Annotated in this window: 50 protein-coding genes and 3 pseudogenes (1 of these 53 running past the window's edge); 32 read left to right on the top strand and 21 right to left on the bottom strand. The window is 55.9% G+C overall.

The genetic code is table 11. From position 1 onward, the window contains the following. Positions 1-200 precede the first annotated feature (200 nt). From VW41_09570 to VW41_09545, 6 genes are all read left to right on the top strand, one after another. Complete coding sequence (locus VW41_09570) at positions 201-1,145, top strand: hypothetical protein (GenBank protein AJZ89267.1); 945 nt, start codon at positions 201-203, stop codon at positions 1,143-1,145. Between the two features lie 187 nt (positions 1,146-1,332). Then, positions 1,333-2,715 carry an arginine:ornithine antiporter gene (locus tag VW41_09565; GenBank protein ID AJZ89266.1) on the top strand — a complete coding sequence of 461 codons (1,383 nt, stop codon included), beginning with the start codon at positions 1,333-1,335 and terminating at the stop codon, positions 2,713-2,715. 45 nt (positions 2,716-2,760) lie between these two features. Then, positions 2,761-3,471, top strand: a complete 711-nt coding sequence (locus tag VW41_09560) for a dihydromonapterin reductase (protein AJZ89265.1) — start codon at positions 2,761-2,763, stop codon at positions 3,469-3,471. Between the two features lie 77 nt (positions 3,472-3,548). Continuing rightward, the gene (locus VW41_09555) at positions 3,549-4,277 is read left to right on the top strand and encodes a transcriptional regulator (GenBank protein AJZ91914.1); all 729 of its coding nucleotides are present in this window, start codon (positions 3,549-3,551) and stop codon (positions 4,275-4,277) included. 28 nt (positions 4,278-4,305) lie between these two features. Further along, positions 4,306-5,601 (top strand): sensor protein RstB, encoded by a 1,296-nt coding sequence (locus tag VW41_09550; protein ID AJZ89264.1) that lies wholly within the window; start codon positions 4,306-4,308, stop codon positions 5,599-5,601. Positions 5,602-5,727: 126 nt separating this feature from the next. Continuing rightward, the gene (locus VW41_09545) at positions 5,728-6,657 is read left to right on the top strand and encodes a DNA replication terminus site-binding protein (GenBank protein AJZ89263.1); all 930 of its coding nucleotides are present in this window, start codon (positions 5,728-5,730) and stop codon (positions 6,655-6,657) included. Between the two features lie 3 nt (positions 6,658-6,660). On the opposite strand, the gene fumC is transcribed toward VW41_09545, so the two are convergent. Continuing rightward, on the bottom strand, positions 6,661-8,058 hold the full coding sequence (gene fumC / locus VW41_09540) for a fumarate hydratase (GenBank protein ID AJZ89262.1): 1,398 nt from the start codon (positions 8,056-8,058) through the stop codon (positions 6,661-6,663). A 53-nt stretch (positions 8,059-8,111) separates the two neighbouring features. After that, positions 8,112-9,758: a fumarate hydratase gene (locus VW41_09535; protein AJZ89261.1), complete on the bottom strand. Its 1,647-nt coding sequence runs from the start codon at positions 9,756-9,758 to the stop codon at positions 8,112-8,114. A 206-nt stretch (positions 9,759-9,964) separates the two neighbouring features. Here VW41_09535 and VW41_09530 point away from each other — a divergent pair, with 206 nt between their 5' ends. Beyond that, positions 9,965-11,140: a mannose-6-phosphate isomerase gene (locus tag VW41_09530; GenBank protein AJZ89260.1), complete on the top strand. Its 1,176-nt coding sequence runs from the start codon at positions 9,965-9,967 to the stop codon at positions 11,138-11,140. A gap of 249 nt (positions 11,141-11,389) precedes the next feature. After that, positions 11,390-12,973, top strand: coding sequence for a hypothetical protein (locus VW41_09525; protein AJZ91913.1), 1,584 nt, complete (start codon positions 11,390-11,392; stop codon positions 12,971-12,973). Positions 12,974-13,132: 159 nt separating this feature from the next. Here VW41_09525 and VW41_09520 read toward each other — a convergent pair whose 3' ends face one another. Both VW41_09520 and VW41_09515 read right to left on the bottom strand, forming a co-directional pair. Next, on the bottom strand, positions 13,133-13,720 hold the full coding sequence (locus VW41_09520; protein ID AJZ89259.1) for a GCN5 family acetyltransferase: 588 nt from the start codon (positions 13,718-13,720) through the stop codon (positions 13,133-13,135). Between the two features lie 16 nt (positions 13,721-13,736). Next, positions 13,737-14,771, bottom strand: a complete 1,035-nt coding sequence (locus VW41_09515; GenBank protein AJZ89258.1) for a transcriptional regulator — start codon at positions 14,769-14,771, stop codon at positions 13,737-13,739. Between the two features lie 186 nt (positions 14,772-14,957). Between VW41_09515 and VW41_09510 the strand changes: the two genes are divergently transcribed. Both VW41_09510 and VW41_09505 read left to right on the top strand, forming a co-directional pair. After that, positions 14,958-16,547 carry a bifunctional PTS system maltose and glucose-specific transporter subunits IICB gene (locus tag VW41_09510; GenBank protein ID AJZ89257.1) on the top strand — a complete coding sequence of 530 codons (1,590 nt, stop codon included), beginning with the start codon at positions 14,958-14,960 and terminating at the stop codon, positions 16,545-16,547. Positions 16,548-16,733: 186 nt separating this feature from the next. Next, positions 16,734-17,913: pseudogene (locus VW41_09505) on the top strand (bifunctional beta-cystathionase/maltose regulon regulatory protein). Positions 17,914-18,075: 162 nt separating this feature from the next. Here VW41_09505 and VW41_09500 read toward each other — a convergent pair. Beyond that, complete coding sequence (locus VW41_09500; GenBank protein AJZ89256.1) at positions 18,076-18,612, bottom strand: attachment protein; 537 nt, start codon at positions 18,610-18,612, stop codon at positions 18,076-18,078. 207 nt (positions 18,613-18,819) lie between these two features. Between VW41_09500 and VW41_09495 the strand changes: the two genes are divergently transcribed. The 5 genes from VW41_09495 to VW41_09475 all read left to right on the top strand — a co-directional run bounded on the left by VW41_09495 (position 18,820) and on the right by VW41_09475 (position 24,728). After that, positions 18,820-20,250: a hypothetical protein gene (locus tag VW41_09495; GenBank protein ID AJZ89255.1), complete on the top strand. Its 1,431-nt coding sequence runs from the start codon at positions 18,820-18,822 to the stop codon at positions 20,248-20,250. A gap of 190 nt (positions 20,251-20,440) precedes the next feature. After that, on the top strand, positions 20,441-21,916 hold the full coding sequence (locus VW41_09490; GenBank protein ID AJZ89254.1) for an MFS transporter: 1,476 nt from the start codon (positions 20,441-20,443) through the stop codon (positions 21,914-21,916). 267 nt (positions 21,917-22,183) lie between these two features. Continuing rightward, complete coding sequence (locus VW41_09485) at positions 22,184-22,981, top strand: methyltransferase (GenBank protein AJZ89253.1); 798 nt, start codon at positions 22,184-22,186, stop codon at positions 22,979-22,981. A gap of 164 nt (positions 22,982-23,145) precedes the next feature. Next, on the top strand, positions 23,146-23,607 hold the full coding sequence (locus VW41_09480; protein ID AJZ89252.1) for a GNAT family acetyltransferase: 462 nt from the start codon (positions 23,146-23,148) through the stop codon (positions 23,605-23,607). A 119-nt stretch (positions 23,608-23,726) separates the two neighbouring features. Further along, positions 23,727-24,728: an adenosine deaminase gene (locus tag VW41_09475; protein ID AJZ89251.1), complete on the top strand. Its 1,002-nt coding sequence runs from the start codon at positions 23,727-23,729 to the stop codon at positions 24,726-24,728. 18 nt (positions 24,729-24,746) lie between these two features. On the opposite strand, the gene VW41_09470 is transcribed toward VW41_09475, so the two are convergent. Further along, positions 24,747-25,745: a hypothetical protein gene (locus tag VW41_09470; protein ID AJZ89250.1), complete on the bottom strand. Its 999-nt coding sequence runs from the start codon at positions 25,743-25,745 to the stop codon at positions 24,747-24,749. 444 nt (positions 25,746-26,189) lie between these two features. Between VW41_09470 and VW41_09465 the strand changes: the two genes are divergently transcribed. Both VW41_09465 and VW41_09460 read left to right on the top strand, forming a co-directional pair. Next, on the top strand, positions 26,190-27,326 hold the full coding sequence (locus tag VW41_09465; GenBank protein AJZ89249.1) for a hypothetical protein: 1,137 nt from the start codon (positions 26,190-26,192) through the stop codon (positions 27,324-27,326). A gap of 89 nt (positions 27,327-27,415) precedes the next feature. After that, on the top strand, positions 27,416-29,131 hold the full coding sequence (locus tag VW41_09460; protein ID AJZ89248.1) for a Heme/hemopexin utilization protein B precursor: 1,716 nt from the start codon (positions 27,416-27,418) through the stop codon (positions 29,129-29,131). A gap of 35 nt (positions 29,132-29,166) precedes the next feature. Here VW41_09460 and VW41_09455 read toward each other — a convergent pair whose 3' ends face one another. Beyond that, positions 29,167-30,207 (bottom strand): oxidoreductase, encoded by a 1,041-nt coding sequence (locus tag VW41_09455; GenBank protein ID AJZ89247.1) that lies wholly within the window; start codon positions 30,205-30,207, stop codon positions 29,167-29,169. Positions 30,208-30,545: 338 nt separating this feature from the next. On the opposite strand from VW41_09455, the gene VW41_09450 reads away from it, so the two are divergent. From VW41_09450 to VW41_09400, 11 genes and pseudogenes are all read left to right on the top strand, one after another. Next, the gene (locus tag VW41_09450; GenBank protein ID AJZ89246.1) at positions 30,546-30,779 is read left to right on the top strand and encodes an oriC-binding nucleoid-associated protein; all 234 of its coding nucleotides are present in this window, start codon (positions 30,546-30,548) and stop codon (positions 30,777-30,779) included. 77 nt (positions 30,780-30,856) lie between these two features. Then, positions 30,857-31,297: a membrane protein gene (locus VW41_09445; GenBank protein ID AJZ89245.1), complete on the top strand. Its 441-nt coding sequence runs from the start codon at positions 30,857-30,859 to the stop codon at positions 31,295-31,297. Positions 31,298-31,374: 77 nt separating this feature from the next. Further along, positions 31,375-31,956 carry an electron transporter RsxA gene (locus tag VW41_09440; protein AJZ89244.1) on the top strand — a complete coding sequence of 194 codons (582 nt, stop codon included), beginning with the start codon at positions 31,375-31,377 and terminating at the stop codon, positions 31,954-31,956. After that, a complete protein-coding gene (locus tag VW41_09435) occupies positions 31,956-32,534 on the top strand; it encodes an electron transporter RnfB (GenBank protein ID AJZ89243.1) in 579 nt (192 codons plus the stop codon). The genes VW41_09440 and VW41_09435 overlap by 1 nt, the downstream gene beginning before the upstream one ends. After that, a pseudogene (locus VW41_09430) lies at positions 32,527-34,805 on the top strand (electron transporter RnfC). Before VW41_09435 ends, VW41_09430 begins: the two are co-directional and overlap by 8 nt. Beyond that, entirely contained in the window at positions 34,806-35,858 is a 1,053-nt protein-coding gene (rnfD, locus tag VW41_09425; protein AJZ89242.1) for an electron transporter RnfD, read from the top strand. Between the two features lie 9 nt (positions 35,859-35,867). Continuing rightward, complete coding sequence (locus tag VW41_09420) at positions 35,868-36,494, top strand: electron transporter RnfG (protein ID AJZ89241.1); 627 nt, start codon at positions 35,868-35,870, stop codon at positions 36,492-36,494. After that, positions 36,491-37,177, top strand: coding sequence for an elongation factor G (locus VW41_09415; GenBank protein AJZ89240.1), 687 nt, complete (start codon positions 36,491-36,493; stop codon positions 37,175-37,177). The genes VW41_09420 and VW41_09415 overlap by 4 nt, the downstream gene beginning before the upstream one ends. Next, positions 37,177-37,812, top strand: coding sequence for an endonuclease III (locus VW41_09410; protein ID AJZ89239.1), 636 nt, complete (start codon positions 37,177-37,179; stop codon positions 37,810-37,812). The genes VW41_09415 and VW41_09410 overlap by 1 nt, the downstream gene beginning before the upstream one ends. Positions 37,813-38,417: 605 nt before the next feature. Beyond that, a complete protein-coding gene (gene tppB / locus VW41_09405) occupies positions 38,418-39,923 on the top strand; it encodes a peptide ABC transporter permease (GenBank protein ID AJZ89238.1) in 1,506 nt (501 codons plus the stop codon). Between the two features lie 109 nt (positions 39,924-40,032). Continuing rightward, a complete protein-coding gene (locus VW41_09400) occupies positions 40,033-40,635 on the top strand; it encodes a glutathione S-transferase (GenBank protein AJZ89237.1) in 603 nt (200 codons plus the stop codon). A gap of 47 nt (positions 40,636-40,682) precedes the next feature. Here VW41_09400 and VW41_09395 read toward each other — a convergent pair whose 3' ends face one another. The 5 genes from VW41_09395 to anmK all read right to left on the bottom strand — a co-directional run bounded on the left by VW41_09395 (position 40,683) and on the right by anmK (position 45,415). Then, a complete protein-coding gene (locus VW41_09395; GenBank protein ID AJZ89236.1) occupies positions 40,683-41,543 on the bottom strand; it encodes a pyridoxamine kinase in 861 nt (286 codons plus the stop codon). 77 nt (positions 41,544-41,620) lie between these two features. Then, positions 41,621-42,895, bottom strand: coding sequence for a tyrosyl-tRNA synthetase (locus VW41_09390; protein ID AJZ89235.1), 1,275 nt, complete (start codon positions 42,893-42,895; stop codon positions 41,621-41,623). 266 nt (positions 42,896-43,161) lie between these two features. After that, the gene (locus VW41_09385; GenBank protein AJZ89234.1) at positions 43,162-43,818 is read right to left on the bottom strand and encodes a pyridoxamine 5'-phosphate oxidase; all 657 of its coding nucleotides are present in this window, start codon (positions 43,816-43,818) and stop codon (positions 43,162-43,164) included. A gap of 57 nt (positions 43,819-43,875) precedes the next feature. Next, complete coding sequence (locus VW41_09380) at positions 43,876-44,199, bottom strand: lysozyme inhibitor (GenBank protein ID AJZ89233.1); 324 nt, start codon at positions 44,197-44,199, stop codon at positions 43,876-43,878. A 91-nt stretch (positions 44,200-44,290) separates the two neighbouring features. Beyond that, entirely contained in the window at positions 44,291-45,415 is a 1,125-nt protein-coding gene (gene anmK, locus VW41_09375) for an anhydro-N-acetylmuramic acid kinase (GenBank protein AJZ89232.1), read from the bottom strand. 292 nt (positions 45,416-45,707) lie between these two features. On the opposite strand from anmK, the gene VW41_09370 reads away from it, so the two are divergent. Next, positions 45,708-46,172: a membrane protein gene (locus VW41_09370; protein ID AJZ89231.1), complete on the top strand. Its 465-nt coding sequence runs from the start codon at positions 45,708-45,710 to the stop codon at positions 46,170-46,172. Between the two features lie 148 nt (positions 46,173-46,320). On the opposite strand, the gene VW41_09365 is transcribed toward VW41_09370, so the two are convergent. The 9 genes and pseudogenes from VW41_09365 to VW41_09325 form a co-directional block, all read right to left on the bottom strand. Next, entirely contained in the window at positions 46,321-47,214 is an 894-nt protein-coding gene (locus VW41_09365; GenBank protein AJZ89230.1) for an ABC transporter substrate-binding protein, read from the bottom strand. A gap of 1 nt (position 47,215) precedes the next feature. Beyond that, on the bottom strand, positions 47,216-47,989 hold the full coding sequence (locus VW41_09360) for an arginine ABC transporter ATP-binding protein (protein ID AJZ89229.1): 774 nt from the start codon (positions 47,987-47,989) through the stop codon (positions 47,216-47,218). Next, positions 47,973-48,899 carry an amino acid ABC transporter permease gene (locus tag VW41_09355; protein AJZ89228.1) on the bottom strand — a complete coding sequence of 309 codons (927 nt, stop codon included), beginning with the start codon at positions 48,897-48,899 and terminating at the stop codon, positions 47,973-47,975. The genes VW41_09360 and VW41_09355 overlap by 17 nt, the downstream gene beginning before the upstream one ends. A gap of 9 nt (positions 48,900-48,908) precedes the next feature. Next, positions 48,909-49,418, bottom strand: coding sequence for an acetyltransferase (locus VW41_09350; GenBank protein AJZ89227.1), 510 nt, complete (start codon positions 49,416-49,418; stop codon positions 48,909-48,911). Between the two features lie 10 nt (positions 49,419-49,428). Next, complete coding sequence (locus VW41_09345) at positions 49,429-50,361, bottom strand: ABC transporter substrate-binding protein (protein AJZ89226.1); 933 nt, start codon at positions 50,359-50,361, stop codon at positions 49,429-49,431. A 21-nt stretch (positions 50,362-50,382) separates the two neighbouring features. After that, positions 50,383-51,696: a monooxygenase gene (locus tag VW41_09340; GenBank protein AJZ89225.1), complete on the bottom strand. Its 1,314-nt coding sequence runs from the start codon at positions 51,694-51,696 to the stop codon at positions 50,383-50,385. A 47-nt stretch (positions 51,697-51,743) separates the two neighbouring features. Then, on the bottom strand, positions 51,744-52,865 hold the full coding sequence (locus VW41_09335) for a hydrolase (protein AJZ89224.1): 1,122 nt from the start codon (positions 52,863-52,865) through the stop codon (positions 51,744-51,746). Next, a pseudogene (locus tag VW41_09330) lies at positions 52,862-53,863 on the bottom strand (alkane 1-monooxygenase). The gene VW41_09335 and the pseudogene VW41_09330 overlap by 4 nt, the downstream one beginning before the upstream one ends. A 218-nt stretch (positions 53,864-54,081) precedes the next feature. After that, complete coding sequence (locus VW41_09325; GenBank protein AJZ89223.1) at positions 54,082-54,528, bottom strand: transcriptional regulator SlyA; 447 nt, start codon at positions 54,526-54,528, stop codon at positions 54,082-54,084. 176 nt (positions 54,529-54,704) lie between these two features. Here VW41_09325 and VW41_09320 point away from each other — a divergent pair, with 176 nt between their 5' ends. The 3 genes in view from VW41_09320 to VW41_09310 are tightly spaced (at most 4 nt apart) and all read left to right on the top strand, a layout consistent with a single transcriptional unit that may run on beyond the window. Next, positions 54,705-54,941, top strand: coding sequence for a membrane protein (locus tag VW41_09320; GenBank protein ID AJZ89222.1), 237 nt, complete (start codon positions 54,705-54,707; stop codon positions 54,939-54,941). A 4-nt stretch (positions 54,942-54,945) separates the two neighbouring features. Beyond that, positions 54,946-55,803 carry a membrane protein gene (locus tag VW41_09315; GenBank protein ID AJZ89221.1) on the top strand — a complete coding sequence of 286 codons (858 nt, stop codon included), beginning with the start codon at positions 54,946-54,948 and terminating at the stop codon, positions 55,801-55,803. Beyond that, positions 55,803-57,671, top strand: partial view of a fusaric acid resistance protein gene (locus VW41_09310; protein AJZ89220.1) — the 5' portion only. 153 nt of this gene lie beyond the right edge of the window; the window shows 1,869 of its 2,022 coding nt (coding positions 1-1,869); the start codon lies at positions 55,803-55,805; its stop codon lies off the right edge, out of view. The genes VW41_09315 and VW41_09310 overlap by 1 nt, the downstream gene beginning before the upstream one ends.

The following is a 57,671-nucleotide window of genomic DNA, read 5'->3' as shown; positions in this document are numbered from 1 at the left end:
CATAAGCTTTATCAGTTTTACCTGTGAACGCCTCTTTTTTTAACTTAATAACGTTTGCTACTGTTATTCACCGCCAGTAAGGCACACGGCGTGAAAAATGGCGCAGACAAGGACGTTATTTCCAGCCATAATCGGCGACTAATCGGTCTTTATCAGAGAAGTACCAGTACTCATTTTGCGCAAGGCGAAGGATTATTTTTATGAATCTCAAGAACACCCTTCTGGCGTCAGCTCTTATTTCCGTCACCTCACTGTCCGCTCAGGCGGCCACCGAACTGACGCCAGAGCAGGCGGCCGCACTTAAGCCGTACGATCGAATCACTATTACAGGCCGTTTTAATGCAATCGGCGACGCTGTTGCTGCCGTTTCTCGCCGCGCAGATGCTATTGGTGCAGCCTCATTCTATGTGCTGGACACCAGCGCTATGGGTGAAAGCGGCAACTCCCGCGTTGTGGCTGATGTATATAAAAATGATGCGCCTAAAGCCGATGCGCCTAAGAATCGTGTCATCAATGGCGTAATGGAGCTGCCGAAAGATCAGGCTTACAAGCTTGAACCTTTTGATACCGTTACCGTTCAGGGTTTCTTCCGCACTCAGCCTGATGTTAACGATGCCATTACTAAAGCCGCGCGCGAAAAAGGCGCCGCATCCTTCTTTATCGTCCGTCAGGTCGATGCCAACCAGGGCGGCAACCAGCGCATCACAGCGTTTATTTATAAAGCCGACGCTAAAAAACGCGTTGTGCAAAGCCCGGACCTGCTGCCGGCAAACTCCGAAGCAGGTAAAGCCGCACTCGCTGCGGGCGGTGCAGCCGCCAAGAATGTGGAAATTCCAGGCGTAGCCTCTTCTGAAACACCGTCTTCTGACGTTGGTCGTTTCTTTGAAACCCAGTCTTCTCAGGGTACGCGCTATACCGTAACGCTGCCGGACGGCACAAAAGTGCAGGAAGTGAACAAGATTACTGCGGCTCAGATGGTGCCGTTTGACAGCATTAAGTTCACCGGTAACTTCAGCAGCATGACCGACGTCTCCTACCAGGTGGCAAAACGTGCGGCCGAAAAAGGCGCTAAGTTCTACCACATCACTCGTCAGTGGCAGGAACGCGGCAACAACTTAACCGTCAGCGCAGACCTGTTTAAATAAGATACACCACATCCCGAAAGGCAGCGAAAGCTGCCTTTTTTTTGCACTCAAATCATTTTATCGCACCTCACGCATTGCAAGCAGTGTACACACTCCGTAAAATCCCGCGCCTTAGCGTGATCCTCCATTTATATGCGAAAAAGCAAAATAATTATGCTGGATCACTTCAGACCTCAACAGGATACCTATGGAAAAGAAACTTGGCCTCGCTACGCTAACCGCGCTGGTATTAAGCTCCATGCTCGGCGCGGGTGTGTTTAGCCTGCCGCAGAATATGGCGAGCGTTGCGAGTCCGGCTGCGTTACTGATCGGCTGGGCGATCACTGGCGTAGGTATTCTCTTACTGGCTTTGGCCATGCTGGTGCTCACCCGACTGCGCCCCGATTTGGACGGTGGGATATTCACTTACGCACGCGAAGGTTTTGGCGAGCTTGTCGGCTTTTTCTCAGCCTGGGGTTACTGGCTATGTGCGGTGATAGCCAACGTTTCTTACCTGGTCATTGTTTTCTCCGCACTCAGCTTCTTCACTGACAAACCTGAGCTTCGCCTGTTCGGCGACGGCAATACCTGGCAATCTATCCTGGGCGCCTCCGTACTACTATGGATGGTACACTGGCTGGTGTTACGCGGCGTACAAACGGCGGCCAGCATTAACCTGGTGGCGACGCTTGCGAAGCTGCTGCCTTTAGGGATGTTTGTAGTCCTGGCGGTGGTTGCCTTTAAGCTGCCCACCTTCTCCCTTGATTTTACCGGGCTTGAGCTCGGCGTTCCCGTCTGGGAACAGGTGAAAAACACCATGCTAATTACCCTGTGGGTGTTTATTGGGGTAGAAGGTGCCGTCGTTGTCTCAGCGCGAGCAAGAAATAAAAAAGACGTCGGCAGAGCAACGCTGTTGGCGGTGATAGCTGCGTTGAGCGTGTATCTGCTGGTCACGCTGCTTTCGCTGGGCGTTGTAGCTCGCCCTGAGCTTGCCGCAATGCGTAACCCATCAATGGCTGGCCTGATGGTCGAAATGATGGGGCCCTGGGGGGAAGTTATCATTGCTGCCGGACTGATAGTTTCCGTGTGCGGCGCTTACCTGAGCTGGACCATCATGGCCGCTGAGGTGCCACTGCTGGCGGCAACCCATAAAGCCTTTCCAAAAATGTTCGCCCGACAGAATAAAAACAACGCACCGTCGGCTTCACTTTGGTTAACAAACATTAGCGTGCAGGTGTGCCTCGTGCTGATCTGGCTCACCGGGTCGGACTACAACACGCTGCTGACCATTGCTTCAGAGATGATTCTGGTGCCTTATTTCCTGGTAGGCGCCTATCTGCTCAAAATTGCCACTCGCCCGCTGCATAAGGTTATTGGTGTTGGGGCCTGTGTTTATGGTTTGTGGCTGCTTTACGCGTCAGGTCCGATGCATCTGCTGCTTTCCGTCGTGCTTTACGCGCCGGGATTATTAGTGTTTATTTATGCCCGCCGTACCCATACGCACGAAAAGTCGCTAAATTTAAGGGAACGAACAATTATTTGCCTGATGCTGCTGGCAGCGTTTCCGGCAACGTGGGTGCTGGTGGGGTAAGGAACCCTCTCCCCGGCAGCAACGCTGAATTAGGGGAAAGAAGCTATTAACCGACCCATTCTTATCACCGGTGCAGGCCAGCGTATTGGCCTGGCACTGGCTGAGCATTTTCTGGCGCATTCTCAGCCGTTAATTATCAGCTATCGTACACGTCACCCAGCCATCGACAGGCTTGAGCAGGCGGGTGTCACATGCCTTCACGCCGACTTTTCCACAAACGATGGCATCCTTGAATTCGCTCGGCGAGTTAAGTCTCTCACGCCTGCCCTGCGTGCCATCATCCATAATGCCAGTGAATGGAAGCCGGAAACCCGCGAGACTGCACCCTGCGATACGCTGCAGGCAATGCTGCAGATTCATGTTGCCGCGCCCTACTTACTTAATCATGAACTGGAAGGCTTACTGCGGGGACACGGGCAAGCGGGCAGCGACATTATCCATATGACCGACTACGTCGCAGAGCGCGGCAGCGATAAACATATCGCCTATGCCGCCAGCAAAGCGGCGCTTGAAAATATGACGCTCTCTTTTGCACTAAAACTGGCGCCGGAGGTCAAAGTCAACGCGATTGCGCCTGCGCTGATCATGTTTAATGCCGGGGACGATGCCGACTACCGCCAGCGCTCGCTGAACAAATCGCTGATGAAAATCGCCCCCGGTGAACAGGAAATCGTGAGCCTGATTGAATACTTATTGACCAGCCGCTATGTCACCGGCAGAAGTCACGCAGTAGACGGCGGACGGCACCTACGCTAACGCTGTTAACCAGCCATTAATGGTGTAATCTATTGCATCATTGTATGTTCAAATTTGAAATGCCGACGCGGCGGAATATGAGCAAAATAGTTTACGTGGAAGACGATCCTGAAGTCGGTGGCCTGATAGCAGCCTACCTCGGGAAACATGACATTGACGTTATTGTAGAAACCCGCGGCGATCGCGCCGAAGCGGTTATCCAACAACAGCAGCCTGACCTGGTGCTGCTGGATATCATGCTCCCTGGAAAAGATGGAATGACGCTATGTCGCGATCTTCGCCCGCAGTGGGATGGCCCGATTGTGCTGCTGACGTCATTAGACAGTGACATGAACCATATTCTGTCGCTGGAAATGGGGGCAAATGACTACATTTTAAAAACAACGCCGCCTGCCGTACTGTTGGCTCGACTGCGTTTGCATCTTCGCCAGCGCGTTTCAGCGCAGCAAACCGTAGAGACAACCGCCAGCAACCTCAAGCCGCATAAAGCTATCCGGTTTGGCACGCTGTGTATTGACCCGCTTAACCGCCAGGTGACTCTGGGGGATGAAAATGTCGTGCTGTCTACCGCGGATTTCGATCTGCTGTGGGAGCTGGCGACGCATGCAGGACAGATAATGGATCGCGATGCTTTGTTAAAAAATCTGCGCGGGGTGACCTACGACGGAATGGATCGCAGCGTGGATGTAGCCATCTCTCGCCTGCGTAAAAAGCTACTCGATAATGCGACTGAGCCTTTCCGTATCAAAACCGTTCGCAATAAAGGCTATTTATTTGCCCCCCATGCCTGGGAAAGCGAAGCGTAATGAATTACGGATTTAACGGTAATGTTCAATGAAAAAGCTGTTTGTGCAGTTTTATCTTCTGCTGTTTGTCTGCTTCCTGGTGATGACCATGCTGGTCGGGCTGGTGTATAAGTTTACCGCCGAGCGGGCAGGCCGCCAGTCTCTGGACGATTTAATGAAAAGTTCGCTGTACCTGATGCGCAGTGAGCTACGCGAGATCCCGCCGCGGGACTGGAATAAAACCATCAACGATCTCGACCTGAACCTCTCTTTTAAGCTCAATATTGAGCCGATGAGCAAGTTCAAACTCGATGACGTTGCCGCTCGCCACCTGCGCGAAGGCGAAATTGTGGCACTGGACGAAGAATATACGTTTATCCAGCGCATTCCGCGCAGCCACTACGTGCTGGCGGTAGGCCCGATTCCATATCTGTTTTATCTGCACCAGATGCGACTGCTGGATATTGGCCTCATCGCATTTATCGCCATCTCCCTCGCCTTCCCGGTGTTTATCTGGATGCGCCCGCACTGGCAGGACATGCTCAAGCTTGAAAGCGCCGCCCAGCGATTTGGTAAAGGACATCTTGATGAGCACATTCATTTTGATAACGCCTCAAGCTTTGAACGACTTGGCATAGCCTTTAACCAAATGGCAGATAACATCAACGCTTTGATTGCCAGTAAGAAACAGCTGATCGACGGGATTGCGCACGAGCTTCGCACCCCGCTCGTGCGCCTGCGTTATCGCCTTGAAATGAGCGACAACCTTAGCGAAGAGGAATCGCTGGCGCTCAATCGAGACATCGGCCAATTAGAAGCGCTGATTGACGAGTTGCTAACCTACGCCCGTCTCGACAGGCCGCAGACTGAGCTTCATCTGGCGCACGTCAAATTTGCCAGTTGGATGGAAACGCATATTGCCGACGTACAGCTCATTCACCGTCAGCACCGGATTACGCTGGAGACAGATACCGTCACCGCCATCGACTATGGCGCGCTGGATCTGCGCCTCATGGAACGCGTCACGGACAACCTGATCAACAACGCCCTGCGTTACAGCCAGCAGCAGTTGCGCATCAGCCTGTGGCGAGAAGACGATATCGCCAACCTACAGGTTGAAGATGATGGCCCCGGCATTCCCGAAGAAGAACGCGCCCGGGTATTTGAACCCTTCGTTCGCCTCGATCCCAGCCGTGACCGGGCAACCGGCGGTTGCGGCCTTGGCCTGGCGATAGTCCACTCTATTGCCGTGGCGATGGGTGGGCACGTCACCATTGAAAGCAGCCCATTAGGCGGCGCCAGCTTCCGGTTTTCCTGGCCGGTCAATACCACGTACCTTTCCTGAATTCTGAATCCACCAGCCCGGCATCCCTGCCGGGCTATTATCCCTGCTAAGCCTAAAGTTCACAGTTGCTGATGTGAGCTTCCATTGCTACAGTTCATAAGTATGTTGTAACTAAAGTGAATCGCTATGACACATTACGACCTTATTGAACGCTTAACATCCACTTTCCGGGAGCTGGAGCAGCACCTGGCGGGGCTTAGGACACAGCTCGGGCAGCTACGGCTTCTCAGCGGGCGCGTCTTTCCGCTGCCGGAGATAGAAAAAAGCAAAGAGCATGCCCCTCTCTGTGCGATTGAAGTCACCCAGTCCGTCGGGCAGGAAGCGCATCAGGCAGCGGTCGCCCACTTTACGCGGCTGTTTATTCAGCAGCAGTCGGAAAAAACCAGCACTAAGGCCGCCGTGCGTTTGCCCGGGGCACTATGTTATTCGGTGAACGAAGAACAACACCAACAAACTTCCGGGCTACTGGCACGCATCAACCGGCTGAAGCACTCGCTGGAGCATATCATCAGCGTCGAGTCTGAGCTTCCCTCCGCCCGGCGTTTTGAATGGGTTCACCGCCATATCCCCGGCCTTCTCACCCTGAATGCCTACCGCGCTATCACCCTGCTTGAAACGCCGGACACGGTGCGCTTCGGCTGGGCAAATAAACAAATTGTCAAAAACCTTAGTCGCCAGCAGGTGCTGGAGATATTAGAAAAAAGCCTGAATGCCGGACGGGCCGTGCCGCCATGGACGAAAGAACAGTGGGCTGAACGCATAGCGCAGGAAATCGATGATGTTCAAAAGCTGCCTGAGAGCACACGGCTGAAGATCAAGCGGCCGGTGAAAGTACAGCCCGTGGCCCGCGCGTGGTATCAGGCGCAGCAAAAACAGGTGCAGTATGCCTGCCCTTCTCCGCTCATTGTTTTATGCCGGCAGGAAAGCGGCGAAACACCCCCCGACATAGGAGAACTGCTGAACTACGATGCGGAAAACATTCAACACCGCTATAAGCCCAAAGCGCAGCCGCTGAGACCGATCATCCCGCGGCTGCATTTGTACTGCGAAACGTAAAACTTAAGACTTCATACTGCCGACCATATCCTCAGGACGAACCCAGGCATCGAACTCGTCCTCGGTCAGGTAACCGAGCTTAAGCGCCGATGCCTTGAGGGTCAGCCCCTCTTTGTGCGCTTTTTTGGCAATTTCCGCCGCTTTATCGTAGCCGATATGGGTATTGAGCGCCGTCACCAGCATCAGCGACTCATTCAGCAACTGACTGATGCGGTCGCGATTAGGCTCGATACCCACCGCGCAGTGCTCGTTGAAACTTTCCATTCCGTCGGCCAATAAACGAACGGACTGCAGGAAGTTATGGATAACCATCGGGCGATAAACGTTCAGCTCGAAGTTACCTGACGCGCCGCCGATGTTCACCGCCACGTCGTTCCCCAGCACCTGGCAGCACAGCATGGTGACGGCTTCGCACTGGGTCGGGTTCACTTTGCCCGGCATGATGGAGCTGCCCGGCTCGTTCTCTGGAATCGACAGCTCGCCAATCCCACAGCGCGGGCCGGAAGCCAGCCAGCGTACGTCGTTGGCGATTTTCATCATCGACGAGGCCAGCCCCTTCAGGGCGCCGTGAGCGTGGACCAGGGCATCGCAGGTGCCCAGCGCTTCAAACTTGTTTGGCGCCGTAACGAACGGCTGCTTCGTGAAGTCAGCCAGCTCTTTTGCCACGCGCACCGCGTATTCAGGGTGAGTATTCAGCCCGGTGCCCACCGCCGTACCGCCCAGCGCCAGCTCCGCCAGATGCGGCAGGCTATGGTCGATATGCTTCAGGTTATGCTCAAGCATCGCCACCCAGCCGGAGATCTCCTGCCCCAGCGTCAGCGGCGTAGCATCCTGCAGGTGGGTCCTGCCGATTTTGACGATATCTTTAAAGGCATGTGCTTTTTGGGCCAGCGTTTGCTTGAGCACATTTAGCTGCGGCAGCAGATGCTCGCGAACCGCGATAATGGCCGCCACATGCATGGCTGTCGGGAAAACATCGTTCGAACTCTGACTTTTGTTAACGTCGTCGTTCGGGTGCACCAGTCGCTCCATGCCGCGCACGCCACCCAGAATTTCGCTGGCGCGATTCGCCAGCACTTCATTCATGTTCATGTTGCTTTGGGTGCCGGATCCGGTCTGCCAGATGGCCAGCGGGAACTCACCGGGGTGCTTCCCTGCCAGGACTTCATCGGCGGCCGCGATAATGGCCGTGCCGCGCTCGGCGGGCAGCAGGCCAAGGTCAACGTTGACCCTGGCCGCCGCGCGCTTGGTGAGCGCCAGCGCCCGAATAAGCTCGGTCGGCATTTTCTCGGTAGAAATGCGGAAGTGCTCAAGTGAACGCTGGGTCTGCGCCCCCCACAGTTTATCTGCCGGGACGTCGATCGGGCCCATTGAGTCTTTTTCACTGCGACTGGATGTCATGCCTTTCTCCTTTGCGATAAAAAAAGCCGCCACTATGGGCGGCGGCTTGAGTATTACTTAACGCATCGAGAGCACTGTGAGGCCTGAATTTTCTGGAAGAAGTCGTTGCCTTTGTCATCCACCAGGATGAACGCCGGGAAGTCTTCCACTTCAATTTTCCAGATGGCTTCCATACCCAGCTCCGGGTATTCCACACACTCCAGGCTCTTGATGCTGTTTTGCGCCAGCACGGCCGCCGGACCACCAATGCTGCCGAGGTAGAACCCACCGTGTTTGTGACAGGCGTCGGTCACCTGCTGGCTGCGGTTGCCTTTGGCCAGCATAATCATGCTGCCGCCGTTGGCCTGCAGCTGATCCACGTAGGAGTCCATACGGCCCGCAGTTGTCGGCCCTAAGGAGCCAGATGCGTAGCCGTCCGGCGTTTTGGCCGGGCCTGCGTAATAAATCGGGTGATCTTTCACGTACTGCGGCAGATCTTCCCCGTTATCGAGACGTTCTTTCAGTTTAGCGTGAGCGATGTCACGCGCCACAATAATGGTGCCGGTTAACGACAGACGGGTGGACACCGGGAAGTCAGACAGCTGGGCCAGGATCTCTTTCATCGGGCGGTTAAGATTCACCTTCACGGCTTCCCCTTCGCCCGCCTGACGCAGCGCTTCCGGAATGTATTTCCCCGGGTTGTGCTCCAGCTTTTCAAGCCAGATGCCGTCTTTGTTGATTTTTGCCTTGATGTTACGGTCGGCGGAACAGGACACGCCCATGCCCACCGGACAGGATGCGCCGTGGCGCGGCAGGCGAACTACGCGGATGTCGTGGGCGAAGTATTTGCCGCCGAACTGCGCGCCCAGGCCAAGATTCTGGGCTTCTTTCAGCAACTCTTCTTCAAGCTGCACGTCGCGGAACGCCTGGCCGTATTCGTTACCTTCGGTTGGCAGGCCGTCGTAGTACTTGGTTGACGCCAGCTTCACGGTTTTCAGCGTCGCTTCTGCTGACGTCCCGCCGATAACAAACGCGACGTGGTACGGTGGGCAGGCCGCAGTGCCCAGGGTGCGCATTTTCTCAACCAGGTAATCTTTCAGCTTCGCCGGAGTAATCAGCGCCTTGGTTTCCTGGTAGAGATAGGTTTTGTTGGCAGAACCGCCGCCTTTGGCAATGCACAGGAACTTATATTCATCGCCATCCACGCTGTAGAGATCAATCTGCGCTGGCAGGTTGGTGCCGGTGTTCACCTCTTTATACATATCCAGCGCGGCGTTCTGGGAATAGCGCAGGTTATCTTCAATAAAGGTGTTGTAGACGCCGCGAGACAGCGCTTCTTCGTCGCCGCCGCCGGTCCAGACACGCTGGCCTTTTTTGCCCATGATGATGGCGGTGCCGGTGTCCTGGCAGGTCGGCAGAATGCCCTTGGCGGCAATGTCTGAGTTACGCAGGAACTGCAGCGCAACGTATTTATCGTTCTCACTGGCTTCCGGATCGCTCAGGATGTCCGCCACCTGCTGCTGGTGCGCCGGGCGCAGCATAAACGAAGCGTCGTGGAAGGCATGCTGAGCCAGCAGCGTCAGGGCCTGAGGATCAACCTTGAGGATTTGCTGGCCGTCAAACTCGGCGACGGAAACATAGTCGGAGCTCAGGAGGTAATATTCGGTCGGGTCTTTCTGGAGCGGGAAAGGCTCCTGGTAATGGAAGGGTTTATTCGACATATTTCTCTCACTTGCGACAACAGTAACGTTAATTTTTATATTTCAGCGCAGGATCTTACGCTGCGTTCCAAAAACAAGTCATAACATGCTACACAATTTTTTAACAGAAACTGAGACTAATACGACTTTTTGTTGCCCTGGTTACTTCCCGGCGGATAATTGGTTTAATAACTGAAACTTCGATTCAATGATGACAGGGACCTGAGATGCAAAAATTGATCAATGCGGTACAAAACTATGCCTGGGGAAGTGAAACGGCGCTAACGGAACTGTACGGCATCGCCAACCCGCAGCATAAGCCCATGGCCGAACTGTGGATGGGGGCTCATCCAAAGAGTAGCTCAAAAGTGCTCGATGCTAACGGGCAACAGCACGCATTGCGCGATGTGATTGACGCCGACAAGCAGGCGCTGCTGGGGCCAGCCGTTGCCGAGCGATTTGGCGAGCTGCCTTTCCTGTTCAAAGTCCTTTGCGCCGCCCAGCCTCTCTCCATTCAGGTTCATCCGAATAAAAAAGCGTCTGAAATCGGCTTTGCTAAAGAAAACGCCGCAGGTATTCCGTTAGATGCCGCAGAGCGTAACTACAAAGATCCTAACCATAAACCTGAACTGGTCTTTGCCCTCACGCCGTTCCTGGCGATGAACGCTTTCCGCGAATTCTCTGACATCGTCTCGCTGCTGCAGCCGGTTTCTGGCGCGCATCCGCTGATTGCCCATTTCCTCCAGCAGCCCGGGGCCGAAAGCCTGGCGCAGCTGTTTGCCGGCCTGCTGAATATGCAGGGCGAAGAGAAATCCCTGGCACTTGGCGTGCTGAAAGCGGCCCTGAACAGCCAGCAGGGTGAGCCGTGGGAAACCATCCGCGTGATTTCCGAGTTCTACCCGGACGACAGCGGCCTCTTCTCCCCGCTGTTGCTGAACGTGGTTAAGCTTGAGCCAGGCGAGGCGATGTTCCTGTTCGCCGAAACCCCGCATGCCTACCTCAACGGCGTGGCGCTGGAAGTCATGGCCAACTCAGACAATGTGCTGCGTGCCGGCTTAACGCCGAAGTACATTGATATCCCTGAACTGGTGGCCAACGTTAAATTTGAGCCAAAACCGGCCAACCAGCTGCTGACCCAGCCGCAGAAAAACGGCAGCGAGCTGGACTTCCCTATTCCCGTGGATGACTTTGCCTTCTCGCTGCACGACCTGAGCACGCAGGAAGCCTCGCTGGCGCAGCAAAGCGCGGCCATTGTGTTCTGCGTTGAAGGTGAAGCCGTGCTAACCAAAGACGCCCAGCGTCTGGTGTTGAAGCCGGGCGAGTCAGCCTTTATCAGCGCCGCCGAATCCCCGATTGCCGTCAGCGGCGTTGGCCGGGTAGCACGGGTGTTTAATAAACTTTAACTTACTGATCTTTTTAGCGCGTATTGCTAAGCTAGTAAGCATGTTTGCGAAAGCACCTGTTATCAAGCGGTTCAGACGGTTCGTTCAAAAACAGGAAAATCAATGCATTGATTTTCGGCTGGTAACCACAAAGAGGGAAAAAACACGCTTTTGCCCTCTTTGTCAGCAATCTTAAACGCCTGTTAACAGGCGTTTTTCATTCACCCGGTGGAGGACGGCTACCGGCTTCTATACATGGATAATGACACGATGAAAAAATCTCTGGTTGCGGTTGGGGTAATTGTTGCGCTGGGCGTGGTATGGACCGGCGGGGCCTGGTTTACCGGTAAACAGCTCGAAGGCCGTATGGCTGAAATGATTGATAACGCCAATGCGGAAATCAAAAATTCTGCGCCGGAATCAGGGCTTGTGCTCAGCTATCAGGACTACAAACGCGGGCTGTTCCACAGTACGGTGCAATTGGTTGTTAAACAGGTTGCCGGGACGAAAAATGCCCTGCTCACGCCTGAGCAGAGCGTGTTATTCAACGAAACCATCGATCATGGCCCTTTCCCGTTCGCACAGCTGAAGAAATTCAACCTGATCCCGAGCATGGCGTCGATCCACACCGAACTGGTGAATAACGACACGACCAAACACCTGTTCACGCTGACCAAAGATAAGCCGCTTATCGGCGTGGAAACCCGCGTCGGCTACAGCGGCGCAACCTCCTCGGATATCGCTCTGGCGGCTATTGACGCCACCGAGGGTGAAGACAAGTTCAGCTTCAGCGGCGGCAAGTTTACCGCCGACGTTGACGGCGCGGGCAATGAAATCGCCCTTTCCGGCTCGGCTGACAGTGGCCTTGTGAATACCGTGAACGAATACGGCCAGCGCGTGCAGCTCTCTTTCAACGGGATTAAAACCGATGGCGATAGCAAGCGCAGCCTGTTTGACCAGCGCGTAGGTTCGCAAAAAGCGACCATTGATAAGCTGTCCATGGTAGTGGATGGCAAAGAAATTGCCGTTGTCGAAGGCTTTAATCTGAACGCAAAATCTGATGTCCAGGACGATAAAAAGCACTTTACCGGCCAGTTCGACTACAGCCTGGATGCGCTGAAAGTCCAGAACCAGAACATGGGCAGCGGCAAGCTGACGCTTAAGCTCGGCAACATTGATGCCGCCGCACTGCGAGAGTTTACCCAGAAATACAACGCTGGCGTGCAGCAGCTGATGGCCGATCCGGCCGTGCAGCAAAACCCTGAACTCTACCAGCAAAAATCAGTGGAACTGATTAGCGCTAACCTGCCTCTGCTGCTGAAGGGCAATCCAATCATTACCGTCGCCCCGCTGAGCTGGAAGAACGCTAAAGGGGAATCCACCTTTAACCTGTCCCTGTTCATGAAAGATCCGCAGGGCGCCACCGGCCCGGCCAACACGCCGGAAGAACAGCTGGATCGCTACGTGAAATCTCTCGACGCGAAGCTGGTTATCCCGATGCCGATGGCCACCGGGCTGATGTCCCAGGTTGCGCAACTGGAAGGCTATAGCCCGGAAGAGTCAGACAAACTTGCCAGCCAGCAGATCAAGGGCCTCGCCGCCATGGGCCAGATGTTCCGCGTCACTAAGGTCGACGGCGATAACATTACCACCAGCCTGCAGTACGGCAGCGGGAAAGCCTCCCTGAACGGCGAGCAGATGTCGCTGGGAGAGCTGTTTAGCATGTTCGCCCTGCCGGCTGGAATGGGTGGCCCGGCGCTGCAGGATAACGACAGCGATGCCGTACCGCAGCCGCAGGACGAAGCGCCAGGGGATGATACGTCTCCGGACGCAGAACCAGCTCCGCAGCAGTAAGCCTCCTGAGAGGCATCAGGTCAGTTAAACGTTGCAAAACGCATTTAAAAATAAACAAGGAAAATCAATTCATTGATTTTCGCCTGATAAACACCCGGAGGGGAAATCATATTTTTTCCCTCTGGATCAGAGAAAACCCCCGCCAGCAGGCGGGGGTTTTTAATTTCTATCGGCCAGCAGCGCCGCAAGCGTTTCCCGAATCTCGGGCCATTCATCATCAATAATGCTAAATCTCACCGAGTCACGCTTGCGGCCATCCGGCATAATCCGCTCGTGTCTGACAATCCCTTCCTGTTTCGCGCCCAATCTCAGGATCGCGCGGCGGGACTTTTCGTTGATCACATCCGTGGTGAACTGCACCCGCACGCAGGCCAGCGTTTCGAAAGCGTATTGCAGCATCAGGTATTTGGCCTCGGTATTGGCCCAGGTTCGCTGCCAGCGGGCGGCAAGCCACGTACTGCCAATTTCAAGCTTGCGGTTTTTGGTATCTATTTTCCAAAACCGCGTGCAGCCAATGACGTCTCCAGACTCAATATCCACCGTTACGAACGGCAGAATCGTGCCTGCCTGCCGCCCGTTCAGCGCATGCTGAATGTAGTCGTTTACCGTCTGCGCAGAGGGCACTACGGTAAACGGCAAATTCCACAGTTCACCGTCCGAGGCGGCCTCAACCAGCCGAGGGGCATCGCTCAGTGCTAACGGCCTAAGTTTGATACGCTGGCCGATAAGCGTAGGAAATTCGCTCATGCTGTTCCTGCAAAAATTAGTTTTTAATGGTTACCAACCGCGCCGGCATAATCTGGTTGCTGAACACTACATCGCTTTCCTGGGCTCGCTGAAGAATACGCTGCGCCGCGCTGCGGCCTATTTCACGGGCCGGCGTGGTAACCCACGTCATCGGCACGTCGTCCAGCTCATCTTCTGTGACTTCGGCAAATCCTGCCAGCGCAATATGTCGATCATAATAGCTGTCTACGCTGCCACCGCCCATCTGCCAGCCCGCCCGAGTCAGGCCGAACCAGGCCCCCATCGCCACGGTACTGTTGTGGCAAACCACGGCGCTGATGGTCGGGAAATTATGCAATAGCTCCGTGATGGCATCCGCCGCCTGCTTCTGGCTTGGCTCGCACTCGAGGATCCAGTCGCTATGGAAAGGCAGCCCATGCTGCATCAGGGTGGCGCAAAAGCCGCCCAGACGTTCAGCACGAGTCAGAGAGGAGCTTCTTCCGCCCAGCCACGCAATACGCTGATGGCCACGTTTAATCAGATGCTCGGTCACCATTTGCGCCGCCTGCATATTATCCGGGCGAATGATATCCACCTCATCCAGATAGCTTGCTCGAGAGGCAAACACCAGCGGCACCTTGTTCTGTACCGCCATATCCCGCAGGTCGGCGCCCTGACCTGCCGCGCCGGCAATAATAATGCCATCCACCCCCTGGGCCACCAGCGTGTCGAAACAGCGCTGCATATGCTGGCCCTGGCTTCCGCTCTGGGTGAGAAACAGAAGCTGCCCCTGCTGCTCCAGCGCTTCCGTCAGCCCGGCAGTTAACTCCGCGTAAAAAGGATTGCAGAGGTCGCGGACAATCAGGCCAATCACCCCGCTCTGCCCACCGCGCAGCGATGCCGCCTGGCGATTACGCACGAAGCCTAACTTTTCGATAGCCTCATTCACCCGCTGACCGGTGGCGGTCGAGATCCTGCCCTTGCCGCTAAGCACCAGCGATACCGTGGTCACCGAGACACCTGCGGCCTCGGCAACCTCGTTGATAGTGATTCTTTTGGTCAGCGTCGACATCGTTAAGTCAGATCCTCCGTGAATCGATAAATATAAAGATAAAACGTTTTACTTATGCTGGCATATTCAACTTCATTATGCGCGGTAATTCTGCGATCGTCCTCACGATAAAATTGGGTAAAACGTTTTATCATTTTCAAACTTTACTTACACAACACCTCATTTTAACCGGGTCAAGGAGTCGTGATGGCGGCTAATACACCACAAAAAAAATCGCTTTGGGAATTTTTCCAGAACCTCGGCAAAACCTTTATGTTGCCGGTAGCGCTGTTGTCATTCTGCGGCATCATGCTGGGGATCGGTAGCTCGCTGAGCAGCCATGACGTCATTACTGAGATCCCCTGGCTGGGTAACCCGGTCTTACAGCTGATCTTTACCTGGATGAGCAAAATGGGCTCATTCGCCTTCAGCTTCCTGCCGGTAATGTTCTGTATCGCCATCCCGCTGGGCCTGGCGCGTGAGAACAAAGGCGTTGCCGCTTTCGCCGGTTTTGTCGGCTATATGGTGATGAACCTGGCGGTTAACTTCTGGCTGACCGCCAAAGGCATTCTGCCGACTACCGATGCGGCCATTCTGAAAGCCAACAACATTCAAAGCGTGCTCGGCGTTCAGTCGATTGATACCGGCATTCTCGGCGCAGTTATTGCCGGGATCATCGTTTATCTGCTGCACGAGCGTTTCCACAACATCCGCCTGCCGGATGCGCTGGCGTTTTTCGGCGGCACCCGTTTTGTGCCGATCGTTACGACCCTGGTGATGGGGCTGGTTGGCCTGGTTATCCCGCTGATCTGGCCAATTTTTGCCGCCGGCATCAACGCCCTGGGCTACATGATCCACAGCGCGGGCATTTTTGGCCCGATGATCTTCGGGACCGGTGAACGTCTGCTGCTGCCGTTCGGCCTGCAGCACATTCTGGTGGCTCTGATTCGCTTCACCGAAGCGGGCGGCACCATGGACGTTTGCGGTCATACCGTGAGCGGCGCGCTGACTATCTTCCAGGCGCAGCTGAGCTGCCCGACCACTCACGGCTTCTCTGAGAGCGCAACACAGTTCCTGTCTCAGGGTAAAATGCCGGCGTTCCTCGGCGGTCTGCCAGGTGCTGCGCTGGCGATGTACCACTGCGCCCGCCCTGAAAACCGCCATAAAATTAAAGGGCTGTTGATCTCCGGCGTGATTGCCTGCGTCGTGGGCGGCACCACAGAACCTATCGAGTTCCTGTTCCTGTTTGTCGCGCCGGTGCTGTATCTCATTCACGCGGTGCTGACCGGGATTGGTTTCACCATGATGTCCGTGCTGGGCGTGACTATCGGCAACACCGACGGCAACATTATCGACTTCTTCGTCTTCGGCGTGCTGCACGGTCTGTCCACCAAATGGTATATGGTGCCTGTCGTGGCCGCGGTGTGGTTTGCGGGCTACTATGCTATCTTCCGCTTCGCCATCACCCGCTTCAATATCAAAACCCCGGGTCGCGATATTGAAAGCACCACCGCAGAAAAACCAGTCGGTGGCCACACGGGAAAATCGGGCTATAACGTGCCGGCTATTCTGGCGGCGCTGGGCGGCAGCGACAACATTTCGACGCTGGATAACTGCATCACCCGCCTGCGTCTGTCGGTTAAAGACATGTCGCTGGTAGATACCGCAGCCCTGAAGGCCAACCGCGCCATCGGCGTCGTCAAGCTCAACGAGCACAACCTGCAGGTGGTTATCGGCCCTCAGGTTCAGTCGGTCAAAGATGAGATGGTCGGCCTGATGCGAACCGTCGAGGCTTAATTCACCCCCGAGCGCTTCGGCGCTCTTAAGCATCTGACAAAGAGGGAAAAAACGTGGTTTTTCCCTCTTTGTGGTTATCAGCCGAAAATCAATGCATTGATTTTCCTGTTTTGTTTTTAATAGCACCTGATGTCTTTATCACTACTTTGGATTGCCGTCAGTGAGTGCCAAAAGCTGTGAGGCTTTATGTTTGATTTTTCTGTTCCGGTAGACCGCCACGGCACCTGGTGCACCCAGTGGGATTACGTGGCCGATCGCTTCGGGGCGGCAGACCTGCTGCCCTTCACCATCTCCGACATGGACTTTCCAACCGCGCCCTGCATCCTTGAAGCCCTGCAAAAACGGCTGGCCCACGGCGTGCTCGGCTACAGCCGCTGGAAGAATGATGATTTTCTTTCCGCCGTCGCACACTGGTACCAGCTGCGCTTCGGCAGCGCCATCGACCCGGAAAGCGTGGTCTACGGCCCGTCGGTTATTTACATGGTTTCACAGCTGATTCGCCAGTGGTCGCAGCCGGGGGACGGCGTGCTGATTCACACCCCGGCCTACGATGCATTCTACAAAGCGATTGAAGGCAATCAGCGCCAGGTGCTGAGCGCGCCACTGCAAAAAAACAGCGGACGGCTGGCGCTGTAATATGGCGGAGCTGGAGGCGTTGCTCGCCCGGCCTGAATGCAAAGTTATGCTGCTGTGCAGCCCGCACAACCCGACGGGCAAAGTCTGGACTCGTGCAGAACTGGAGCTGATGGCTGACCTCTGCGAACGCCACGGCGTGCGGGTTATCAGCGATGAGATCCATATGGATATGGTGTGGGGCAAAAACCGCCATATTCCATGGGGTGACGTCGGGCGCGGCTGCTGGGCGCTGTTCACTTCCGGCTCCAAAAGCTTCAATATCCCTGCGCTCACCGGCGCTTACGGGCTGATAAATAATGCGGACGACCGCCAGCAGTATTTGCAAGTGCTTAAAGGTCAGGATGGCCTCTCTTCTCCGGCAGTGCTGGCGATTGTGGCCCATGTCGCCGCCTACCGTGAAGGCGAGCCCTGGCTTGATGCGCTGCGGGACTACCTGCAAAGTAATTTGCAATTCGTGGCCGACAGGCTGAACCAGGCGTTCCCTGAACTGAACTGGCAGCCGCCGCAGTCGACTTATCTGGCGTGGATCGATTTACGCCCGCTGGGGCTGGACGACAGAGCGCTACAGACAGTGCTTATAGAGGAGCAGAAAGTCGCCATTATGCCGGGCTACACCTACGGGCCAGAGGGGAATGGCTTTGTGCGCCTCAACGCCGGGTGTCCGCGCGTCAAACTTGAGGCCGGCGTCGAGCGGCTTATCAATGGGATCCGTTCGCTGAAATCACTATGACGGTACGAAAAAACATACCAAAGTGCGCTGGCCTGACTGCTGACAAATCTCTGGCGGAAGAAGAAATACCACACGGTCCGTCTAAAACGAGGAAATCAATGCATTGATTTTCGGCTGATAACCATAAAGCCCACCGAAGTGGGCTTTTGGCTGTACGGAGGCTTAGAAACGGTAGCCCACGCCCAGCATCCAGGTGCCCACTTTCACTTCGTCGAGCTTCGAATATTCATACGATGCGTCGATAGCAATGTTGGAGACCGGGTTAACCTGCAGGCCCAGGCCGTAAGCCGCAGAAGTCTTGCTCTCGCTTTCAGAATCACCGAAAGCAGACACTTTCACTTTCCCGGTCCCCAGACCGATCAGTGCGTAGGCGCTGACGTATTCGTTAAAGCGATAGGAAGGGCCCGCGGTGACTGAGTAGTAATCCAGGTCGCCATCGCCAATTTTTTCGCCGCCGTAGTAGAAATCATAACCCTGGTGGGTATAAGCGAAAGAGCCAACCACGCCCCAGTTGCTATCGATTTCATACCGGTACTTGACGTTGAACCCTTTTGGATTGTCGTCGAGTTTCTCACCATCAACTTTCACATTGCTCTGCGCATAGCCGATAGAGATTGTGCTTTCGCCGTCAGCGTAGACGTTTGCAGACGCAACAGATAAACCGGCCAGAATAGCCAGAGCTAATACCTTTTTCATTATATTTTTCCGTAAGTTGTTTGAAGCGGACGCACTCTATCATGAGGAACGTAACAAAGTGTAACTACGCTATTTGGTAGTTGTAGCTTCAAAAATTACCGGCAAAATTATCGGGCCATTCATCGCGTCGTCATTTTTCCGACACCCAGCTGACACACAATATTCACCCGCTCCCCTTAAGCTCGTGACAATTAAAAACAGGAGCAAATCATGCACGTTTTTTCCGGTGAAATTCCCTTCGGTCATGCCGTTCACACCTTCCTTGTGGCAGACAATACCCCGGCGATTAGCCTGACGGGCACGACGCTACGCACCGGGCACCTTTACTGTTACCTTTACGACAGCCGCCAGCAGCTACGGGCCTCGGTGATGCTGCAAAAACCGGAAAAGGTGCTGACAGTCTGCGCTGACCGGGCTTCGGTGGGCGCCCTGCCCGGCCCCCTTCCCGCCGGAGAATGGCAACTACATATCTATAACGTGATCGGTGAAAGCCGCTCGCCACAGCCGATGAGCTATCGGCTTGATATCGCTTTTGACGCCCTAGCCGAGCCCGTCGATTTTGAACAGCAAGAGGTACTGCGCCCTAACCATCAGGTCATTTTTGACTACCAGCGCACGCTGAGCGACCGTCCCGGCTGGTATCGCGGCGACCTGCACGGCCATACCACGCTGTCCGACGGTAACAACACGCTGCTTCAGGCGCTGGATATCATGGCTTCACAGGGGCTGGATTTCTTCTTCCTGACCGAGCACAACCTGTCCCACGCTTGCCTGCCGCGCCATGACAGCGTGCTAATACTACCGAGCATTGAGGTCACCGCCGACAAAGGCCATCTCAACGTTCACGGCCCCGCCGCGACGCTGAATATGTTCAATGCGGACTACAGCAGCCGCGGTCTGCTTACTCAGGGCATTGCCCTCAAGCGTCCAGAAAGCGTCCTGAGCGTAAACCACGCCATGCTACATCCGTGGAGCTGGCTCTATAACGATATGCCGATGGCGGATATCGACGTGCTGGAAGTGCTCAACGATCCGACCTGGAAAAACGCCACAACCGCTAACGAACAGGTGGTCGAGATCTTTACCGCGCTGTGGAACGCCGGGCACAGGATTTATGCCGTCGGCGGAAGCGACTGCCATATGCAACCTCACGAGCGTTATCCACAGGCCACGGAGCCCTCAATTTACGGAGATCCGTCCACCAGGGTGTATGCCACCGCACTCAGCGGAGAAGCCATCCTGGCGGCCATCAAAAAAGGCCATTGTTACTTTGAGCGCCGCTGCGGCCTGACATTCAACCTGAACGACGGCGCGCTGCTGCCCGGTGACGCCGCCGATGGCAAACAGATAGCGTTGACCGTGTCGGTAAAAGATAGCGAACAGCGCTACACGCTTCAGGTCGTATCGGACGCTGGCATTCTGGCCGAGTATCCGCTGCAAAATACTCCGCAAGACATTCCTGCCGATATGACAAAACATGCCTGGATTCGCTGGGATATTCGCCGCGCGGACGGCACGCTGGAGGGCATGATCAACCCGGTTTACTGCGCCCAGCACCCGCTATTTCTCTCGCCGGTCGGCGAAACCTGGGGCGAAGTCACCGGCCACCTTGAATTTCCTCGCAGCCCCGACGCAGAGTGATTTTTAAGCAGTTTCGTCTGGTTATCTTTTTGGTTTGTAAAATTTTGAAATTATTTAATGTGAATATTTAGTCGTTCTGCTTTGCATAAATCCGCTAAAAACGACGAAAATGCTCCCTCATCATAGTCATAGAAATTAAGACCCGGTGACACCCCGCTTCCCGGGTCTTTTTGTTGTTGAGAGAGACAATATGAGTTTATCTTCCGGCCATGCCTCCCATCAGGCCATTCCTTCGGGTTCGGGCGCGCTGTTCTTTATTCAGATGTTCGCCACGCTTGGTTTTGCGGTGCTGTACTCCACGCTGGTGCTTTACGTCACAAAGCGGCTGGGATTTAGCGAAGGCCAGGCCGATGCCATGATGGGGATCTTCGGCGCATTCAACTACGGGCTGCACCTGTTTGGCGGTTGCCTCGGTGGCCGCTATCTGAGCAACCGTAATCTGTTTGTGCTGGGGATGCTGCTGCAGGTCGCGGGCTGTTATATGATTGCCGAAGCAGGCCTGACGGGGCTATGGTGGGGGCTTGCCATGTTCCTGAGCGGCAGCGGGCTGAACGTCACCTGCCTGAATATGATGCTGACCCAGCGTTTTGCGCCGGATGACGATCGCCGCGAAGCCGCCTTCCTGTGGAACTACGCCGGGATGAACCTGGGGTTCTTTATCGGCTTTACCGTGGCCGGCTACTATCAACTGACCGAAAGCTACCGGGCGCTGTTCTTGTTTGCCACTCTCGGCAACGTGGCTGCAGTGGTGATTACCCTGCTTCGCTGGCCGGTGCTGGCGGACATCAACACGCCGCTGCGGGACATTAAGGGCAAAGGATTTTATCTGCGCATGGCTTTTGGCCTGCTGATCCTGATTATTCTGGTCCCTGTGCTGCGCCTTCTGCTCGGTCATACTGAATTTAGCAGCACGTTCGTCATCGTGCTGGGTGCGCTGGTCTTCCTGTCGCTGTGCGTAATGACCGCCCGCCACCCGCGCAAGCACGAACGTCGCCGCATGGCAGCCTACCTGCTGCTGGCCGCAGGTTCGCTGGTCTTCTGGTCGCTATATCAGCTGGCGCCTATGGGGCTGACGCTGTTCGCCGAGCATAACGTCACCCTGAACGCTTTCGGCTGGAAAGTCTCTCCGCAGTGGCTGCAAAACATCAACACTATCGTCATCGTGATTGGCGGCCCACTAATGGCCTGGTGGTTCAAACGCCTGCGCGATCGCGGCGTACGCATCGATATTCCCGCTCAGTTTGCCTCTTCATTGTTCTGCATGGGCGTTGGCATGCTGGTACTGCCGCTGGGTATCTCCATGGCCGGGGCAGACGGTATGGTGGCGCTGAAATGGATTGTGCTGAGCTACATTCTGCAGAGCATCGGCGAGCTGTTGATTTCCCCGGTAGGCTACTCGATGATCGGTAAACTGGCCCCGGCCAACCTGCAAGGGTTGATGATGGGCTGCTGGATGATGGTCACGGGCGTGGCTTCCGTGCTGGCAGGCTATGTTTCTGGCCGCATGCCGCAAAACAACGGCAGCACGCCGGTACTGACCGACCCGGGTTACAGTAAAGTCTTCAGCCAGCTAGGCTGGGGCTCCGTCGCCACCGGCGTTATTTTACTACTGCTGATCCCTCTGCTGCGCCGCCTGATCGAGCAAAAAAGCACGGCTCAGGCCTGAGTCACAGCGCGCGCGGGAACCCGCGTTTTTTACACGACCTGTAATGGCGGTTGACCACCCTCCCCGTGGGAACTACAGTTAACCGCCAGTCACTTTTCCCCGAGGTTTGCAACGAAATGAACAACTAATGCGCTCGCTACCTGACTTATGCCAGTGTGAATACGCATTGCTGTTTATTATTGCAGTTTTGGGCGTGGCTTCTGCCACACATCTCGCCGCCGTTCGGTATTCCCTGGCTCTACTTTTCACTCCCAGGAGGGAAATAAGATGCCTGATATTTTTATCCATTCTTCCGACTTACTCGAGCACAACCGCGCCGCATGGGATGCCCTTGCCCGCCAGCAGTGCGCATGGTCGCAACCTGTCGACGCCGACATTATTGCGCAAGCTCGCCGCGGCGAGTGGCAGATTCATTTAACCCCGGGCACGCTGCCGGACGGATGGTTGCCGGACGTGCAGGGAAAACGCATTCTCTGCCTGGCGTCTGCCGGTGGTCAGCAGGCGCCGGTACTCGCCGCTGCCGGGGCGGACGTAACCGTTTTTGACTTCTCGCGGGAGCAGCTCAATAAAGACCGGTTTGTTGCGCAACGGGATAATCTGACCCTCACTCTTCATCAGGGAGATATGCGTGATTTATCCATTTTCGCTGACGAAAGTTTTGACTACATTATCCACCCAATATCCAACCAGTACGTGCCAGATATTCGTCCCGTCTGGGGCGGCTGTTATCGGGTTTTAGCGAGAGGCGGAAAGCTGTTATCCAGCTTTTTTAATCCGGTCGTTTTTATTGGCGATCGTGCGTCAAATTATGCCGAACAGGGCATTATTCGCCCAAAATTCAGCCTGCCCTATTCTGATATCAGTGATTTAACGCCCGAAGAGCTGGCCGCAAAACAGGCACGAGGGGAAGCCCTCGTTTTCGGCCACTCCCTGGCAGAGCAGATCGGTGGGCAACTGGAGGCGGGTTTTATGCTTGCAGGCTTTTATGAAGACAGGCAACCTCACCCACGTTTCTTGATTGACCAGTTTATGCCGACGTTTATCGCTACCCGCGCAATAAAATAAGGCCTGGCCGCCGCTGACGGAACAGACGGCTAAAGCATGATTTTTTATTTAAATATGCTTACAAACAACTGCTAATAAGAACAAAACACAGCCAACCCTAAAAGCTGGCTGTGTTAGTATTTACAGGCACATACGTATATCCCTCCGCTGATGGAAACCAGTCAATGACCGAAATACTGTTTCGTAAAGCACAGCTTGCCGATGTTCCCGCCATCATCACTTTGTTAGCCGACGACGTCCTAGGGCGTCTGAGAGAAGATCCCCGCCCGCCCATAGATCAGCGCTACGTTGAGGCTTTTCATGCCATCGATGCCGATCCGAATCAGCTACTTGCCGTGGCCATGTGCGGTGATGAGGTCATCGGGACATTACAGCTGACTTTTATCCAGGGTTTAGCGCGGAAAGGCGCGTGGCGCGGCCAGATTGAAGCGGTACGCATTGCGCGTTCGCAGAGAGGAACGGGATTTGGCAAACAGATGTTTGCCTGGGCTATCGAACGCTGTAAAGAACGAGGATGCCACCTCGTACAGCTCACGACCGATAAAACACGAACGGATGCGCACCGCTTTTATGACAACCTTGGCTTTGAAGCCAGCCATCTTGGCTACAAGCTAACGCTGCAGTAAATTTTTCTTCACGAAGGCTCGACAGGGACGTTTGCGCAACAAAATACTTATCTCCGTAGCATTTCCCCCCGGTTTCTTTTTATAATACGCCGCACTTTAATCAAAAAAAGAGTGCGACCATGATTGATACCACCCTGCCGTTAACCGATTTGCACCGCCACCTTGATGGCAACATTCGTGCGCAAACCATCCTCGATCTCGGCCGCCAGTTTAATTTATCTCTACCTGCCCACACCCTCGAAACCCTGCGTCCTCACGTTCAGGTGGTTGAAACTGCACCGGACCTGGTCAGTTTCCTGCAGAAGCTGGACTGGGGCGTCAAAGTACTGGGCGATCTCGAGGCCTGCCGCCGCGTCGCCTGGGAAAACATTGAAGACGCCGCTCGTAACGGCCTGCACTATGTGGAGTTGCGCTTCTCCCCCGGCTATATGGCAATGAGCCATAACCTGCCGGTCGCGGGCGTGGTTGAAGCCGTGATTGAAGGCGTACGTCAGGGCTGCCGCGATTTTGGCGTTGAAGCCCGCTTGATAGGCATTATGAGCCGTACTTTCGGTGAAGCCGCTTGTGAAGCGGAGCTCAATGCCCTGCTCGCCCACCGCGACAGCATTACCGCGCTGGACTTAGCCGGAGACGAACTCGGCTTCCCGGGCAGCCTGTTCCTGAATCACTTCAATCGTGCGCGGGACGCTGGCTGGCGGATTACCGTTCATGCTGGTGAGGCCGCCGGGCCAGAAAGTATCTGGCAGGCGATCCGTGAGCTGGGTGCAGAGCGTATCGGCCACGGCGTAAAAGCGGTTGAAGACCTGGCGCTGATGGATTTCCTGGCCGAGCATAAAATCGGGATTGAGTCCTGCCTGACCTCAAATATTCAGACCAGCACCGTTGCGGCCCTGGACAAACACCCGCTGATTACCTTCCTCGATCACGGCGTACTGGCCACGATCAATACCGATGACCCGGCGGTCCAGGGCATCGATATTATTCACGAGTATAAAGTCGCGGCACCTCAGGCCGGCCTCAGCGCGGCGCATATTCGCACCGCGCAGGAGAATGGCCTGAAGATCGCGTTCCTGAGCGAAGCCGAAAAACAGGCGCTTATCGCTAAGGTTAAGGCGGCGTAAAAATACCGGCAGCTGGCGTCAGGATGCGGATTCCAGCTGCCGTTTTTGTTCGGCCGTTTTGCGGGCATAACGCTGGGCCAGGACGGCACAAACCATCAGCTGAATTTGGTGGAAAATCATCAGCGGCAGTACCATCATCCCTACCGCACTGGCGGGAAACAGCACATTTGCCATCGGCACGCCGTTGGCCAGACTTTTCTTCGATCCGCAGAACACGATAGTAATCTCGTCAGCGGTATTAAAGCCCAACCAACGCGCCGCCAGCGTATTCACCACCAGCACAATCGCCAGCAGCACCAGAGAGCAAACCAGCACCATCAGCAACGAGAAGCCGTTGACCTGATGCCAAATCCCCTCCACTACCGCTTCGCTAAACGCCACATAGACCACAAGCAAAATAGACGACCTGTCGGTCAGGCCAATCAGTTTTTTATGGCGATCCACCCATTTGCCAATTAGCGGTCGGGAAAGATGCCCGATAACAAACGGCACCATCAGTTGCATAATGATTTTGCCAATGGCGTGCAGCGTGTCGGTAGCCCCCTCCTGAGTTTGCATCAGCGCCCCGACCAGAACAGGCGACAGGAAAATCCCCAGGATACTGGACGCAGAAGCGCTACACACCGCCGCCGCCACGTTCCCTCCGGCAACGGAAGTAAAGGCGATTGCCGACTGCACCGTCGCGGGCAACGCGCAAAGATAGAGGAAGCCCATATACAGCGGCTGACTCAGAATAGCCGGGGAGAGAAAGCCCATCGCCAGCCCCAGCAGCGGGAACAGCGCAAAGGTACTGAGAAACACCACTAAGTGAAGCTTCCAGTGCCCCATCCCCGCCACAATGGCATCGCGGGAGAGCTTTGCCCCATGCATAAAGAAGAGCAGCGCTATGGCAAACGTCGTCAGGTATTCAAACCCAGTTTTCACTATCCCTTCGCACGGGAACAGCGACGCGACGATCACCACACCAATCATTACCAGTAAAAAATTATCAATTTTTAGTTTTTGTAGCCAACCCATCCTGTTCCTCTACCTGCCAGACATCATTTTGGCTGTTACTTTGCAACAAATTGGCCGCGCTGGCGAGTTAACAATTCTGCAAACTGTCAAAAAATACGCGCCCGCAACGCCGCATTTTATCTTACAGCGAAACGCGAGGTATTTAGCGTAACTAAAACTAAAATATGAATACAGCGAGGCTTAATTTAAAACTATTTAAAGAAGATAAAACCGAGTAAATCAAGTCAGTTTATACAAAAAAATATTTACCTAATGGTCAAATTATAACTCAATGATAATTATTGATTTAACAAGATAAATATTAGCCATCAAAGTATAAAAAGAAGACAGGAATCCCATTTGGAAATTTAAATTCATATTATATGAGCCGTAATGTGGCAGTGATTCAAATACGCCATACACTTATTAATACGCCGTCCGGCGTGCTAATAGTGGAGTATTGCTATGCGCTCAAATAACATTGGCCGCCTCAGCGCTATTGCGATGGCGGTACTTCTTGCTTTCTCCCTGTCGGCCTGTAGCGGCGGCGGCGGAAGTTCGCACAATACGGCGAAAACAGCCGGGTCTGCCGGTACCACGGGCACTGATACTGCAAACAACGGCGGTAGTGGCTCCGGGGGCAATGGAGGTGGATCCGGGGGCGGGACAGGGACGGGTGGCGGTACAGGCGGAGGCACAGGCGGCGGGACAACCGTGGCTAACAGTGCCGGCAATAACGTCGTCAAGGACGCGGGCGGCGTTGTGGATGGGGTCGGCAGCACGGTCAGCGGCGTAGCATCTCAGTTGCCGGTGAATAATCCTGTGACGTCCACAGTTGCCGTGGCCGTTGATGGCACCGGCAGCGCCATTTCAACCGTCGGCAACGGCGTAGTCAACGGGCTTGGCAATGCCAACAACCCGAATGGCGTGGGAACCACCGTGACCGGTGCCACTACTGCCGTATCAGGCCTCGGAACAACGGTCTCAGCGGTAGGGAGCAATCTTGCAAGTTCAACGGCCAATACACCCGCCAGCGGGTTGACCGGCGCAGCAGGTGGGCTGGTCAATACTGCGGGGCAAGTCGTGACAGGTACCGGGAATGCTCTTACCCAAACGGTGCAAAGCCCTGGCGTGTCCAACCTGACGACTGGCGCAACGGGGTTGGTTAACACCACCCTCTCAGATACGCAGAAAGCAACTCAGGCCGTGGGCGGAGCTACCGGGCTGGGTACGCCGGTCAGCAATCTGTTGACCACCACGGGAGGAACCGTCAGCGGGCTGGGAACCAGTATCAGCGGCAGCAACCCATCCCTCGGTGGCCTCGGCCAGGTAGTACAGAATACCGGCCAGGCGGTGACCGACAGCGGTGCGTTGGTGAAACCAGTACAAACCGGCGGCAGCTCCGGCTCCGTTTCAGCGGGGGCTTCGGGCTCGCTCGGCGTCGGAGGGAATGGCCTGGTGACCAATCTTGGCACTACGGTGAGCGGCCTGACCTCTTCGCTAACCACCAATGTCAACGCCAGTGCGACAGGAAGTGAGACAAGTTCAGGCCAGCAAGTCGGGCTTACCGGCGCGGTCAGCGGTCTTTTGAAAACCAAATAGTGCTCGCTATAGCACATGTGCTCCCGTGGTAACGGCGGGAGCACTTTTTTCACAGCATCTTCTTCGCTGCGCAGTAAAGGGAGCTCATCATGGACACTCGTCTGGGTATCGTGTTGCTTTACGGCGCCACACTGAGTATCAGCCACGCCGATATGTCACCCACGCTTATCGACCCCAATAACCCCGCTAAAGCCGCTCGTTCTCTTGCTATACCGGCTGTCCCGCAAAAAAAGCCGGAGGTAAAAACCACGCTGCCGGTCCCGCAGCTAACCCCGCAAACGCCGATCGCGGTGAAACATCTGCAGTTTATTGGCGGAACGCGCTATAAACTTGACTCCCTGGCTCAGCCGTTTATGCCGCTGGTCGGCAAAACCGTACCGCTGGCCCAGTTGATAACGTTAACCAATGGCATTACCCAGCGCTACCAGCAGGATGGCCTGCCGCTGTCTTACGCTTACCTGCCGAGCGACAATTTCCACGACGGCACGGTGCGTATTGTGCTGGTTGAAGGGTATATCGCCCACAGCAATATCAATAGCGACAATGCAAAAACGGGGGAACGTCTAAGCCGTCTGTCGGCGTTGATGATGAATGAAAAACCCCTCAGTCAGGCTACGTTTGACCGCTATAGCCTGCTGATGCAGCGCACGCCAGCCACAAAAGTAGAAGCCAATGCCGCGTTACCCAATAATATTTACGGTGCGGCAGATATGAAAATTGACGCCACACAGCCCCATATCTGGGATATTTCCTCCACGATAGACACGCGCAAAGGTTCAAATCTGGCGCTGATTAACGGCACGCTCAGCAACCTCACCAGCCACGGCGATCAGTTGGGGCTTGCCACGCTGGTCCCTCTGGATAGTAATACGAAAAAGACCTATTTTGGCGCCAACTATCAGCAATACCTCACCGACAATGGCCTGCTGATGCAGCTGAAAGGCAGCTTCTATCGTGAAAATCCTGGCGACTACACGCCGCTGCTTTATCTGCCGCAAAACATTTCTATCGATGCAAGGGAGAAAACCACCCAATACACCGGGGGGATAGCCTTTAGCTATCCGCTGCTGCTTGAGCGCAAGAAGCAATTCTCGGTCAGCGGCGGGCTGGATTATGTCGATAAGCGCGACGATTATGCGCTACGTGCCAGTGGCTTCGGCAATACCATTGATTTGCCCGGCGTCAGCCAGCGCGCGCGCTATCCGGCGGCAGAGTTTTCGGCCTGGGGCTACCGCGAGTACGACACCGCCAACTGGAGCACCCGCCTGACGCTGCGCAAGGGCATTGATAGCTTTGGGGCCAGCGTCACGCCGGGCTCAAACACGAATCTCAATTTTACGCGCTGGAAGGCCAATGCCGATGCCGCCTGGCTGGTAACGCCAAAATGGCGGTTGAGTACTTCGCTGGAAGGAGACTGGTCGAATAATAACTTGCCTGAAGCTGAGCGTGTGAGTTTTGGCGCACAACGCTATGGCCGGGGATATCCTGACGGCGAAGCCAGCGGAGATTACGGCTACGGCGGGCAAGTTGAAATGCGTTATCTCCATAGCCTCGATAAAGGCGTCTGGATTAACACGGTGCAGCCCTATATCGTGGCCGACACCGCCCAGACCTGGTTCAATCAGCAGGGTTTCCGCCACCAGCGCCTGGCCTCTATTGCGACCGGGGTAACGCTGGGGGACAGCCGGCACTATTCCGTCTCCGTTGAGGCGGCCAGGCCGCTGGCGGATTTACCCAGCGACAGTAGCCGTCGGGACGTACGCTTCAGCCTGACCTTTACCTACAACTTTAACGACCTGCATTAAGATAAAGCCCTCCCCGTTCGCGGCGAGGGCTTTTCTCAGGCAAGATTCAGGGTCGCGCGTTTTTTAGCGGACTCGATGCCCAACTCAATCAGTTCCATGACCTGAATAGCCTGGGCTGCCGGGACAGGATTCTCACCTTTACCGGCCAGTGCATCACGGATCCCCGCATAATAAGCCGGATAGTTACCCGGCACGGTCAGCAGCGTTTGCTCTGCCATTAACTCGCCCTGTGCCTGGGTCAACACGCCGTCACGCATATCGTAACCCCAGTCTTCCTGCGGCAGTCGTTCGCCGGCTTTCAGGCGATCTTCCTGCGGATCAAGACCGTATTTAATGTAGCTCCCGCGGGTTCCGTGCACGATGTAGCGCGCTGTTTCCGCCGCCGCCAACAGCGTGCCGTGCAGCACGACACGACGCTGCGGATAAGCCAGTACGGCATGGAAATAGTCGGTCGCCTGTGCGCCAGCACGAAGCTGCGCGAGGTCGACGGTCAGGCTGACCGGCAGCCCAAACAGGTTAATGGCCTGGTCAAGCAGATGTGGCCCAAGATCGTACCAAATACCGCTGCCGACGCCCGCCTGTTCACGCCAGCGATTGCGCACCTGCGGGCGGTAGCGGTCAAAGTGGGATTCAAAATAGGCCACTTCGCCGAGCGACCCTTCCGCCAGCAAATTTTTCACCGTCAGGAAATCGCTATCCCAGCGGCGGTTGTGGAACACAGAAAGCAGCAGGCCGAGCTTTTTAGCCAGCGCATCCAGTTCCCGCGCCTGGGACAGCGTGACGGTGAAAGGCTTGTCAACGACCACATGTTTTCCGGCTTCAAGCGCCGCTTTGGCCAGCGGGAAGTGAGTATCATTCGGGGTAGGAATGACAATAAGATCGATGGCAGGATCTTTAAACAAGTGCTGAGGATCGGACACAACCGTCATCCCCGGCCAGTCAGCATGCACTTTTTCAGCATCGCTACTGGAAACTGCGGCGAGGATCATTCCTGGCGTACCGGAAATCAGCGGCGCATGAAAAGTCTTACTGGCATAACCGTAACCGATAAGCCCGACGCGGATGGTATCACTCATGTGTTTTCCTCTCTGTAATGAACTCCGGCATTTCACCTTATCCCCCGGCAGGCGACAACCTCAAGTTTCTGGATTGCGCATTTGCCAGGCAGTAGACAGCCCTTATTGCTAATAGCCCTGACAGTTACTACGCCTTTAAACAGCGGTATTTATTTAACTCGAACGGCCACGGTAAATTAAAATTAAGGAGATTTTATGTATCGCAGGACGCGATATTCCTGGTAATCGCAAAGAAAACTCCTAATTGTTCCGTCGATTAATAATAGCGCTAAGCCACTACCGCGTTTGCGATTATCATCGCCTCTCAATTTGCCAAAGGTTATTTATTGATACATACCATGGAAAATGCAACCCCGCTCAGTGCCCTGGATTACCTGATGAAATTCCGCAAAATAAGCTCACAGGAAAATCTGGAAAAGCTCTTTGATCACCTGAATTACACCCTGACCGACAGCCAGGAAATCATGAATATGTACCGCGCGGCCGATCACCGCCGGGCCGAACTGGCCTCCGGCGGGCGCCTTTTCGACCTTGGATGCGTCCCGAAAACGGTCTGGCGTTATGTTCTCTAGCCGCTGCCGGTAGCATTAGCGGCAAAATCCCTTATAATCCCCCGCTTTATTCACCTTATTTAAAATCGGGAGGACACATGACGACGCCCCAACCCCCGCGCATTGCCGGCTGGCTTCTGGCCCCTTTGGCATGGCTACTGATGTCGTTGCTCAGCAGCTCCGTGGCGCTGTTAAGTTTCCTGATGATGATTCTTTCCCCGGAAGCCCGCCAGGCGCTGGGCAGTGCGGACGCAAAAACAACGCTGTTGTTCAGCCTGTCCGTTGGCTGCGCGATGGCGATGTGGGCTTATACCCTCTGGCTGACTATCGCGTTCTTCAAGCGCCGCCAGAATGTGGTCCGGCATTATATTTTGTGGCTGCTGCTCACCGTGCTGCTGGCGATTAAATCTTTCGCGTTTTCGCCGGTCAGCGACAAGGTCGCGGTTCAGTTGCTGCTGCCCTCCCTGCTTGCGGCTGCGTTACTGGTGCCCTATTTGAAGCGTTCGAAGCGAGTGAAGCAGACCTTCATTAACCCGTAATAACCCTATAGATAGCCCGTTGTCGCCACCCGCCGATTAGTCGATAATAGGCGGCTTTTTTTGTTTCAGGTCGAATCATGTCAGATTATTTGCTGCTCTTTGTGGGTACCGTACTGGTCAATAACTTCGTGCTGGTGAAGTTCCTTGGTCTGTGTCCGTTTATGGGGGTTTCCAAAAAACTGGAAAGCGCCATCGGCATGGGGCTGGCAACCACCTTCGTGATGACGCTCGCCTCTATTTTTGCGTGGATCATTGACGAACTTATCCTGGTGCCATTGGACCTGATTTATCTTCGCACCCTGGCCTTCATCCTGGTTATCGCGGTTGTCGTGCAGTTCACCGAAATGGTAGTGCGTAAAACCAGCCCCGCGCTTTACCGCCTGCTGGGTATCTTCCTGCCGCTGATCACCACCAACTGTGCCGTACTCGGCGTGGCATTGCTGAACATTAACCTGGGCCATAACTTCCTGCAGTCTGCGGTGTACGGTTTTTCCGCCGCGCTGGGCTTCTCGCTGGTGATGGTGCTGTTCGCGGCAATTCGCGAGCGCATGGTAGTGGCCGATATCCCTGCCCCGTTTCGCGGCAACGCTATCGCGCTGGTCACCGCAGGCCTGATGGCCCTTGCCTTTATGGGCTTTAGCGGGCTGGTGAAGTTCTGATGACAACCTTGTGGATGGCCATTATTTCGGTCACGTTGATGGGGCTGCTGTTCGGCCTGATCCTTGGGTACGCCTCTCGCCGCTTTGAAGTAGAAGAAGACCCGATTGTTGACCGCATTGACGAGCTGCTGCCTCAAAGCCAGTGCGGCCAGTGCGGTTACCCTGGCTGCCGCCCTTATGCAGAGGCCGTTGGCAACCAGGGCGCAAAAATCAACCTTTGTGCGCCTGGCGGCGAAGCCGTAATGCTGAAAATTGCCAGCGCCCTGAATGTGGAACCTCAACCGATTGACGGCGACGCCACCGCCGCAGAGCCGGTGCGAATGCTCGCCGTTATTGATGAAGCGAACTGCATTGGCTGCACGAAATGCATTCAGGCCTGCCCCGTTGACGCTATTGTCGGCGCGACCCGCGCCATGCACACCGTGATTAGCGACCAGTGCACTGGCTGTAACCTGTGCGTCGATCCTTGCCCTACCCGCTGCATCGACCTGATTCCCGTCGGCCCGACGACCGAAAGCTGGAAATGGGATTTGCAGACCATCCCGGTGCGTATGATCCCGGCGGATAACCATGCTTAATATCTTCAATCGTTTTAAAAAAGACAGAATTTGGGACTTTGACGGCGGCATTCATCCGCCGGAGATGAAAACCCAGTCTAACGGCACGCCGCTGCGCCAGGTTCCCCTGCCGTCCCGGCTCATTATTCCGCTGAAGCAGCACATCGGCGCGGAAGGCGAACTGTGCGTCAAACCCGGTGATTATGTACTGCGCGGCCAGCCGCTGACCCGCGGGCGCGGGCGTATGCTGCCGGTACATGCTCCAACGTCCGGGACGATTAAGGCAATTGAGCCGCACTCAACAGCACACCCTTCCGCGCTCGCCGAACTTAGCGTCATTCTTGATGCCGACGGTGAAGACCAGTGGATTGAACGAGACGGCTGGAGCGACTACCGCTGTCAGAGCCGCGAAGCCCTTATTGAACGCATTCATCAGTTCGGCGTGGCCGGGCTCGGGGGGCAGGGTTCCCGACCGGCAGCAAACTGCAGGGCGGCGGCGACAAAATCGACACGCTGATCGTTAACGCCGCCGAATGTGAGCCATACATTACCGCCGACGACCGCCTGATGCAGGATTGCGCCGCGCAAATTATCGAAGGCGTGCGCATTCTGGCCCATATACTTAAGCCACAGCGTATTCTTATCGGCATTGAAGACAACAAGCCGCAGGCCATCTCAATGATGCGAGCGGTACTGGCCGGTAGCCATGATATGCAGCTTCGAGTCATCCCGACGAAATACCCGTCCGGCGGTGCTAAACAGCTGACGCAGATTTTAACCGGTAAGCAAGTGCCCCACGGGGGCCGTTCGTCCGACATCGGTATTCTGATGCAGAACGTCGGCACCGCGTATGCCATCAAACGTGCAGTGATTGACGGCGAACCGCTGACCGAGCGAGTTGTAACCTTAACCGGCGAATCAGTAACTCAGCCGGGCAACGTCTGGGCGCGTCTCGGGACGCCGGTCAGCCATCTGCTCAACTTTGCAGGCTTCCGCCCGGGGCAGGATCAGAAAGTGATTATGGGCGGGCCGCTAATGGGCTTCACCCTGCCCTGGCTTGATGTCCCGGTGGTGAAAATCACCAACTGCCTGCTGGCGCCCTCTCCGGCTGAAATGGGCGCGCCGGAAGAAGAACAAGGCTGTATTCGCTGCAGCGCCTGCGCGGACGCCTGTCCGGCCGACCTACTGCCGCAGCAGCTTTACTGGTTCAGCAAAGGCCAGCAGCACGATAAAGCCACCGCGTATAACCTGTCGGACTGCATCGAGTGCGGGGCCTGCGCCTACGTTTGCCCCAGCAATATCCCGCTGGTGCAGTATTTCCGTCAGGAAAAAGCTGAAATCCGTGAGATCGAGCTGGAAGCTAAACGCACCGTTGAGGCTAAGGCGCGTTTTGAGGCCCGTCAGGAAAGGCTGGAGCGTGAGAAAGCCGCCCGCCTTGAGCGTCATAAAAACGCGGCGGTTCAGCCGACGGCGAAAGACAATGATGCCATTCAGGCCGCGCTTGCCCGCGTAAAAAGCAAAAAAACGCAGACCAGCGATGAACCTCTGGTGGTGAAAGCCGGCAGTACGCCGGACAATAGCGAAGTCATTGCCGCCCGCGAAGCGCGTAAGGCAGAAGCGCGTGCGCGCCAGGCGGAGAAAGCGCTGCAGGCAGAGTCTGCGCCCGACACCGCAACCGATCCACGTAAAGCCGCCGTTGAGGCCGCCATTGCCCGAGCGAAAGCGCGCAAGGCGGCACAGAAAACGGACAGCCCGGAAACGGCCGCCGCTGAGCAAGAAGCCGTTGACCCGCGCAAAGCCGCCGTTGAAGCCGCCATCGCCCGCGCGAAAGCCCGCAAGGCGGCGCAGAAAACGGACAGCCCGGAAACAGCCGCCGCTGAGCATGAACCCGTTGACCCGCGCAAGGCCGCCGTTGAGGCCGCCATTGCCCGAGCGAAAGCCCGCAAGGCCGCGCAGAAAGCGGACAGCCCGGAAACAGCCGCCGCTGAGCAAGAACCCGTTGATCCGCGCAAGGCCGCCGTTGAAGCCGCCATCGCCCGCGCGAAAGCCCGCAAGGCCGCGCCGGAAACGGACAGCCCGGAAACGGCAGTCGCTGAGCAAGAAGCCGTTGACCCGCGCAAGGCCGCCGTTGAAGCCGCCATCGCCCGCGCGAAAGCGCGCAAGGCAGCGCAGAAAGCGGAAACCGAACAATCAGTCCCACAAGAAGAACAAGATCCACGCAAAGCTGCAGTGGCTGCGGCAATTGCCCGCGTTCAGGCGCGTAAAGCCGCTCAGATGTTTCCAGAGGAATAAATGGTTTTTAAAATCGCAAGCTCCCCGTTCACCCATAATCAGCGCAGCACCGCGCGGATTATGATGCTGGTTTGTCTCGCAGCCCTGCCCGGCATTGCGATGCAGTGGTACTGGTTTGGCTGGGGAACGCTGATTCAGGTTGGGCTGGGGATTGTCAGCGCTATGGCCGCCGAAGCGTTGGTGCTGCGCCTGCGCAAAAAATCCGTACAAAGCCACCTTGGCGATAACTCGGCCCTACTGACCGGCCTCTTGCTGGGGATCAGTATTCCTCCTCTCGCGCCGTGGTGGATGGTGGTCGTCGGGATGGTGTTTGCCATCATCATTGCCAAGCAGCTTTATGGCGGCCTCGGCAATAACCCATTTAACCCGGCGATGATTGGCTATGTTGTGCTGTTGATTGCTTTCCCGGTGCAGATGACCTCCTGGCTGCCTCCGCAGTCCATCGCCGCCACTGTACCTGGTTTTGTTGACAGCCTGCAGGTGATTTTCCACGGCGCAACCGCCACGGGCGGTACCATGGATACGCTGCGTATGGGCGTCGACGGCATCAGCCAGGCCACGCCGCTGGACACCTTCAAAACCGGTTTGCATGCGGGCCACTCCGCCGGACAACTTCTGAGTGCGCCAATTTATGGCGGCGTGCTGGCGGGCCTCGGCTGGCAGTGGGTTAACCTGGCTTATCTGGCGGGCGGCCTGTTCCTGCTGTGGCGCGGAACCATTCGCTGGCATATCCCGGCGGGCTTCCTGGTGGCTTTAGCCGTCTGCTCCACGCTCGGATGGATTATTGCCCCGGAAAAATGCCTGTCGCCGATAGTGCATCTGTTCTCCGGCGCAACCATGCTCGGCGCATTCTTTATCCTGACCGATCCGGTCACCGCCTCCACGACCAACCGTGGCCGACTGATTTTCGGGGCGCTGGTTGGCCTGCTGGTTTGGCTAATTCGCACCTACGGTGGCTATCCGGACGGCGTGGCGTTCGCCGTACTGCTGGGTAACATTACCGTGCCGCTGATCGACTACTACACCCGCCCTCGCGCCTACGGCCACCGTTAAGGAGACGCTATGTTTAAAACAATGCAAAAGCATGGCGTAGCCCTGGCGCTGTTCGCCGCGCTGTTTACCGGGCTGACGGCACTGGTCAACGAACTCACCAAACCGACTATCGCCCAGCAATCGGCCCTGCAGCAAAAAATGTTGTTTGACCAGGTGATTGCTGATGACGTCTACGATAACCCTATTCAGGACAGTTGCCTGCTGGTGAAGGACTCCCCGCTCGGGAAAGGCGCTCGACATATTTATGTGGCGCGGAAAGGCGATAAACCGGTTGCCGTGGTAATGGAAGCCACCGCGCCGGACGGCTATTCTGGTGCTATACAGATTCTGGTTGCCGCCGATTTTAACGGTACCATTCTCGGCACCCGCGTGACGGAACACCACGAAACGCCGGGGCTTGGGGATAAAATAGAACTGCGTCTCAGCGACTGGATCACCCACTTTGCTAATAAACGCATTCAGGGCAACAATGACCAGGCCTGGGCGGTCCAAAAAGACGGCGGGCAGTTCACTCAATTTACCGGGGCAACGATTACCCCGCGCGCGGTGGTCAACGCCGTTAAGCGCGCTGGCCTGTTCGCAGAAACCCTGCCTGCGCAACTCAATGAATTGCCGGCCTGTGGAGAACAACAATGAGCGAAACAAAACGCGTCCTGATAAACGGGCTGTGGAAAAATAACTCGGCGCTGGTCCAGCTGCTGGGCCTTTGCCCGCTGCTCGCCGTCACCTCCACGGCCACCAACGCCCTGGGGCTTGGGCTGGCGACCACGCTGGTACTGACGCTGACCAACGGGACAATCTCCGCCCTGCGCCGCTGGGTGCCCGCTGAGATTCGTATTCCGGTGTACGTGCTGATCATCGCCTCGGTGGTCAGCATCGTGCAGATGCTGATCAACGCTTACGCGTTTGGGCTCTACCAGTCGCTGGGGATCTTTATTCCGCTTATCGTCACCAACTGTATCGTCGTCGGGCGAGCCGAAGCCTATGCGGCAAAAGCCAGCGTGCCTTATGCCGCGCTGGACGGGTTTGCCACCGGGCTAGGCGCCACCAGCGCGATGTTTGTTTTAGGCTCCATTCGCGAGATTATTGGTAACGGCACCCTGTTTGACGGTGCAGACGGCCTGCTGGGCAACTGGGCGAAAGTACTGCGCATTGAAGTCTTCCATACCGATACGCCTTTCCTGCTCGCCATGCTACCGCCGGGGGCCTTTATTGGCCTTGGTATGCTGTTGGCGATAAAATACCTCATTGATGAAAAAATGAAGGCCCGCCGCGCCCGCGAAAGTGCCGTCGTGGCAGGCAATGCAGAGAAGGCTTAATGAATAACAGCAAGCGCGTTGAGATCCTCACCCGCCTGAGAGACAACAATCCTCATCCGACAACCGAACTCAACTTCAGCAGCCCTTTTGAGCTGCTGATAGCGGTTCTGCTTTCCGCTCAGGCCACCGACGTCAGCGTGAACAAGGCCACGGCAAAACTCTACCCTGTCGCCAATACCCCGGCGACAATGCTGGCGCTCGGCGTAGATGGCGTAAAGGAGTACATCAAAACCATCGGCCTGTTTAACAGCAAAGCGGAGAATGTCATCAAAACCTGCCGCATGCTGCTTGAACTGCACGGCGGCGAAGTCCCTGAGGACCGGGCGGCGCTTGAGGCCCTGCCGGGTGTAGGCCGCAAAACGGCCAACGTCGTGCTGAACACCGCCTTTGGCTGGCCGACAATTGCCGTAGATACCCATATATTCCGGGTGTGTAACCGCACTCAGTTTGCCGCTGGCAAAAACGTCGAGCAGGTTGAGGAAAAGCTGCTTAAGGTGGTTCCGGCAGAATTTAAGGTCGACTGCCATCACTGGCTTATCCTTCACGGTCGCTATACCTGTATCGCACGCAAGCCGCGCTGTGGCTCATGTATTATTGAAGACCTCTGCGAATTCAAAGAGAAAGTTGAGGCCTGATCGCCTCCCCCGGGCCAGCCCCGGGCTTCACCTGCACCTACCCGCCTGAAAAACATCCGAATTGCACACTTTTATCCCATGAATAGCGCGGGATGATTTTATATTGTCCGCTCAATAATCGACTAACCAGGTTAATCGTTTTTTTGCGATAAGAAATTTCTATAAATTTGTGATCTGCATCACTCTGATAACCCCAGGTTGCAAAAAGGTAACAAAAACACAACTAACGCCTTGCTATCGTTAGTAATAATGGATCTACAGCAATACAATAGGCCATGCATATTGAATATAGTGGTCATTATCACTGCAATTATGCTTTCAAAGCAGAACATATAGCTGCAATGTTAAAAAATCGCTTTGAAAAAAGACAAAAAATCGTTAATAAATGAATTGGTAAAATTTAACGCTGAATAACAATTCACCTGATGGCGGATTATCTTGCCCCGGATATATGTAACAGATTATTACAAACCCCTTGCCTGCAACCCCTGGATAGTGAACATTACCCCCCGTTTTTCCTTCCTAATAACAAGAAAAATGCTTACCCGCGCGGTAAGGCATAAGCAAGCCCCTTATTAAAGCGGGATGTAAAAAAAGAGGTATATGTGTCGACTGCAAACAAAGAACCAGCAGAAAGCGTTAGTCTAAACGCCTTTAAGCAACCTAAATCGTTCTACCTGATTTTCTCTATCGAACTCTGGGAGCGTTTCGGCTATTACGGCCTGCAAGGCATCATGGCCGTTTACCTGGTCAAAATGCTGGGCATGTCCGAAGCGGACTCCATCACGCTGTTCTCCTCCTTTAGCGCCCTTGTTTATGGCCTGGTCGCGATTGGCGGCTGGCTGGGCGATAAAGTTCTCGGCACCAAACGCGTTATCATGCTCGGTACCGTCGTACTGGCTATTGGTTACGCCCTTGTTGCCTACTCCGGCCACGACGTGAGCGTGGTGTATATCGGGATGGCCACCATCGCCGTAGGTAACGGCCTGTTCAAGGCTAACCCTTCCGCGCTGCTGTCGACCTGCTATGAGAAAGACGACCCGCGTTTGGACGGTGCATTCACTATGTACTACATGTCCATCAACATCGGCTCCTTCTTCTCTATGCTTGCCACCCCATGGCTGGCTGCACACTACGGCTGGAGCACCGCGTTCTCCCTGAGCTTCGTGGGTATGCTGATCACGCTGGTGAACTTCATCTTCTGTAAGAAGTGGGTGAAGAACTACGGCTCTAAACCTGATTTCGCACCGGTGCACTTCGGTAAGCTGCTGGCAACCATCGCAGGCGTTGTGGTGCTGATTGCCGTGGCAACCTGGCTGCTGCACAACCAGGGTATCGCTCGCGCCGTGCTGGGCGTTGTTGCGCTGGGTATCGTGCTGATCTTCGCGAAAGAAGCTTTTGCGATGAAAGGTGCAGCCCGCCGCAAGATGATCGTGGCCTTCATCCTGATGGTTGAAGCTATCGTCTTCTTCGTCCTTTACAGCCAAATGCCAACTTCCCTGAATTTCTTCGCTATCCGTAACGTGGGCCACGACATTCTGGGCATCACTTTCGAAGCTGAGCAGTTCCAGGCGCTGAACCCATTCTGGATCATGATTGGTAGCCCAATTCTCGCGGCTATCTACAACAAAATGGGCGACCGCCTGCCAATGCCACACAAGTTCGCTATCGGTATGGTGCTGTGCTCCTTCGCCTTCCTGGTGTTGCCAGTCGGCACTAAGTTCGCTAACGAAGCGGGCATTGTTTCCGTAAACTGGCTGATTCTTAGCTATGCGCTGCAGAGTATCGGTGAGCTGATGATCTCCGGCCTGGGCCTCGCTATGGTGGCGCAACTGGTACCTCAGCGCCTGATGGGCTTCATCATGGGCAGCTGGTTCCTGACGACCGCAGGGGCAGCTATCATCGCCGGTAAAGTTGCGGGCCTGATGGCGGTGCCGGAAAACGTAACTGACCCGCTTCTGTCTCTGGAAGTGTACGGTCGTGTCTTCCTGCAGATCGGTATCGTCACCGGCGTGATTGCCGTGCTGATGCTGCTGACAGCACCTAAGCTGAACCGTATGACGCTGAGCGAAGACAAAGCCGAAAAGGTTAACGAAACCGCTACCGCGTAATTTCTCCAGGAAAAATGATTATTTAGCCGCCGGCCTCACAGCTGGCGGCTTTTTTTTTCGCTGCGTCCGCACTAACATAAGTTATCTTAGCGCCCTAAAGGAGTTCGTCATGAAACTGTATTTCAAGCCCGGTGCCTGTTCCCTCTCCCCACACATTATCCTGCGTGAATCTGGCCTGGACTTTTCGCTGGTGAAAGTTGACCTGGCGACCAAACTCACCGAAAACGGTGACGATTTTCTCGCCATCAACCCCAAAGGGCAGGTCCCCGCGCTGGTGCTGGATGACGGCTCCCTGCTGACCGAGGGCGTGGCTATCGTGCAATACCTGGCGGATAAAGTGCCTGACCGCCAGCTGCTGGCCCCGGCGGGCAGCATGACTCGCTACCACACGCTGGAGTGGCTGAACTATGTGGCAACCGAGCTGCATAAAGGCTTCTCTCCGCTGTTCAACCCGGCCACTCCCGAAGAATTCAAGGCCGTGGTTCGCAAGCAGATGGAGAAAAAATTCCATTACGTGAACGAATCACTGCAGGACAAGCAGTGGCTGATGGGCGCCCGTTTCACCGTGGTGGATGCGTACCTGTTCACCGTGCTGCGTTGGGCCTATGGCCTGAAGCTCGATCTGGCGGGGCTGACGAATATTGAAGCCTACGTTGAGCGCATGAAGGCGCGCCCGGCGGTATCTGCGGCGCTCACCGCCGAAGGGATTTAAACCACGCCCTAAAAGTAAAAAGCCCTCAGTTGAGGGCTTTTTTTATTTCAGAGCTTCACCGCAGTGAAGTAATGCTCGGGCCTGGCAATCCCGTCCTGAGCCGCGACTAGCTGTAGCTCGTATTCTTGCATACGTTTGGTGACAACCATGATGTCGTACACCGCCGCCGTAACGTGCTCCAGCGCTTCACGCAGCGTCGCGCCCTGTAGCAATTTAACCAGCAGCAGACCGCTGGTTACATCGCCCACGCCAACCGGCTGGCGTTCACCGAAGTCCACCAGCGGACGGTGGATGTGCCACGCCTCGTCCGCCGTCACCAGCAGCATTTCAAAGCGGTCCTGCTGGTAGCCTGCGCGAGCCAGGTGCTTCACCAGCACAATTTCCGGCCCCTGTGCGATAAGCTCACGGGCGGTCGCCACGGCTTCATCGACGTTGTTTACGCTGTGGCCGCTAAGAATTTCCAGTTCAATCAGGTTCGGGGCGATGATATCGCTCGCTGGCATGGCGTAGCGCGTGTGGTATTCAGCCACGCCGGGTGCCACGATACAGCCTTTTTCCGGGTGACCCATCACCGGGTCACAGAAGTATTTTGCCTTCGGGTTAGCGGCCTTGACCTGACGCACGATAGACAGAATATGTTCGCCCTGTTCTGCGGAGCCCAGATATCCGCTCAGCACCGCATCACAGCGCTCCAGTTGGCCGATATTCGCAATGCCCTGCACAATCTCGCTCAGGTGGCTGGCGGGCATCACCGTGCCGGTCCATTGCCCATACTGCGTGTGGTTGGAGAACTGCACCGTGTTCAGCGGCCAGACGTTGGCGCCCAGACGGCGCATCGGGAATTCGGCCGCGCTGTTACCGGCGTGACCAAATACCACGTGGGACTGGATGGCAAGAATGTTTTTCATGTTCGACTCGGGTATCGCCAGGTGTTGTGCTTGCTAAAAAAAACACGGCCTGAGCCGTGTTTTTCTGTGCCGATAACTTATTTCCAGCAGACGAGGCAGTAGTTCTTTTTACCGCGACGCAGCAGGGTGTAACGGTTAAACAGAATATCGCCTTCGGTGAAGGTGTATTCCGGGTCAGACTGTTTTTCACCGTTGATGGTGATCGCGTTTTGAGAGATGGTTTTACGCGCCTGGCCACGGGACGGCTGCAGCTCGGAATCCACCAGCGCCTGTTGCAGGTCGGCACCACGATCCATTTCAACCATCGGCACGCCGTCCTGAGCCAACTGCTCAAAGTCCGCTTCGCTCAGTTCGCTCAGGTTGCCGTTAAACAGGCTGGCGGTAATGCGCTTAGCCGCGGTCAGACCTTCTTCACCGTGCACCAGGCGAGTCACCTGCTCCGCCAGCACGTACTGGGCGCGAGGCGTCGCGCCGCTGTTTTTATCTTCTTCTTCCAGGGCATTGATCTCTGCAATGTCCATAAAGGTGAAGAACTTCAGGAAGCGATACACATCGGCATCTGCGGTGTTGATCCAGAACTGGTAGAACTTGTACGGACTGGTTTTCTTCGGATCGAGCCAGACCGCGCCACCTTCGGTTTTACCGAATTTGGTGCCGTCAGATTTGGTGATCAGCGGTACAGTCAGGCCGAAAGCCTGCTGCTGGTGCAAACGACGGGTCAGGTCGATACCGGAGGTGATGTTGCCCCACTGGTCAGAACCGCCAATCTGCAGCACTACGCCGTGCAGTTTGTTCAGGCAGGCGAAGTCGTAACCCTGCAGCAGGTTGTAAGAGAACTCGGTGAAGGAGATCCCTACATCATCGCGGTTCAGACGCTGTTTCACGGCTTCTTTGTTAATCATCTGATTAACGGAGAAGTGCTTACCGATATCACGCAGGAAAGTCAGCACGTTCATGCTGCCGAACCAGTCGTAGTTGTTCGCGGCGACGGCAGAGTTATCACCGCAGTCAAAGTCGAGGAAAGGTGCAACCTGGCGGCGGATTTTCTCCACCCACTCCTGCACGGTATCTTCAGTGTTCAGCTTACGCTCAACGGCTTTAAAGCTTGGGTCGCCGATAAGTCCGGTAGCGCCGCCCACGAGGGCAACCGGCTTATGGCCTGCTTCCTGAAAGCGTTTCAGGCACAGCAGTGGAACCAGATGGCCCAAATGCAAGCTGTCGGCGGTCGGATCGAAGCCGCAATAGAGTGCAATTGGCCCTTGCGCCAGTCGCTCTGCTAACGCATCCTCATCCGTCACCTGGGCCACCAGGCCCCGCTCTTGCAATTGTTTGATCAAATTGATGTCCGACATCAAATTCTCCATCTCTAATACGACTGCACCTTTGCCGGTACACGGCTTTTCGCCCACTGGCGAAAGAGTTCATTTTTTAGGGTTCGCCCCTAAATAATTCGAGTTGCAGAAAGGCGGCAGGCTCATTCATCCCCGGGAGCTTACACAAAGTAAGTGACTGGGGGGAGTGTGCGCAGTCAACACATCTGCAGCTTGAAGAATAACGGGGCACATAGAATAAAGGGCTGGTGCAGTTAGCACCAGCGCTAAAGGTGAAAATCCTGACTTTACGGCGCGAGACGGTCTATTTTCCAGGCAGTTCCGTCACGCTGGTAGAGGAAGCGATCGTGCAGACGATGTTCCCCGCCCTGCCAGAACTCCATTTGGTCGATGCTGACGCGATAGCCGCCCCAAAAACTCGGCAACGGCACTTCGCCCTGCTGGAACTTCTGTTTCAGTTCGAGGAATTTGCTTTCCAGCACGCCGCGCGCGGATATACGGCTCGACTGCTTTGACACCCAGGCGCCTATCTGGCTGTCCTTCGGGCGGCTGTGGAAATATTTCAGCACTTCAATTGTGGACAGACGCTCGGCGGTGCCCTGTACTATCACCTGCCTGTCCAGCATGTGCCACGGAAAAAGCAGGCTGACGCGAGGGTTATGCTCGATATGGTGCGCCTTGCGGGAACCCAGGTTGGTGTAAAACACCAGCCCTTTTTCATCAAAATGCTTAAGCAGGACGATGCGTTGATACGGCTGGCCGTTTTCATCAACCGTGGCGACGACCATGGCGGTCGGGTCAGCAAGTCTGGCTTCGCAGGCCTGAGCCAGCCAGCGTTCAAACAGCGGCAGCGGCGTATCGGTGAGATCGTGGCGGCGCAGGCCACCTTTGGTGTATTCACGGCGCGAATGCGCAATCTGTTGCAAAGAGTCGTTGTCAGACATGGCGTTACATCAGGCTATCCTCGGGTGGAGCTATTGTGCTCTCCACCCTGAGAAATCTCAACGTTTGGCCGTCTGAAGCTGGCAATTATTCAGCACGATCGTGTCTTTGCGATAGACGGTTGCGCTGTCGCCCTTCGACCAGAAGACGTAAACACCGTCGGTATAGCGCGCGCCGGATGCAGATAGCCCCTGCGTCAGGTTAAGCATCTGGTTGTCGTAGACAAAACTGACCTGCTGTTTGTCGTTGTTCAGCTTCACGGTGAGCGGCTTTTCATCGCACTGGTACGCCAGCGTATCGGTATGCATTCTTTCAAGAAAAGCGTTGTAGTAACTACAGCCGGCGAGCAGCATGGGCAGGGTGGCAATGAGTAGTTTTTTCATCTGAGTATCCTGAAGATCTTCTTGTCCCTGGAGGGCCTGCGCCCTCCTTTACGCCAACAGTTTAGCGGCTGCGGGATGAAGATAATTTCAGTTAACTCTGATTCTGACGCGGATTAGCGGGATAAATAGCGCCGAGGATGGTCGGTTCAGAGGCACCGGTTACCGAAGGCAGATTCCCCGGCAGGCCAGACATTGTCCGGTATGCCAGCCAGGCAAACGCCAGGGCTTCCATATCGTCACCGCTGATTCCGGCTTCATCGGTGGTCGTCACTTCAGTGCCCGGCAGCAGCGCGGCCAGGCGCGCCATCAGCAGCGGGTTACGGCTGCCCCCACCGCACACCATGAGGCGCTCACAGCTGCCGCTCAACAGCACCTGCTCCGCAATAGTGGTGGCGGTCAGCTCAGCCAGCGTGGCCTGTACATCTTCTCCGGCAAGCGCCGGGAACATCGCAAGCTGGCGCTCAAGCCAGCCATAGTTAAAGTATTCCCGGCCCGTACTTTTGGGCGCAGGGACAGCAAAGTAAGGGTCGCTAAGCATTTGCTGTAATAAAGGGATCACGACTTTCCCGTGGCTCGCCCATTCGGCATCCTTATCATAGCCTTTCCCACGCTGCCGCCAGATCCATGCATCCATCAGCATATTACCCGGCCCGGTATCGTAGCCTCTGACCGGCTGGCCTGGGATCAGCAACGAGAGGTTGGCGATGCCGCCAATGTTGAGCACCATCCGGCGCTCAACCGGGTGGGCCAGCAGCGCCTGATGAAATGCCGGCACCAGCGGCGCGCCCTGCCCGCCAAGCGCCATATCGCGGCGGCGAAAATCACCGACGACGGTAATACCGGTTAGCGCAGCTATTTGATTGTTATCGCCAATTTGCATGGTGTGGGCGGCCTCGCCCTGAGGCTCGTGCCACACGGTTTGCCCGTGACAGCCAATAGCCGTGACGTCTTCAGGCCGCAGCCCTTCCCGCTTAATAAGGATTTGCACCGCCTCGGCGAACAATTTTCCAAGCCGGTTGTCCAACTGGCCTAGCTGGGACAGCGTGAGTTGCTGCCCCTGGCAAACGGCAAGAACCGCGTTTTTGATGGCCAGCGGCATCGGGTAGCTGTAGCTCGCCTGCTGAACGACCAGATGTTCGTCGATAGCAGCCAGCACCACATCGATTCCATCCAGACTGGTGCCTGACATCACGCCTATATAACGACCTGACTTCATCCGTCACTCCTTATTCTCGCCGGGGCGGTAAATTAATGTGGTTAAACTAGCACGCAATATTATGATTTATTAATAATTTTAATTAATAATCTGTGTCTACTGCGGCACCTGGCGGCCAGACACTTGAGCGAAACTCGCCCAGCGAAGCGGTTTAATTGTTGTTAAAGACATTTGATTTACTATTTTTACAGGATTGTTGTAGAACAAACATGAACTATGGCCAGGAATTGCCATATAATTTAGCCATAACGGATGCTCACTGAGCGTTGATGGGTTCACAGGAGAGGTACAAATGATTTCACGTATTTTGGCAGTTTCACTGGTTGCTTTCACCCTTGCTGGCTGCGCCAACGAAGGGCTGTCCGGCGATGTTTACAACGCGTCCGAAGCTAAACAGGTAAGAACCGTGACCTACGGTACCATTACCCACGTTCGCGCGGTGACCATCAAAGGCAGCGACAGCAACAGCACTATCGGGGCTATCGGCGGTGCGGTACTGGGTGGTCTGCTGGGTAACACCGTTGGCGGCGGCACCGGGCGTACTCTGGCAACCGCAGGCGGCGCTGTAGCCGGTGGCCTGGCGGGTGACGCAGTCGGCGGCGCAATGGGCAACAGCAAAGGCGTTGAGCTGGAAATCCGTAAAGATGACGGCCAGACCATCATCGCCGTGCAGAAACAGGGTGACACCCGTTACTCCGTTGGCCAGCGTGTAGCCATCTCCGGCAGCGGCAACAACATCACCGTTGCTCCTCGCTAAGACAACGCGCAATGATTTAAGGCCCGTAATACGGGCCTTAAATTTGCTGAAAAAGAGGGAAAAACATGGTTTTTCCCTCTTTTTGTTTCTCAGCCGAAAATCAACGCCTTGATTTTCCGCTTTTTTAACCCGCAGTCTGCTTTATCTTTTAGTAAGTAATACCGGGCGGATTTACCTCCGACTGAGCAACTTCTTCCCCCTGTTCTCCCCAACGCGCAAGCACCTGCTGATACTCTCCCCGCTGAATAGCGCCATCCAGCGCCGCCTGCAGGGCATACACCAGCCCGTTTCCCTTTTTCGTTGTCGTCGCCACATAGGCTTTTTTCGGCCCCAGCCCGACAACGCGCGTTGTGCCGGTTAAGGCCGCTTTATAGGCCGTAATAGACTGCGGCCCAAAGAACACGTCGGCCCGACCAGACTGAATATAAAGGTTCGCGGAGGCATCATCGGTCACATAAACAGGCAAGGCGGGCTCGCGCCCGGCACCTTCGTTCTCAGCATTCCAGCCAAGCAAAATACGCTCCTGATTGGTTCCGGCCCCCACAATGACCTTCCGCCCGGCGAGATCTTCTGCTTTAGCAATAGCGTGAATCGGGCTGCTGGCCTTTACCGCAAACGAGAGCGAGTCCACGCGATAAGTAGCAAAATCAAATTTCTCTTTCCGCTGTTCCGTCACGGCAATGTTTACAAGCGCCACATCATAACGCCCAGAGGTGATGCCTAACGGCCAGTCTTCCCACGCGGTGGGCACCAGCTTCAGTTTCAGGCCCAGGCTGTCGGCCAGCAGGCGGGCAATATCCGGGTCGCTGCCGATACGCGTCCGGTTATCGCTGGCAAGCAGCGCCAGCGGCGGAGAGTTTAACGCGGAGATGGCCACCGTTAACGTGCCGGGCTCAACGAACCGATAGCCTGCGGGGATTTTGGCAATGGCCTGTTCATCCCGCACCACATTCAGAGGTTTTTCATTGGCAACAAGGTCAATAGTCGCCTGCGCCGATGACGCGGCTAAAAAAGCCAACAGCGCGATGAATCCATATTTCATATCACAGCACCTTCGATAAAAACTGGCGGGTACGCGGGTGCTGCGGGCGATTCAATACTTCGTCGCTGCTCCCCTGCTCGACAATTTTGCCGTCCACCATAAACACCACCTGATCGGCCACCTCCCGCGCAAAGCCGATTTCATGCGTGACGACCACAAGCGTAGTGCCCGAGCGGGCCAGTCTTTTAATGACGTCCAGCACTTCACCCACCAGCTCAGGATCAAGCGCTGACGTTGGCTCATCAAACAGCATCACCCGAGGGTTCAGCGCCAGCGCGCGGGCAATGGCAATACGCTGCTGCTGCCCGCCGGACAAATGCCGCGACCAGGCATCGGCTTTATTGCGCAGCCCAACCACATCCAGCAAGTCATACGCGCGATCAACCGCCTCTTTGCGGCTCAGCTGTTTATGGGCCACCGGCGCTTCAATCAGGTTTTCCAGCACCGTCATGTGGGGAAACAGGTTGAAGTTTTGAAAGACATAACCCACGTTGGCCCGCTGGCGCAGGATATCTTTTTCCTTCAGTTCATACAGTTTGTCTCCCTTCAGACGGTAACCGATGTAATCGCCGTCAATCTGGATATAGCCTTCGTCCACTCGCTCAAGGTGATTGATGGTGCGCAACAGCGTAGATTTACCCGATCCGGATGGCCCGAGGATCACCGTCACCGTGCCCGGCGGGATCTCAAGCGAGACATCATCCAGCGCCTTATGGCGACCAAAATATTTGCTTACGCCGGTAATTGAAATATGGCCGTTATGAGAGGTTGGCATGGACCGGCTCCTGGGAAACTGGGGCTGAGGACGGCGCAGCGCTGCGGGCGGTACGCGCTTGATTGATGGCGGAGCGGCGTTCGCTGCGGGCCAATGAGCGTTCAACCAGGTATTGGATCAGTGAGAGCACGCTGGTAATAACCAGGTACCAAACGGCCGCCACCATCAGCAGCGGGATCACCTGCTGCGTGCGGTTGTAAATCATCTGGATGGTGTAAAACAGCTCCGGCATCGCCAGCACGTAAACCATCGCCGTGCCTTTGGCGAGGCTGATGATTTCGTTGAAGCCAGCGGGCAGGATCGTGCGTAGCGCCTGCGGCAGAATAATCCTCAAGGTACGTCGCCACGCGGGCAAGCCTAACGCGGCAGCGGCTTCATATTGCCCGTGGTCCACGCCCAGAAAACCACCGCGAACGATCTCTGCGGTGTAGGCGCTTTGCACCAGCGTCAGCCCAACCACCGCCGTCGAAAATTGCCCCAACACGTTAATGGTGTCGTAGCTACCCCAGACGATGCTGGTGAAGGGAATGCCAAGCGAAAGCGTGTCGTACAGATAAGAGAAGTTGTAGAGCACGATCAGCACGACAATCAGCGGCAGGGAGCGAAACAGCCAGATGTAACTCCAGGCCAGGCTGCTCAACAGCCAGGAAGAAGAGAGTCTTGCCAGGGCGAGGAGGCCGCCAAGTACCACGCTCAGCGCCGTGCCCAGGAGTGTTAACAACAGCGTTTGCCCCAACCCCTCCAGGATGACCGGGTCAAAAAACCAGTGGGCAAAAACACCCCATTCCCAGCGAGGGTTAAACGCGACGGATTGCACCACCACCGCCAGCACAAACAGTGCTATCAGGGCGCCAACGGTGCGCAGCGGATAACGCGCGGGCACCACTTTAATGGTTTCAGTCGTTTTCATCGTCACTCCTCAGGCCGTTTTACTCAGGCTTTCCAGCGCTAAGATTTTGGTGAACCGCAGTCGGCCATCGTAGGGCGGCTGGCTGAACGTTTCGGGGTCAACTTCAAGGCTGAACTGCGGATCATAGCCTTCGCTCAGATAAAGCCTGACGGCCTCCGGCTGGCGGAATCCAGTAGTGAGATAGACCCGGCTATAGCCGGCCTGCAGGGCAAGGCGTTCCAGCTCGCGAACAACCCGGCCGGCCAGGCCCTGTTTACGCAGCGTACTTTTCGTCCAGATACGTTTGATCTCGGCGGTTTGCTGGTCATAGGGCTTATAGGCGCCGGTGGCAATAATTTCCCCCTCCCGCTCCAGTACGATGAAAATCCCCTGCGGCGGCAGATACCACTCGGTGAGCTCAACTTCGGCATCACGCGAGAAAAAATCCCCGTAGCGGGCGGCATATTCGCCAAACAGGCCGCTAATGATCGGCTGAAGTTCCGGCGCTTCCGGGGACAAAACGCGAAAATGTTCGCTCATGGGCCTCTCCTCAGTCACCTAAACCGGCGGGGTTAATTTCCGAGGCAGGAATACGCTCCACGCCCTCACCCCAGCGCTTCAGCACCTTGTCATAGTCGCCCTGCTGAATAGCACCGTTAAGCGCCGTCTGAACAGGTTCTACCAGGCCGCTGCCTTTTTTCAGCGTCACCGCAATGTGTGCCGCTTTCGGCCAGCCACCGTCAACGCTGCCCACCAGCTTCGTTTTGCCGGTTAGCGCCGCTTTCCAGGCCCCGGTGACATTCGGCCCAAACCAGGCATCGGCCCGCCCGGACTGCAGCGCCAGCGTCAGCGCCGCATCATCCTTGGTGTAGACCGGAGTAAACGGCTTCAGCCCTTTCTTCTCATTTTCAGCATTCCACGCCAGCAGGATAGCTTCCTGATTGGTGCCGGAACCGACGACGATGCGCAACCCGGCAATATCTTCCGCGTGGGTGAGCGATTTGATCGGGCTGTTGGCCTTCACATAAAAGCCCAGCGAGTCTTTGCGGTAGGTGGCGAAATCGAATTTCTCTTTGCGCTCTTTGGTGACGGTAATATTGCTGATCGCGGCATCATATTTCCCGGATGCCACGCCGAGCGGCCAGTCTTCCCAGGACGTCGGGACTACGTTCAGCTCCAGCCCAAGGCTGTCGGCGACCAGGCGGGCAATGTCGACTTCACTGCCGAGCAGGGTTTTATTGTCATCAGAAAAAACCGTCAGCGGCGGCGAGTTAAGCGCCGCCACTGCCACGGTAAACTTACCGGGAACGGCAAATCGATAATCTTTAGGTAACTGCGCGATTGCCTGCGGATTTTTCGCCGTATTGATCGGCGCTTTGTTGGCCTCAAGGCTCACGCCGGTACCGTTGATGGTAACGTCATTCGCCCAGGCAAGGGGCGTCCACGCCAGGGCGATAGCCAACAGCAGGGATGTTTTTTGCATAATTTTTTCTCTTTATTTGTCTTATTTGCCGTAGCGATTTTCGGGTTGCGCAAGGCCAAAGCTCTCGCGCAGCGTGGTGCCAGGGTATTCGGTACGGAACAGGCCTCGCGCCTGAAGCACCGGCACAACCTGCTCCACAAAACGCGGGAAGGTGTCCGGGGTACCGCCCTGGATGATGAACCCGTCGGCCGCTCGATCGTCAAACCACTGCTGCAGGCCGTCCGCCACCTGCTCGGGCGATCCGGAAAAACGCGGCCTTGGGCTGGCGGCCTCAAGGGCGACCTGGCGCAGGGTTAACCCACGCTCACGGGCGTTGCGTTTGATCTCATCGGTAGTGCTACGGAAGCTGTTTTGGCCCAGGTCTCCGATATCGGGGAAAGGCTCGTCCAGCGGGTACTGGCTAAAGTCATGGTGTTCAAAATAGCGGCCAAGGTAGTTCAGGGCATCGGTGACGGACACCAGCGCGGCGGTGGTCTGATATTGCTGTTCGGCGTCCGCAGCATCTTTGCCGACGATGACGCTCACGCCCTGGAAAATATGCAGCGAGTTAGCCTCACGGCCTTGCCCTTCCAGCTGGTTTTTCACATCCCGGTAAAAGGCTTTGGCCTCGAGGAGGGAGTCGTGGTGCGTGAAGATGGCATCGGCATGTTTAGCCGCCAGTTTTTTGCCGTCTTCCGATGCGCCGGCCTGGAACAGAATGGGCCTGCCCTGCGGCGTGCGGCCAATGTTTAACGGCCCCGCAACCTGGAAGAAATCGCCCTGATGATTGAGCGCGTGCAGCTTTTCAGGGGCAAAAAACTGCCCGCTCTCTTTATTACGCACAAAAGCATCGGCTTCCCACGAGTCCCAGAGCCCTTTCACGACGTCGAGGTATTCATCGGCGATGCGATAGCGCAGCGCATGTTCAGGATGCTGGGTTCTGGAGAAGTTTTTAGCTGAGCCTTCCAGCGGAGAAGTGACCACGTTCCAGCCTGCACGGCCGTTGCTCAGGTGGTCGAGACTCGCAAACTGGCGCGCCGTAGTAAACGGGTCGCTATAGGAGGTCGACAATGTGCCCACCAGACCCAAATGCCGGGTCACGCTCGCCAGCGCGGACAATACCGTGAGTGGCTCAAAGCGGTTTAAAAAATGCGGGATAGATTTTTCGTTAATATAAAGTCCGTCCGCGACAAAGATAAAATCCAGTTTTCCCTCTTCCGCTTTTAATGCCGTTTGTTTGACGAACTCAAAATTAATACTGGCGTCGGCTACGGCAGCAGGATGGCGCCAGGCCGACATATTCCCCGAGGCGCCATGTAATATTGTACCCAGTCTTAATTGTCGTTTTTCAGACATGACTTATCCTTATGCGGCTGGTTAAAATCCGCTATTGCTAATTAGAGTTAAAGTTGTTGTAGCGCCGATTGTGCTAACCGCGCGAAATAGCGTGCCGCCGGCTCAATCAGTCTTTCATCTGGGTCGAAGGCCGGATGATGAAGCCCGAAACGGCTGTCGCTGCCGAGGCTGACAAACGCGCCGGGAATATGCTGGAGATAAACCGCAAAATCCTCGCCGCCCAGATGCAGATCGGCCTGATGCGTGGCGTAACCTTCAGCGGCGGCGACTTCGCTGGCAAACGCCGCCCAGCGCGCATCGTTGACCAGTGCATCGGGCCCCAGATGCCAGGTCACGTCGATTTCCGCACCAAAAGCGCGCCCAAGGCCCGCGGCAATCTCAATGACGCGCGCTTTGACCTTTTCTCTCACGCTGGCGCTGTGAGTCCGCAGCGTGCCTTCCAGTTCAACGCTTTCAGGCAGCACGTTCCAGGTGTTGCCGCCCGCAATGCGCGTGACGCTCAGTACCGCTGAATCCAGAGTGTTAACCTCCCGGCTGGTGATGCTTTGCAGCAGGGTAACCAACTGGCTGGCAAGCAATATCGCGTCTTTACCTTCATGAGGACGCGCCGCGTGTGCCCCTTTGCCGCGAACCTGAATGACCAGCCGATCAACGTTGGCATAAAACGGGCCGCCGCGCGTGGCAAACGTCCCGACCGGCAGGCCAGGCTCATTATGCATGCCAAAAATGGCCGAGATCCCCTCCAGCACGCCGGCCTTGACCAGCGTGGTTGCCCCGCCGAAGCGCTCCTCCGCGGGCTGAAACAGAATACGCACGCGCCCGTTAAGCTGCGCTTCGTTCTGCTTCAGCAGCAGCGCCGCGCCCAGCATCACGCTGCTGTGAACGTCATGCCCACAGGCGTGCATCACCCCCGCATTTTGCGAGCTGAAGGCCACGCCGCTGGTTTCTTCAATCGGCAATGCGTCGATATCGGCCCGCAGCGCAACAGCCTTTTCCCCTTGGCCGATTTCCACGACTACGCCGGTTTTTAACGAATACGGAAGCAGGCGAATGTCGGCGCTTTGCAGCCAGTCCCGGATGCGCGAAGTGGTTTCCACCTCTTCAAGGGACAATTCCGGGAACCGATGCAGTTCGCGGCGCCAGTCGATCAGTTGCTGAGCAAACGTCATAAAGCCGCCTCCGTAACCGCGTGGGCCTCTGCCAGCAGCTGCAATGAGGCTAAGCGCTCTGGCCCTTCTGACACCGGCGTATCAATAATAAATTAATCGATGCCGTACTCTTCGTGCAGCGCCTGCAGCGCTTCCCGGACCGTTTCAGGCGTTCCTTTTAACAGCGAAGGCTCACGGCGCGTCAGGCTGTGCAGTGCGCTGCCTGACTGGCGGGCAAAGCTGCGGGCCTGCGCTTCGCTGGCCACGCTCACGCGCTGACCATTTTCCAGCTCCACGCCCCAAATCTCGACCTGCCGGGCAAGCTCTTCCGCACGCCCGGCATCCCGCGCCACGATAGCCTGCACGGCCACCAGCACCTCGCGGCGGCTGTTTTTTCGCCAGTCGGCCAGCACGTCGCGCAGCAGCGTTTTATCGCCGTTCAAATGGGCGGCAAAGACAAAGTTCCAGTCAAGGCTGGCGGCCAGCCGGGCACTTTGCAGGCTTGCGCCCAGTAAAAATCCGTCCGGGCGCTGAGCCGGCAGCGGCGTGGCGCGAACGCTTTCGTCTGCGGCGATTTCACGGCGTGAGAGCCAGTCGTCAAGCTGAGAAAGCTGTTCATCAAAGCTGCCTTTCACCGCCTGCGAAAGCCCATGCTGCAGCGCCTGCGTCGAGAGCGGCAAGCCCCCTGGCGCTTTACCCACACCGAGATCGATTCGACCAGGTGCCAGAGAAGACAGCAGGTTGAAGTTCTCGGCCACTTTGTAAGGGCTGTAATGCTGAAGCATCACGCCGCCGGAACCGACGCGAATTCTGCGGGTCTGCCCGACAATCCAGGCGATCAGCACTTCCGGAGAAGGGCTGGCAAGCTGAGGCGTGTTGTGGTGCTCGGCCAGCCAGAAGCGGTGATAGCCCCAGGTTTCTGCCTGCTGCGCAAGATGCAGCGTGCGCGCCAGGGCATCCGTCGCGCTGTCGTTCTGCGCAAGGGGGCTTTTATCCAGGATACTGATGCGATAAGACATAATGCAGGCCCATTGTTAAAAACATGCCTGCATTATTAAAAGCGGGAGACGGCGGAGAGAAACAATTAATTTACATTTAGACTTCTGAAATAGAGATAAACAAACTCATACGCTCGCGCCACTCTTTGCTATGGGGCATATTTCATCCGTCGGTGGCGTGTCTGATAAAAAAAAAGCCCCGCCGGATAACCCGCGGGGCTTTAGTTCAATCGGGAAGATTAACCCCGGTTCTGCAGTTCAATGATATTTTGCTCAAGCCGGCCGATCAGACTGCTTAACAGCGTCTGTTCTTCGCGAGTAATACCCGACAGGATTTCTCCCCGCGTTTCGTTAAATACGCCTTCCATTTTTTCAATGATAGGTGCGGCCTGCTCGGTCAATTTAATCCGTTTTGCCCGACGGTCGTTCGCACAGGTTTTACGCGAGATTAACCCTTTTTCTTCGAGTTGATCGAGCGTACGAACCAGTGATGGCTGCTCAATGCCGATCGCTTTAGCCAACTGAATCTGTGACTGATCTGGCGGCAGCTGATGAATATTATGCAGCGTTACCCAGTGTGTCTGTGTCAATTCCAGAGGTTTCAGGCGATGGTCAATCAGCGCACGCCAGATGCGTACCAGGCGGGCCAGATCCGATCCTAATGGCGATGGCGATTCCAATTTCATCTCCTTATAATTAGCTTGCTAACTTATTATACTGATTTTAGACTATTGTGCAGGCATTAATTGTTAAAAACAAATCCCTTACTTTCACCGAAGTTATGCTACCAGCTATACTTTCATTCTACATCTAAGTGAGGGGAAACGGCAGCCATCCCCGTTTTTTAAAGGATTATCACTACGTGAGTCTCACTTTTAGCCCGTCTGGCTTCCCGCTTCAGGATCTTGTGGTCGGGGCGTCAGTCTACTTTCCCCCGCTGTTCAAGGCCGTGTTTGTCGGCTTTTTTATCTGGCTTATCGTCCACCGTTTGCTGCGCGACTGGATTTACTCCGGTGAAATCTGGCACCCCACGTTGATGGACTTATCCCTTTTCGCGCTGTCCGTCAGCGCCGGCATGGCTCTTTTGGTGATGTGGTAACGCAATGAATATCAAAACAATAAAATACTTTTCCACCCTCATCGTTTTTGCTGCGGCACTGCTGGCGGGCTGGCTGTTATGGAACTATTACATGCAATCGCCCTGGACGCGAGACGGCAAAGTCCGTGCCGAACAGGTCAGCATCACGCCGCAAGTGTCCGGCACCATCACGACGCTGAATGTGAAAGACAACCAGTTCGTGAGTAAAGGCACCCCGCTGTTCACGCTCGACGCCACGCCTTACCACATTGCGGTGCTGAACGCCGAGGCACAGCTGGCCAAGGCCCAATCCGATCTGGCCAAAGCCAGCAACGAAGCAAACCGCCGCCATAATCTGCCCCGCAACTACATTTCCGCTGAAGACATGGACACCGCCAACATTAACGTGAAAGCGATGCAGGCAGCGGTGAAAGTCGCTCAGGCCACGCTTGAGCAGGCACAGTGGCAGCTTTCGCAAACTACGGTTGCTGCCCCGGTGGACGGCTGGGTCACGAATTTGACCTCTCGCGCGGGGAATTACGCCACCGAAGGCAAACCCGTTTTCGCGCTGGTGGACAGCCATTCATTTTACGTTGTGGGTTATTTCGAAGAGACCAAGCTGCGCCGCATTCAGCCGGGTAATGCCGTGCAGATCGTGCTCTACAACGGTAACCAAAAGTTAAGCGGCAAAGTAGAAAGTATTGGCCGCGCGATTTACGACCAAAGCATCGAAAGCGACAGCGACCTGGTGCCAGATATTAAGCCAAACGTCCCCTGGGTTCGCCTCGCACAGCGCGTGCCGGTGCGCATTAGTCTGGATACCATTCCTGAAGGCGTTACGCTGGTGTCGGGCACCACCTGTACCGTTAGCGTTCAGCCCTGATGAATCTCAGTTTTCTGGCGTGGCATAACACGCCCTGGGGAAAAGCCACCGGCGGACAATGGCGCTACGCGCTGCGCAACGCGATTGCCATGGGCATGGCGCTGGCCATTGCCTATGGTCTGAATCTGGACGAGCCTTATTGGGCCATGACCTCCGCAGCGGTGGTAAGCTTCCCCACCGTTGGCGGCGTAATAAGCAAAAGCCTGGGGCGTATTGCGGGCAGTTTTATCGGGGCGGCAGCCTCGTTAATGATTGCCGGTAACGCGCTGAACGATCCCTGGTTGTTTACCTTTGCCATGGCAAGCTGGCTGGCTATCTGTACCTGGGCTTCCAGCCATTTTCAGAATAACGTGGCCTACGCGTTCATGCTCGCCGGGTACACCGCCGCTATTATCGCTTTCCCGATGATCAATACCGTGGAATCGACGGAGCTGTGGGACATCGCCCAGGCCCGAGTGTGCGAGGTCGTGGTCGGGATTTTGTGCGGTGGCTTTATGATGATGGTGCTGCCCAGCACCTCGGACGGCAGCGCCCTGGTGAGTGCCCTGAAGAACATGCACGCCCGACTGCTCGAGCACGCCAGCCTGCTCTGGCAGCCGGAAACGACCGACGCCATTCGCACCGCGCACGAAAGCATCATCGGCCAGATCCTGACCATGAACCTGCTGCGCATTCAGGCGTTCTGGAGCCACTACCGCTTCCGCCGCCAGAACAATCTGCTGAATTACCTGCTCCACCAGCAATTGCGCCTGACCAGCGTGATCTCCAGCCTGCGGCGGATGCTGCTCAACTGGCCCGAGGCCCCCGCCAATATCTGGTCGGTGCTGGACAGCCTGCTGCGGGAACTGGCGAAACCAGACGCCGATAAATACACCGTCGCCCGGCTGCTGCAACAAATCGCCCCTCATTCGCAAGACGACTACCGCCATCAGGCCTTCTGGCACCGCCTGCGCTATTTCTGCTGGCTCTACCTTAACAGCAGCCGCTGGCTAAGAGAGCTGGAAAATGCCTCCCCGGTGTCGGTGATTACGCCGCCCGAGGCCCCACCGCTTGCGCGCCATACCGATAATGCCGAAGCGCTATGGAGCGCCGTGCGCACTTTTGCGACGATCGTCCTCACCGGCGCGTGGTGTATCGGCACCCAGTGGGAGTCCGGCGGCGGGGCGCTGTCCCTGGCCGCCATTAGCTGCGTGCTCTACTCTTCTGTGGCCTCGCCGCTTGGGTCACTCACGCTGCTGATGCGTACCCTGCTCTGGCTGTCGCTGTTCAGTTTCCTGGTGAAATTTGGCCTGATGATTCAGGTCACCCAACTGTGGCAGTTCCTGGTCTTCCTGCTGCCACTGTTGCTCACCATGCAGCTGCTGAAACTTCAGCAGGTAAAGCGGGCCGCACTTTGGGGGCAACTGATTGTCTTTATGGGATCGTTTCTGTCGGTCAGCAACCCGCCGGTTTACGACTTCGCTGGATTTATGAATGACAACCTCGCCAAAGTGCTCGGCGTGGGCATTTCATGGCTGGCCTTTTCGGTCCTGAGACCCAGCTCAGATACCCGCCGAAGCCGCCGCCATATCCGGGCGCTTCGGCGCGGGTTTATCGACCAGTTGAGCCGCAAACCGCAGCACAGCGAGAGCCAGTTTGAGTCGCTGGTGTACCACCACATCAGCCAGCTTAGCAGCAGCAAAGAAGAGGCCGCCCGCCGCTGGCTCCTGCGCTGGGGCGTGGTACTGCTCAATTGCTCGCACGTTGTCTGGCAGTTGCGTGGTTGGGAAACCCGTTCCGACCCGCTGTCGATGGTCAGGGATGTCTGCCTGCACACGCTGCGGGATGTGATGAGTGAACGGGGGGTTCTACAGCGGCCGCTGGCGGGA

This window comes from Klebsiella michiganensis (assembly GCA_000963575.1).
Lineage (GTDB): Bacteria > Pseudomonadota > Gammaproteobacteria > Enterobacterales > Enterobacteriaceae > Cedecea > Cedecea michiganensis_A.
Note: the sequence above shows the minus strand (reverse complement) of the source record. Positions and strands in the feature narration are given on the sequence as shown.

What these genes read in the sequence shown, in the direction of transcription:
- VW41_09570 (AJZ89267.1), top strand. Translation starts at nt 201, where the DNA reads ATGAATCTCAAGAACACCCTTCTGGCGTCAGCTCTTATTTCCGTCACC.
- VW41_09565 (AJZ89266.1), top strand. Translation starts at nt 1,333, where the DNA reads ATGGAAAAGAAACTTGGCCTCGCTACGCTAACCGCGCTGGTATTAAGC.
- VW41_09555 (AJZ91914.1), top strand. Translation starts at nt 3,549, where the DNA reads ATGAGCAAAATAGTTTACGTGGAAGACGATCCTGAAGTCGGTGGCCTG.
- VW41_09550 (AJZ89264.1), top strand. Translation starts at nt 4,306, where the DNA reads ATGAAAAAGCTGTTTGTGCAGTTTTATCTTCTGCTGTTTGTCTGCTTC.
- VW41_09545 (AJZ89263.1), top strand. Translation starts at nt 5,728, where the DNA reads ATGACACATTACGACCTTATTGAACGCTTAACATCCACTTTCCGGGAG.
- fumC (AJZ89262.1), bottom strand. Translation starts at nt 8,058, where the DNA reads ATGACATCCAGTCGCAGTGAAAAAGACTCAATGGGCCCGATCGACGTC.
- VW41_09535 (AJZ89261.1), bottom strand. Translation starts at nt 9,758, where the DNA reads ATGTCGAATAAACCCTTCCATTACCAGGAGCCTTTCCCGCTCCAGAAA.
- VW41_09530 (AJZ89260.1), top strand. Translation starts at nt 9,965, where the DNA reads ATGCAAAAATTGATCAATGCGGTACAAAACTATGCCTGGGGAAGTGAA.
- VW41_09525 (AJZ91913.1), top strand. Translation starts at nt 11,390, where the DNA reads ATGAAAAAATCTCTGGTTGCGGTTGGGGTAATTGTTGCGCTGGGCGTG.
- VW41_09520 (AJZ89259.1), bottom strand. Translation starts at nt 13,720, where the DNA reads ATGAGCGAATTTCCTACGCTTATCGGCCAGCGTATCAAACTTAGGCCG.
- VW41_09515 (AJZ89258.1), bottom strand. Translation starts at nt 14,771, where the DNA reads ATGTCGACGCTGACCAAAAGAATCACTATCAACGAGGTTGCCGAGGCC.
- VW41_09510 (AJZ89257.1), top strand. Translation starts at nt 14,958, where the DNA reads ATGGCGGCTAATACACCACAAAAAAAATCGCTTTGGGAATTTTTCCAG.
- VW41_09495 (AJZ89255.1), top strand. Translation starts at nt 18,820, where the DNA reads ATGCACGTTTTTTCCGGTGAAATTCCCTTCGGTCATGCCGTTCACACC.
- VW41_09490 (AJZ89254.1), top strand. Translation starts at nt 20,441, where the DNA reads ATGAGTTTATCTTCCGGCCATGCCTCCCATCAGGCCATTCCTTCGGGT.
- VW41_09485 (AJZ89253.1), top strand. Translation starts at nt 22,184, where the DNA reads ATGCCTGATATTTTTATCCATTCTTCCGACTTACTCGAGCACAACCGC.
- VW41_09480 (AJZ89252.1), top strand. Translation starts at nt 23,146, where the DNA reads ATGACCGAAATACTGTTTCGTAAAGCACAGCTTGCCGATGTTCCCGCC.
- VW41_09475 (AJZ89251.1), top strand. Translation starts at nt 23,727, where the DNA reads ATGATTGATACCACCCTGCCGTTAACCGATTTGCACCGCCACCTTGAT.
- VW41_09470 (AJZ89250.1), bottom strand. Translation starts at nt 25,745, where the DNA reads ATGGGTTGGCTACAAAAACTAAAAATTGATAATTTTTTACTGGTAATG.
- VW41_09465 (AJZ89249.1), top strand. Translation starts at nt 26,190, where the DNA reads ATGCGCTCAAATAACATTGGCCGCCTCAGCGCTATTGCGATGGCGGTA.
- VW41_09460 (AJZ89248.1), top strand. Translation starts at nt 27,416, where the DNA reads ATGGACACTCGTCTGGGTATCGTGTTGCTTTACGGCGCCACACTGAGT.
- VW41_09455 (AJZ89247.1), bottom strand. Translation starts at nt 30,207, where the DNA reads ATGAGTGATACCATCCGCGTCGGGCTTATCGGTTACGGTTATGCCAGT.
- VW41_09450 (AJZ89246.1), top strand. Translation starts at nt 30,546, where the DNA reads ATGGAAAATGCAACCCCGCTCAGTGCCCTGGATTACCTGATGAAATTC.
- VW41_09445 (AJZ89245.1), top strand. Translation starts at nt 30,857, where the DNA reads ATGACGACGCCCCAACCCCCGCGCATTGCCGGCTGGCTTCTGGCCCCT.
- VW41_09440 (AJZ89244.1), top strand. Translation starts at nt 31,375, where the DNA reads ATGTCAGATTATTTGCTGCTCTTTGTGGGTACCGTACTGGTCAATAAC.
- VW41_09435 (AJZ89243.1), top strand. Translation starts at nt 31,956, where the DNA reads ATGACAACCTTGTGGATGGCCATTATTTCGGTCACGTTGATGGGGCTG.
- rnfD (AJZ89242.1), top strand. Translation starts at nt 34,806, where the DNA reads ATGGTTTTTAAAATCGCAAGCTCCCCGTTCACCCATAATCAGCGCAGC.
- VW41_09420 (AJZ89241.1), top strand. Translation starts at nt 35,868, where the DNA reads ATGTTTAAAACAATGCAAAAGCATGGCGTAGCCCTGGCGCTGTTCGCC.
- VW41_09415 (AJZ89240.1), top strand. Translation starts at nt 36,491, where the DNA reads ATGAGCGAAACAAAACGCGTCCTGATAAACGGGCTGTGGAAAAATAAC.
- VW41_09410 (AJZ89239.1), top strand. Translation starts at nt 37,177, where the DNA reads ATGAATAACAGCAAGCGCGTTGAGATCCTCACCCGCCTGAGAGACAAC.
- VW41_09400 (AJZ89237.1), top strand. Translation starts at nt 40,033, where the DNA reads ATGAAACTGTATTTCAAGCCCGGTGCCTGTTCCCTCTCCCCACACATT.
- VW41_09395 (AJZ89236.1), bottom strand. Translation starts at nt 41,543, where the DNA reads ATGAAAAACATTCTTGCCATCCAGTCCCACGTGGTATTTGGTCACGCC.
- VW41_09390 (AJZ89235.1), bottom strand. Translation starts at nt 42,895, where the DNA reads ATGTCGGACATCAATTTGATCAAACAATTGCAAGAGCGGGGCCTGGTG.
- VW41_09385 (AJZ89234.1), bottom strand. Translation starts at nt 43,818, where the DNA reads ATGTCTGACAACGACTCTTTGCAACAGATTGCGCATTCGCGCCGTGAA.
- VW41_09380 (AJZ89233.1), bottom strand. Translation starts at nt 44,199, where the DNA reads ATGAAAAAACTACTCATTGCCACCCTGCCCATGCTGCTCGCCGGCTGT.
- anmK (AJZ89232.1), bottom strand. Translation starts at nt 45,415, where the DNA reads ATGAAGTCAGGTCGTTATATAGGCGTGATGTCAGGCACCAGTCTGGAT.
- VW41_09370 (AJZ89231.1), top strand. Translation starts at nt 45,708, where the DNA reads ATGATTTCACGTATTTTGGCAGTTTCACTGGTTGCTTTCACCCTTGCT.
- VW41_09365 (AJZ89230.1), bottom strand. Translation starts at nt 47,214, where the DNA reads ATGAAATATGGATTCATCGCGCTGTTGGCTTTTTTAGCCGCGTCATCG.
- VW41_09360 (AJZ89229.1), bottom strand. Translation starts at nt 47,989, where the DNA reads ATGCCAACCTCTCATAACGGCCATATTTCAATTACCGGCGTAAGCAAA.
- VW41_09355 (AJZ89228.1), bottom strand. Translation starts at nt 48,899, where the DNA reads ATGAAAACGACTGAAACCATTAAAGTGGTGCCCGCGCGTTATCCGCTG.
- VW41_09350 (AJZ89227.1), bottom strand. Translation starts at nt 49,418, where the DNA reads ATGAGCGAACATTTTCGCGTTTTGTCCCCGGAAGCGCCGGAACTTCAG.
- VW41_09345 (AJZ89226.1), bottom strand. Translation starts at nt 50,361, where the DNA reads ATGCAAAAAACATCCCTGCTGTTGGCTATCGCCCTGGCGTGGACGCCC.
- VW41_09340 (AJZ89225.1), bottom strand. Translation starts at nt 51,696, where the DNA reads ATGTCTGAAAAACGACAATTAAGACTGGGTACAATATTACATGGCGCC.
- VW41_09335 (AJZ89224.1), bottom strand. Translation starts at nt 52,865, where the DNA reads ATGACGTTTGCTCAGCAACTGATCGACTGGCGCCGCGAACTGCATCGG.
- VW41_09325 (AJZ89223.1), bottom strand. Translation starts at nt 54,528, where the DNA reads ATGAAATTGGAATCGCCATCGCCATTAGGATCGGATCTGGCCCGCCTG.
- VW41_09315 (AJZ89221.1), top strand. Translation starts at nt 54,946, where the DNA reads ATGAATATCAAAACAATAAAATACTTTTCCACCCTCATCGTTTTTGCT.